The organism is Microbacterium resistens, from assembly GCF_021172025.1.
Classification (GTDB): domain Bacteria; phylum Actinomycetota; class Actinomycetes; order Actinomycetales; family Microbacteriaceae; genus Microbacterium; species Microbacterium resistens.
On sequence record NZ_CP082781.1, the window covers coordinates 1,294,872 to 1,352,542 of the forward strand.

The 57,671-nt window shown below is 67.5% G+C and carries 51 protein-coding genes and 1 tRNA gene (2 of these 52 cut by a window edge); 17 read left to right on the top strand and 35 right to left on the bottom strand.

Features of this window, described 5'->3' with window-relative positions:
- The 10 genes in view from K8F61_RS06325 to K8F61_RS06370 are tightly spaced (at most 53 nt apart) and all read left to right on the top strand, a layout consistent with a single transcriptional unit that may run on beyond the window.
- Window positions 1–188 carry the 3' end of a primary-amine oxidase gene (locus tag K8F61_RS06325; protein WP_231821067.1) on the top strand. Its footprint begins 1,840 nt before the window's first position, so 188 of the gene's 2,028 nt are visible here — the last part of the coding sequence; its start codon lies beyond the left edge, outside the window; its stop codon occupies window positions 186–188.
- Between the two features lie 53 nt (window positions 189–241).
- Window positions 242–1,852 (top strand): ABC transporter substrate-binding protein, encoded by a 1,611-nt coding sequence (locus tag K8F61_RS06330; RefSeq protein ID WP_231821068.1) that lies wholly within the window; start codon window positions 242–244, stop codon window positions 1,850–1,852.
- 1 nt (window position 1,853) lies between these two features.
- On the top strand, window positions 1,854–2,819 hold the full coding sequence (locus K8F61_RS06335) for an ABC transporter permease (protein WP_231821069.1): 966 nt from the start codon (window positions 1,854–1,856) through the stop codon (window positions 2,817–2,819).
- Complete coding sequence (locus tag K8F61_RS06340; protein WP_231821070.1) at window positions 2,816–3,700, top strand: ABC transporter permease; 885 nt, start codon at window positions 2,816–2,818, stop codon at window positions 3,698–3,700. The genes K8F61_RS06335 and K8F61_RS06340 overlap by 4 nt, the downstream gene beginning before the upstream one ends.
- Window positions 3,697–4,692, top strand: a complete 996-nt coding sequence (locus tag K8F61_RS06345) for an ABC transporter ATP-binding protein (RefSeq protein WP_231821071.1) — start codon at window positions 3,697–3,699, stop codon at window positions 4,690–4,692. The genes K8F61_RS06340 and K8F61_RS06345 overlap by 4 nt, the downstream gene beginning before the upstream one ends.
- Complete coding sequence (locus tag K8F61_RS06350) at window positions 4,689–5,456, top strand: ATP-binding cassette domain-containing protein (protein ID WP_231821072.1); 768 nt, start codon at window positions 4,689–4,691, stop codon at window positions 5,454–5,456. The genes K8F61_RS06345 and K8F61_RS06350 overlap by 4 nt, the downstream gene beginning before the upstream one ends.
- Window positions 5,453–6,472, top strand: a complete 1,020-nt coding sequence (locus K8F61_RS06355; RefSeq protein WP_231821073.1) for a P1 family peptidase — start codon at window positions 5,453–5,455, stop codon at window positions 6,470–6,472. Before K8F61_RS06350 ends, K8F61_RS06355 begins: the two co-directional genes overlap by 4 nt.
- A 2-nt stretch (window positions 6,473–6,474) precedes the next feature.
- Window positions 6,475–7,119, top strand: coding sequence for an FMN-binding negative transcriptional regulator (locus tag K8F61_RS06360; protein WP_231821074.1), 645 nt, complete (start codon window positions 6,475–6,477; stop codon window positions 7,117–7,119).
- On the top strand, window positions 7,116–8,309 hold the full coding sequence (locus K8F61_RS06365; RefSeq protein WP_231821075.1) for a C45 family autoproteolytic acyltransferase/hydolase: 1,194 nt from the start codon (window positions 7,116–7,118) through the stop codon (window positions 8,307–8,309). The genes K8F61_RS06360 and K8F61_RS06365 overlap by 4 nt, the downstream gene beginning before the upstream one ends.
- The gene (locus tag K8F61_RS06370; RefSeq protein ID WP_231821076.1) at window positions 8,306–8,887 is read left to right on the top strand and encodes a hypothetical protein; all 582 of its coding nucleotides are present in this window, start codon (window positions 8,306–8,308) and stop codon (window positions 8,885–8,887) included. Before K8F61_RS06365 ends, K8F61_RS06370 begins: the two co-directional genes overlap by 4 nt.
- A 24-nt stretch (window positions 8,888–8,911) precedes the next feature.
- Here the strand turns inward: K8F61_RS06370 and K8F61_RS06375 are convergent, their stop codons facing one another.
- Together K8F61_RS06375 and K8F61_RS06380 are read right to left on the bottom strand one after the other, a co-directional pair.
- On the bottom strand, window positions 8,912–10,339 hold the full coding sequence (locus K8F61_RS06375) for an APC family permease (RefSeq protein WP_231821077.1): 1,428 nt from the start codon (window positions 10,337–10,339) through the stop codon (window positions 8,912–8,914).
- Window positions 10,340–10,382: 43 nt separating this feature from the next.
- Window positions 10,383–12,104: an amidohydrolase gene (locus tag K8F61_RS06380; RefSeq protein WP_231821078.1), complete on the bottom strand. Its 1,722-nt coding sequence runs from the start codon at window positions 12,102–12,104 to the stop codon at window positions 10,383–10,385.
- 148 nt (window positions 12,105–12,252) lie between these two features.
- Here K8F61_RS06380 and K8F61_RS06385 point away from each other — a divergent pair, with 148 nt between their 5' ends.
- The 4 genes from K8F61_RS06385 (at window position 12,253) to K8F61_RS06400 (ending at window position 16,246) form a co-directional block, all read left to right on the top strand.
- Window positions 12,253–12,855: a TetR/AcrR family transcriptional regulator gene (locus K8F61_RS06385; RefSeq protein WP_231821079.1), complete on the top strand. Its 603-nt coding sequence runs from the start codon at window positions 12,253–12,255 to the stop codon at window positions 12,853–12,855.
- A 271-nt stretch (window positions 12,856–13,126) separates the two neighbouring features.
- Window positions 13,127–13,285 (top strand): hypothetical protein, encoded by a 159-nt coding sequence (locus tag K8F61_RS06390; RefSeq protein WP_231821080.1) that lies wholly within the window; start codon window positions 13,127–13,129, stop codon window positions 13,283–13,285.
- A gap of 249 nt (window positions 13,286–13,534) precedes the next feature.
- Window positions 13,535–14,119, top strand: a complete 585-nt coding sequence (locus tag K8F61_RS06395) for a type IV toxin-antitoxin system AbiEi family antitoxin domain-containing protein (protein ID WP_231821081.1) — start codon at window positions 13,535–13,537, stop codon at window positions 14,117–14,119.
- 48 nt (window positions 14,120–14,167) lie between these two features.
- The gene (locus K8F61_RS06400) at window positions 14,168–16,246 is read left to right on the top strand and encodes a KAP family P-loop NTPase fold protein (RefSeq protein ID WP_231821082.1); all 2,079 of its coding nucleotides are present in this window, start codon (window positions 14,168–14,170) and stop codon (window positions 16,244–16,246) included.
- A gap of 90 nt (window positions 16,247–16,336) precedes the next feature.
- Here K8F61_RS06400 and K8F61_RS06405 read toward each other — a convergent pair whose 3' ends face one another.
- The 22 genes from K8F61_RS06405 to K8F61_RS06510 form a co-directional block, all read right to left on the bottom strand.
- On the bottom strand, window positions 16,337–17,257 hold the full coding sequence (locus K8F61_RS06405) for a nucleotidyl transferase AbiEii/AbiGii toxin family protein (protein ID WP_231821083.1): 921 nt from the start codon (window positions 17,255–17,257) through the stop codon (window positions 16,337–16,339).
- Window positions 17,254–17,787, bottom strand: a complete 534-nt coding sequence (locus K8F61_RS06410; protein ID WP_231821084.1) for a type IV toxin-antitoxin system AbiEi family antitoxin domain-containing protein — start codon at window positions 17,785–17,787, stop codon at window positions 17,254–17,256. Before K8F61_RS06410 ends, K8F61_RS06405 begins: the two co-directional genes overlap by 4 nt.
- A gap of 133 nt (window positions 17,788–17,920) precedes the next feature.
- Window positions 17,921–19,315, bottom strand: coding sequence for a DUF6414 family protein (locus K8F61_RS06415; RefSeq protein WP_231821085.1), 1,395 nt, complete (start codon window positions 19,313–19,315; stop codon window positions 17,921–17,923).
- Complete coding sequence (locus K8F61_RS06420) at window positions 19,305–20,537, bottom strand: ATP-binding protein (RefSeq protein ID WP_231821086.1); 1,233 nt, start codon at window positions 20,535–20,537, stop codon at window positions 19,305–19,307. Before K8F61_RS06420 ends, K8F61_RS06415 begins: the two co-directional genes overlap by 11 nt.
- Window positions 20,537–23,656, bottom strand: coding sequence for a type I restriction endonuclease subunit R (locus K8F61_RS06425; protein WP_231821087.1), 3,120 nt, complete (start codon window positions 23,654–23,656; stop codon window positions 20,537–20,539). The genes K8F61_RS06420 and K8F61_RS06425 overlap by 1 nt, the downstream gene beginning before the upstream one ends.
- Window positions 23,653–24,720, bottom strand: a complete 1,068-nt coding sequence (locus tag K8F61_RS06430) for an ATP-binding protein (RefSeq protein WP_231821088.1) — start codon at window positions 24,718–24,720, stop codon at window positions 23,653–23,655. Before K8F61_RS06430 ends, K8F61_RS06425 begins: the two co-directional genes overlap by 4 nt.
- Window positions 24,721–24,722: 2 nt before the next feature.
- Window positions 24,723–25,883, bottom strand: a complete 1,161-nt coding sequence (locus K8F61_RS06435; protein WP_231821089.1) for a restriction endonuclease subunit S — start codon at window positions 25,881–25,883, stop codon at window positions 24,723–24,725.
- Window positions 25,880–27,445 (bottom strand): type I restriction-modification system subunit M, encoded by a 1,566-nt coding sequence (locus K8F61_RS06440; protein ID WP_231821090.1) that lies wholly within the window; start codon window positions 27,443–27,445, stop codon window positions 25,880–25,882. Before K8F61_RS06440 ends, K8F61_RS06435 begins: the two co-directional genes overlap by 4 nt.
- Before the next feature lie 136 nt (window positions 27,446–27,581).
- On the bottom strand, window positions 27,582–31,019 hold the full coding sequence (gene mobF / locus K8F61_RS06445; protein WP_231821091.1) for a MobF family relaxase: 3,438 nt from the start codon (window positions 31,017–31,019) through the stop codon (window positions 27,582–27,584).
- 563 nt (window positions 31,020–31,582) lie between these two features.
- Window positions 31,583–32,893: a tyrosine-type recombinase/integrase gene (locus K8F61_RS06450; protein ID WP_231821092.1), complete on the bottom strand. Its 1,311-nt coding sequence runs from the start codon at window positions 32,891–32,893 to the stop codon at window positions 31,583–31,585.
- Complete coding sequence (locus K8F61_RS06455; protein WP_231821093.1) at window positions 32,820–33,011, bottom strand: helix-turn-helix transcriptional regulator; 192 nt, start codon at window positions 33,009–33,011, stop codon at window positions 32,820–32,822. The genes K8F61_RS06450 and K8F61_RS06455 overlap by 74 nt, the downstream gene beginning before the upstream one ends.
- Before the next feature lie 193 nt (window positions 33,012–33,204).
- Window positions 33,205–33,276, bottom strand: a tRNA-Gln gene (locus K8F61_RS06460).
- 90 nt (window positions 33,277–33,366) lie between these two features.
- Window positions 33,367–33,858, bottom strand: coding sequence for a lipocalin family protein (locus K8F61_RS06465; RefSeq protein WP_067245805.1), 492 nt, complete (start codon window positions 33,856–33,858; stop codon window positions 33,367–33,369).
- 29 nt (window positions 33,859–33,887) lie between these two features.
- A complete protein-coding gene (locus tag K8F61_RS06470) occupies window positions 33,888–34,274 on the bottom strand; it encodes a nuclear transport factor 2 family protein (RefSeq protein WP_231821094.1) in 387 nt (128 codons plus the stop codon).
- 277 nt (window positions 34,275–34,551) lie between these two features.
- A complete protein-coding gene (gene gltX / locus K8F61_RS06475) occupies window positions 34,552–36,060 on the bottom strand; it encodes a glutamate--tRNA ligase (protein ID WP_219085819.1) in 1,509 nt (502 codons plus the stop codon).
- 12 nt (window positions 36,061–36,072) lie between these two features.
- Entirely contained in the window at window positions 36,073–36,876 is an 804-nt protein-coding gene (locus tag K8F61_RS06480) for a class I SAM-dependent methyltransferase (RefSeq protein WP_231821095.1), read from the bottom strand.
- Window positions 36,876–37,634 carry a class I SAM-dependent DNA methyltransferase gene (locus K8F61_RS06485; RefSeq protein ID WP_418888077.1) on the bottom strand — a complete coding sequence of 253 codons (759 nt, stop codon included), beginning with the start codon at window positions 37,632–37,634 and terminating at the stop codon, window positions 36,876–36,878. Before K8F61_RS06485 ends, K8F61_RS06480 begins: the two co-directional genes overlap by 1 nt.
- A 135-nt stretch (window positions 37,635–37,769) precedes the next feature.
- Complete coding sequence (locus K8F61_RS06490; protein WP_219085818.1) at window positions 37,770–39,017, bottom strand: MFS transporter; 1,248 nt, start codon at window positions 39,015–39,017, stop codon at window positions 37,770–37,772.
- Complete coding sequence (locus K8F61_RS06495) at window positions 39,014–39,790, bottom strand: fumarylacetoacetate hydrolase family protein (RefSeq protein ID WP_219085817.1); 777 nt, start codon at window positions 39,788–39,790, stop codon at window positions 39,014–39,016. The genes K8F61_RS06490 and K8F61_RS06495 overlap by 4 nt, the downstream gene beginning before the upstream one ends.
- A 138-nt stretch (window positions 39,791–39,928) precedes the next feature.
- Complete coding sequence (locus tag K8F61_RS06500) at window positions 39,929–41,017, bottom strand: branched-chain amino acid aminotransferase (RefSeq protein WP_231821098.1); 1,089 nt, start codon at window positions 41,015–41,017, stop codon at window positions 39,929–39,931.
- Window positions 41,018–41,064: 47 nt separating this feature from the next.
- Window positions 41,065–42,120, bottom strand: a complete 1,056-nt coding sequence (locus K8F61_RS06505; RefSeq protein ID WP_231821099.1) for a 3-isopropylmalate dehydrogenase — start codon at window positions 42,118–42,120, stop codon at window positions 41,065–41,067.
- Between the two features lie 100 nt (window positions 42,121–42,220).
- Window positions 42,221–43,750 carry an MFS transporter gene (locus K8F61_RS06510; protein ID WP_231821100.1) on the bottom strand — a complete coding sequence of 510 codons (1,530 nt, stop codon included), beginning with the start codon at window positions 43,748–43,750 and terminating at the stop codon, window positions 42,221–42,223.
- A 135-nt stretch (window positions 43,751–43,885) separates the two neighbouring features.
- Here K8F61_RS06510 and K8F61_RS06515 point away from each other — a divergent pair, with 135 nt between their 5' ends.
- Entirely contained in the window at window positions 43,886–44,440 is a 555-nt protein-coding gene (locus K8F61_RS06515; RefSeq protein WP_067245777.1) for a TetR/AcrR family transcriptional regulator, read from the top strand.
- Between the two features lie 78 nt (window positions 44,441–44,518).
- On the opposite strand, the gene serA is transcribed toward K8F61_RS06515, so the two are convergent.
- From serA to K8F61_RS06530, 3 genes are all read right to left on the bottom strand, one after another.
- Window positions 44,519–46,138 (bottom strand): phosphoglycerate dehydrogenase, encoded by a 1,620-nt coding sequence (gene serA, locus K8F61_RS06520; RefSeq protein WP_067245773.1) that lies wholly within the window; start codon window positions 46,136–46,138, stop codon window positions 44,519–44,521.
- A gap of 163 nt (window positions 46,139–46,301) precedes the next feature.
- Window positions 46,302–46,634, bottom strand: coding sequence for a hypothetical protein (locus tag K8F61_RS06525; RefSeq protein WP_219085813.1), 333 nt, complete (start codon window positions 46,632–46,634; stop codon window positions 46,302–46,304).
- 17 nt (window positions 46,635–46,651) lie between these two features.
- Window positions 46,652–47,149, bottom strand: coding sequence for a hypothetical protein (locus K8F61_RS06530; protein WP_231821101.1), 498 nt, complete (start codon window positions 47,147–47,149; stop codon window positions 46,652–46,654).
- 69 nt (window positions 47,150–47,218) lie between these two features.
- Here K8F61_RS06530 and K8F61_RS06535 point away from each other — a divergent pair, with 69 nt between their 5' ends.
- Entirely contained in the window at window positions 47,219–48,193 is a 975-nt protein-coding gene (locus K8F61_RS06535) for a hypothetical protein (protein ID WP_231821102.1), read from the top strand.
- Window positions 48,194–48,379: 186 nt separating this feature from the next.
- Here K8F61_RS06535 and K8F61_RS06540 read toward each other — a convergent pair whose 3' ends face one another.
- The 4 genes from K8F61_RS06540 to K8F61_RS06555 all read right to left on the bottom strand — a co-directional run bounded on the left by K8F61_RS06540 (window position 48,380) and on the right by K8F61_RS06555 (window position 52,900).
- On the bottom strand, window positions 48,380–49,729 hold the full coding sequence (locus tag K8F61_RS06540; RefSeq protein WP_231821103.1) for an alpha-L-fucosidase: 1,350 nt from the start codon (window positions 49,727–49,729) through the stop codon (window positions 48,380–48,382).
- 73 nt (window positions 49,730–49,802) lie between these two features.
- The gene (locus tag K8F61_RS06545; RefSeq protein WP_231821104.1) at window positions 49,803–50,723 is read right to left on the bottom strand and encodes a carbohydrate ABC transporter permease; all 921 of its coding nucleotides are present in this window, start codon (window positions 50,721–50,723) and stop codon (window positions 49,803–49,805) included.
- Window positions 50,713–51,618 (bottom strand): carbohydrate ABC transporter permease, encoded by a 906-nt coding sequence (locus tag K8F61_RS06550; RefSeq protein WP_067245764.1) that lies wholly within the window; start codon window positions 51,616–51,618, stop codon window positions 50,713–50,715. The genes K8F61_RS06545 and K8F61_RS06550 overlap by 11 nt, the downstream gene beginning before the upstream one ends.
- 28 nt (window positions 51,619–51,646) lie before the next feature.
- A complete protein-coding gene (locus tag K8F61_RS06555) occupies window positions 51,647–52,900 on the bottom strand; it encodes an ABC transporter substrate-binding protein (protein ID WP_231821105.1) in 1,254 nt (417 codons plus the stop codon).
- Window positions 52,901–53,107: 207 nt separating this feature from the next.
- Between K8F61_RS06555 and K8F61_RS06560 the strand changes: the two genes are divergently transcribed.
- Complete coding sequence (locus tag K8F61_RS06560) at window positions 53,108–54,262, top strand: ROK family transcriptional regulator (protein WP_231821106.1); 1,155 nt, start codon at window positions 53,108–53,110, stop codon at window positions 54,260–54,262.
- A gap of 28 nt (window positions 54,263–54,290) precedes the next feature.
- Here the strand turns inward: K8F61_RS06560 and K8F61_RS06565 are convergent, their stop codons facing one another.
- From K8F61_RS06565 to K8F61_RS06580, 4 genes are all read right to left on the bottom strand, one after another.
- On the bottom strand, window positions 54,291–55,559 hold the full coding sequence (locus K8F61_RS06565) for an alpha-L-fucosidase (protein WP_231821107.1): 1,269 nt from the start codon (window positions 55,557–55,559) through the stop codon (window positions 54,291–54,293).
- A gap of 266 nt (window positions 55,560–55,825) precedes the next feature.
- Window positions 55,826–56,854: a ketol-acid reductoisomerase gene (gene ilvC, locus K8F61_RS06570; RefSeq protein WP_231821108.1), complete on the bottom strand. Its 1,029-nt coding sequence runs from the start codon at window positions 56,852–56,854 to the stop codon at window positions 55,826–55,828.
- Between the two features lie 61 nt (window positions 56,855–56,915).
- A complete protein-coding gene (ilvN, locus tag K8F61_RS06575; protein WP_067245751.1) occupies window positions 56,916–57,425 on the bottom strand; it encodes an acetolactate synthase small subunit in 510 nt (169 codons plus the stop codon).
- A gap of 3 nt (window positions 57,426–57,428) precedes the next feature.
- Window positions 57,429–57,671 carry the 3' portion of an acetolactate synthase large subunit gene (locus K8F61_RS06580; RefSeq protein WP_067245747.1) on the bottom strand. Its footprint extends 1,560 nt past the window's final position, so 243 of the gene's 1,803 nt are visible here — the last part of the coding sequence; the start codon falls outside the window, past its right edge; its stop codon occupies window positions 57,429–57,431.

The following is a 57,671-nucleotide window of genomic DNA, read 5'->3' on the forward strand; positions in this document are numbered from 1 at the left end:
GGCCGATCATGCCCGTCGACGCGTGCGGGTTCACCCTCACTCCGCACGACTTCTTCGACCGCAACCCGACCCTCGACGTCCCCGCCTCCCCCGCCGCGTGCGCCTGCTCCCCCGATCACGCGCACGCCGCCGACACCGCGCACCACCCGCACCACCTGTCCGTCCCCCCGGCGCCGCACCCGGCGTGAGCCGCATCGTCCCGCCGCCGGCGTCGTCCGACCACCCGAAGGGAACACCCCACATGACCACCGCAGCCCGAGCAGGGACGGCCATCCTCGCCGTCGCCGTGCTCGCCCTCACCGGTTGTACCGGCGGCGCCTCGCCGGACGCCGCCCCGACCAAGGACGAGGCGGCCCCCGGCTTCCTCGCCGTCGCCGACGCGTCCTTCGACGCCGGCGGCGACCTCGTCGTCCAGGTGGACTACGACACCGCCGAGGCGAGCGGCCTCGACCCCCAGGGCGCCGCGACCGCGCGCTCCTGGATGCTCGAGGGGCTCGTCTACGAGACCCTCACCACGATCGACGAGAACCTGGAGGTGGCTCCGCGACTGGCGACATCCTGGGAGACACCGAGCGACACCGAGTACGTCTTCACCCTGGCCGAGGACGCGGTGTTCTCGAACGGCCGGGCGATGACCGCCGACGACGTGGTCGGAAGCCTTCAGCGCCTGCTCGAGAACCCCACCACATGGACGGGCCAGCTCGGACCGATCGCCTCCGTGCAGGCGACCGGGGACCGAGAGGTCACGGTCACCCTCTCCGAGCCCTATGCGCCGTTCCTCGCGGCCCTCGCCAACACCCCCGCCGCGATCCTGCCCATGGCGGAGATCCGGGCGGGCTCGGTCGACATCACGACCGAGATGCTCGGCACCGGCCCGCTCGTCGCCACCGCGCACCGGCAGGACGAGGAGTGGACGTTCGCCCCGAACCCGCACCACCCTGACGCGAGCACCCTCGGTTTCTCGTCCCTGACGATCGACATCGTCGGCGACGAGGCCACCCGCGCCGCGGCGCTGCGCGACGGTTCCGCCGACTTCGCGGTGCTGAACTCGATCGACTCCGCCGAGCTGCTCGCGAACGCGAAGGACGTCACCGTCGTCGGCCAGACGAACACAGACTTCCACTACCTGATGATCAACGCGCTCACCGGCGACGAGGCGCTGCAGGATCAGGATGTGCGCTTCGCGATCAACTCCGCGATCGACCGCGCCGCGATCAACGAGCTCGCCTTCGCGGGATCCACCGCCGCCACCGGAGTGACCCCGGCGGGCCTTCCTGACGCCTGCACCCCGGAGGATCTCCCCTCCGCAGCGAGGGACCTCGCCGCGGCGAAGAGCGTGATCGACGGCGTCGGCGGCCTCGATCTGGACCTCGTCGTGTACACCGACGAACCCGTCCTCGCCCAGATCGCTCAGGTGATCCAGCAGAACCTCGCCGAGATCGGCGTGACCGTGAAGATCCAGCAGGTCGACTACGCGACCTACTCGGACCAGGTCTACGGAAGCCCGGCGGCGTTCGACCTGGCTCTGAGCTGGTTCGCCGGCTACGCGGATCCCGCCATGGTGACGACGTGGTGGAACCCCGAGGTCGCCGGGTTCTCGTCCGTCTTCATGAAGGGGTCCGACGAGCTCGACGCGCTCATCGCCGACGGGTACGCCACCGAGCCGGGCGCGGATCGCGCCGCCGCGTTCGACAGCCTCTGCGCCCTGGCGGACGAGCAGAGCGAGATGATCCCGCTCGTGCTGCGGCCGTCCACCATCGGCTGGAACACGCGATCGCTGTCCCCGACGCTGACCACCGACGAGGGTTACGGCAACTTCCTCCGGCACCTCACCGCGTTCCGCGCGAGCTGACATGGCCGTCGCTCTGTGGTCCGTCCGGCGCATCGGCGCCGCACTGCTGACGCTGCTGGTGGTCTCGGTGCTGATCTTCGCGTCCGTCCGCCTGATGCCGGGCGACTACACCGACCTCGTCCTGGGTCCGCTCGCCACCGACGCGCAGCGGGCCCAGGCGGTGGCCGAGTCCGGCCTCGACGATCCCGTGGTGCTGCAGTATCTCCACTGGGTCGTCGGCGTCCTCACCGGCGACCTCGGGCACTCGTTCGTGTCCAACGTCTCGGTGTCGGAGGAGTTCGCGGCCCGCCTTCCGGTCACCGCGACGATCGCGCTGCTGACCATCGTGGTGACGCTGCTCGTCGGCATCCCGCTCGGGTTCCTGGCCGCTCTGCGCTCCGAGGGCAACGCCGGGGCGGTCGGTCGCCTGATCAGCGCCCTCGGCATCAGCATCCCGGAGTTCCTGCTGGCGGGACTCGTCGTGTTCGTCGTCTCCACCCTCGGGCTCGGCGTCTCGGTCGGCCGCTTCGCGCCCTTCGCCTCCGATCCCGGGCGCTTCTTCGGCTCGCTGGCCCTGCCGGTGGCCGTCCTCTCGGTCGGCTGCGTGGCGGTCGTCGCCCGGAACACCCGCGACGCCGTCATGAACGTCCTCGTCGAGCCGCACATCCAGGCGGCGGTCGCCCGTGGCGAGACGCCGGCGTTCATCGTGCGCCACCACGTGCTGCGCAACGCCGCCGCCCCGATCCTCACCATCGTCGGCGCCCTCGTCGCCGTACTCCTCGGAGGCACGGTGATCGTCGAGTTCGTCTTCGACATCCCCGGGATGGGCTCGTACCTGCAGACCGCCCTCGGCCGACGCGACTACGCGATCGTGCAGAGCGCCGTCCTGCTCGCCGCCCTCGTCTTCATCGTCGCGAGCCTGCTCGTCGACCTCGTCGCCACCGCGCTGGATCCCCGCCTGCGCCTGACCGGAGGGAGCCGCCGATGACCGTCGCGCCCACCGCCGTGCACCGCGTCCGCGCCGCCGGCCAGGCGTCCCGAGGCGCCTGGCGCCGCAGCGACGCCCTGCTGCGCACGGCGGTCGTCGTGCTCGGCCTCATCGTCCTGGTCACCGTGATCGCGGTGCTGACCGGTCTCGCCGGGTCCACGAGCGCCACGGTGGGAGGGCGTCTGGAGGGTCCGTCCGTGACGGCGCCGCTCGGCACCGACAACCTCGGCCGCTCTCTGCTTCCCCGCCTGTTCCAGGGGATCGCGACCACGCTCGTCGTCTCGATCGTCGCCGTCCTCTGCTCGGCCGTGGTCAGCACGGCGCTCGGCATGGTCGCCGGATACTACGGCGGCGCGGTCAACGAAGTCGTCATGCGGGTCGCGGACGTCCTGTACGCGTTCCCCGCGCTCGTGCTCGCGATCCTCGTCTCCGCTCTGCTCGGCCCCGGCCGGCCCGCGGCGATCATCAGCATCGTCGTCATCACGATCCCGTTGATGACCCGCGTCGTCCGACTCGCGACACGATCCGTCTCCGAGCGGGACTTCATCGTGTCGGCCAGGATCAGCGGCGTACGGACCCCCGCGATCCTCGTCCGGCGGGTGCTGCCGAACATCGCCGGGACGATCGCCGTCCAGGCCAGCTACGCGCTCTCCGTCGCCATCCTCGTGGAAGGCGGCCTGAGCTTCCTCGGCTTCGGCGTCCAGGTCCCCGAGGCCTCGCTGGGCCTGCTGATCCAGCAGGGCATGCTCTACATGACCCAGGCGCCGCAGCTCATCATCGTCCCCGGCGTCGTCCTGGTCGTGTCGATCCTCTGCATCAACATCATCGGAGACGGGCTGCGGGACCGCTTCGAACCGCGAGAGACGAGGTCCCTCCGATGACCGCCCTGAGAATCAGCGACCTCGCCCTGGAGTTCACCGGGGCGACGACCGTGCGGGCCCTGGACGGGGTCGACCTGGAGGTGGACGACGGGAGCTCCCTCGCCCTCGTCGGCGAGTCCGGATCCGGGAAGTCCACCCTCGCCTCGGTGGTCGGTCGTCTCCAGCCGCGCTCCGCCCGGATCGTGCGCGGACGGGTCGACGTCGACGGCATCGACGTGCTGAGCCTCGGTCCCGAGGCCCTGCGCGCCTACCGCCGGGACACCCTCGCCTACGTCGCCCAGGATCCGATCGGCTCCCTCGACCCGACGATGCGGATCGGCGCCCAGCTGCGCCTGGTGCTCCGAGCGGTGGGCGAGGACGATTCCCCGCAGCGGCGGACCGCACTGCTGGAGGCGATGCAGATCGCGGACGCGCCGCGCGTCCTGCACCTGTTCCCCCATCAGATCTCCGGAGGCATGGCCCAGCGAGTCGCCATCGCGATGGCCCTGTGCCGCCGCCCCGCCCTGCTGATCGCCGACGAGCCGACCGCCGCCCTGGACAGCCAGGTCCGCGAAGAGGTCGTCCGGCTGATGTTCACCCAGGCGCGGGAGCAGGGCACGACCATCCTCTGGCTGAGCCACGACCTCCCCGCCGTCGCGCGCTGGTGCGACGAGGTGGCGGTGATGTACGCGGGACGCGTCGTCGAACGCGGCGGCGCCGCCGAGGTGCTGGGCAGCCCCGTCCACCCGTACTCCCGTGCTCTGGCCGCGACGGATCCGTCCCGCGCTCGCCGCGGCGAGCGCCTGGCGAGCATCCCCGGCGCGCCGCCGGTGCTCCACGGCGAGGCGGAGGGCTGCGCGTTCGCGGCCCGCTGCGCCTTCCGCGTCGACGCGTGCGAGATCAGCCGCCCGGCGCCGGTGGCTCCGCGACACAGCCTGTGCATCCGTACGGCGGAGCTGGCCGGCGCGTCACCGGGCGAACCTCGCCCGGCTGCGCAGGAGGTCCGCGCATGAACGCCGTCTCCCCCGCCGTCGAGCTCGTCGACGTCAGCGTCTCCTTCGCCTCGGGCGTCGGCGCGCGCCGCCGTGAGACGACGGCCATGTCCCAGGTGAGCTTCTCGGTGGCGCCGGGGCAGACGCTGGGGCTCGTCGGCGAGTCGGGATCGGGCAAGACCACGACGGGATCCGTCGTGCTCGGCCTCCGGCGCCCGGACTCCGGCGAGGTCCGGTTCCAGGGCGCCCCCCTCGCGCGGAGCCTGCGCTCCCGCGCCGGACGGATGCAGGCCGTGCTGCAGCATCCGCGATGGGCGCTGGATCCGCGGTCGACGGTGCTCTCCTCGGTGTTGGAGCCGCTGCTCGTGCACGAACGCCGCAGCACGGAGACCGAGGACCGCGCGATCGCGATGCTCGAGCAGGTCGGACTGCCCTCGTCGTTCGCCGCTCGACGCCCGCACCAGCTCTCCGGCGGGCAGCTCCAGCGCGTGAGCGTCGCGCGCGCCCTCGTGACACACCCGTCGTTCCTCGTGTTCGACGAGGCCGTCAGCGCGCTCGACGTGTCCGTCCAGGCGCAGATCCTCAACCTCATCCGGGATCTGCAGGACGAGCACGGCTTCGCCGCGCTGTTCATCTCCCACGACCTCGCGGCCGTGCGCTACATCTCACACCACGTGGCCGTCATGCGCGCCGGCGAGATCGTCGAGATCGCGCCGACCGACGTCTTCTACGACCTTCCGCAGCATCCCTATTCGCGTCAACTGTTCCAGGAGCTCTCATCGTGACCGACACCCCTCGCCTCGCCCCCGTCGCCGCCGGAGGCCCCCGGCGCTCGAACGGCGACTTCGCCCTCGCCCCCGTCCACGGCACCGACCGCGGGCAGGTGGAGTACGACTTCCCCGGGGTCCTCCTCGGGACCGCCGAGTACGCCGAGGGGCCCACCGGGGCGACCGTGCTCTCCATTCCCGCGGGAGCACGCACGTTCACGGACCGCCGCGGCGGAGCGGTCGGCGCGAGCGGACTGTACGGGTACAACCACGCGATCTGCCTCGCGGGCGGCTCGGTCTACGGGCTCGCCGCGGTCGCCGGCGTGTCCGAGGCGCTGTTCGGCCGCGTCGGGCACCGATCCGGCTTCGACGAGCTCCAGCTCGTGTCGGGCGCGATCATCTACGACTACTCCGTGCGGGACAACTCCGTCTACCCGGACGCCGCGCTCGGCCGAGCGGCGCTGGACGCGGCACGCCAGGGCGTGGTCGAAGTGGGCCGGGTGGGCGGCGGGGCGTCCGCGTCGTCCGGCAAGGTCGATCCGTCCCGCGTCGAGTTCACCGGCCAGGGCGTGGCGTTCCGACAGGTGGGCGACGTGAAGGTCCTCGTCGTGACCGTGCTCAACCCCTATGGCGTGATCCTGGACCGCGAAGGCCGGATCGTCCGCGGCAACTACGACGCGACGACCGGCGAGCGCCGCCACCCCGCCCGCGACTACGAGGAGGCGATCGGTGAGTCCGGGCTGGTCGACGCGATGTCGGGCAACACCACCATCACGGCGGTGGTGACGAACGTGCAGCTCACCGACATCGAACTGCGCCAGTTCGGCCTCCAGGTGCACAGCTCGATGCACCGCGGGATCCAGCCGTTCCACACCCCGCTCGACGGCGACACGCTGTTCGCCCTGACGACCGACGAGGTCGCGCTCCCCGCGGACCCGGCTACGTCCCGCGGTCGCCTCTCGCTGAACTCGACCGCGGTGGCGACGCTCGCGGGAGAGACGGCCTGGGACGCGATCCTCTGCGCGGCGGGCTGATCGTGTACGAGTTCGAGAAGTACCGCGCGCCCTCGCAGGACGAGGTCACCGAACTGGTCCGCCGTCACCCGTTCGCCCTGATCGTCTCCAACGGCGGCGGTGCCGCCGGGGCGCCGACCGCCACCCACACCCCGGTGATCGTGGAGCGGATGGCGGAGGACGGCGGATTCGTCGGCGCCGAGCTCCTCGGCCACGTCGCGCGGAAGAACCCGCAGTGGCAGCAGATGGCGGACGGCGATAGCGTGCTGCTCGTGTTCACCGGGCCGCACGACTACGTCTCCCCGACGACCTACGCGGACGACCCCAACGTCCCCACGTGGGACTACGCCGCCGTGCACCTGACCGCCCGCGTGACGGTCCTCGAGGGCGCCGAGGACGGGATGCACGTCGTCACGCGCACGGTCGAGGAGCTCGAGGCCCTCGAGCCCGTCGCGTGGGACATGACGAGCTCGCTGCCGACGTTCGAGCGGATCGTGGGCGGGATCGTCGCGTTCCGCTTCGAGGTCCTGGAGCAGCGCGCCGTCTTCAAGGTCAGCCAGGACAAGCCGCGGGAGGTCCGCGAGCGCGTCGCCGCGGCATCCCGCGCGCGTGGGTGCCCCTACGGCGACGTCGCCGAGCTCGTCGAGCGGATCGGAGGCGACCGATGATCGTCCACGAGTGGACCTCGGAGACCGCGGACCCCCGCGAGGACGGACGGCGCTTCGGCGAGCGCTGGGCGTCGCAGCTGCACGAGGCCCGCGACGCGTACCGGCGCCTGTTCGCGCAGTCCGGCGTCACGGGCGAGGAGGCCGACGATGTCGTCGCCGAGTGCCGAGCCGCGGTGGAGGCGTGGGCGCCCGAGATCGCCGAGGAGTTCCACGGCGTCGCGGAGGGGAGCGCCCTGGAGGTCGCCGACGTGCACCTGCTCACCGCGCGCACCGAGGTGCTGGCTCGGATGACGCCGTCGATGGAGTGCTCCACGATCGTGTTCGTGCCCGCGGGCGCCCGTCCGCCCCGCACGCTCCAGACGTGGGACTGGCACGAGACCCTCTCGAACGAGACCGTGGTGCGGCGCCTGCGGACCGCGAGCGGCGCCCGCGTCGTCACGTTCTCCGAGTTCGGCCAGCCGGCGAAGATCGGCGTCAACGACCGCGGACTCGGCGTGCACTTCAACATCCTTCACCACCGCAGCGACGGCACACAGGGGGGCGTCCCCGTGCACGTGCTGTCCCGGATGATCCTGGACCGCGCGTCCACCGTGGGCGAGGCGGAGGCCCTGGCCCGGAGCGTCCCGCTCGCCGCGTCCAGCGTGCTCACCGTCGTGGCCTTCGACGGCGACCGGGCGGAGGCGGCGGCGATCGAGGTGTCCCCCGCCGGCGTGGCCGCAATGGCCGTGACGCCCGGCGGCGTCCTCGCGCACACGAACCACTTCCTGGACGAGGAGCTGGCGGCCGGCGAGTTCTCGCCGTACGAGACGACGAGCGTGCCGCGGTACCGCTGCCTGGTGGACGCCGCCGATCTCGCCCGGATCGAGGACGACCGCGAGCGGGCCCTGGCCTTCGGCGGCATCCCCGACGCGCCGATCTCCGTCCGTGCCCGCCAGGACCAGCCGGAGCACCTGCGCTGGGAGACGAAGCTGACCGTGGCCCTCGACGTCGAGCACGGCGCGATCGCCTTCGCGGCCGCCGCACCCGCCGACGTCGCGCAGGCGCCGTGGCATCGGATCGGTGTCGACGACGACGCCGCCGAGGCCCGGAGCGAGGAGCACGGACGGCGTCCCGCGGCGACGCTCACGCCCGGGATCGCGACCGAGACGGGCGACGCGCTTCCGCCGGCTCCCGCCGATCCCGCCCGGTGAGCACGCTGCTGCACGCCGGCGCGCTCGTCCTCGCGGCGATCGCCGCCGGGGCGCTGTGCGCCGGCGGGCGCCGGACCCGACCGGCCGAGGCCGCGGCCGGGTTCACGATGCTCGTGGGCATGACGGATGCGATGACCGTGTCCGTCCTCCCGGCGGCGCTGTGGTCCGCGGTCCTCCTCGCCGCGGCGATCGCTCTCGCCGTGCGCCACCGCTGGACGGCCGCCGTCCCCGTCTCGCCCGTCCCCGCCGAGCCGGGCGGGCGCCGGGCACCGGTCTCGGGTCCGGCCTCGGCCGCGACGGGATCGCGGTCGTCTGTCGGTCCGCATCTCGCGCTCGGTCTCGTCGCGACCGCGACCCTCATCCTGCTGATGCCCGCTCGGGCCCCGGGGCCCGTGCCGGTCCTCGGCGCGCACGGGCACGGCGGCGGCTCCCCCGTCCCGGTCCTCCTCGCCGTGCTGGCCCTCGGGACGGTCGTCGCGACGGCGCTCGCTCTTCGTCGAGATCGTTCCTGGCCGCACCGGGTCCACCATGCGGCGATGGCGGCCTCGACCCTCGCGATGACCGCCCTCGTCGCCTGATGCCGTAGCCGGCGGCGCCCGGCGTCATCGCGACGGGGCGGACGCCTCTTCGTACATCTCGATGTTGATCGGCCCGGTCAGATCCGGGGGCGACGCGCGGAATCCCCGCGTCTTGACGATCAGGTAGATCACCCCGATCGCCGTCCACGCGCCTCCGATCACCATCGAGATCGGGTTCAGGCTCAACCAGAGCGCGACGTTGATCACGACGCCGACGGCGGGCACGAGCACGAACCCGAGCCAGGATCCGATCGAGCGGGTGGAGAGGAAGCGGAAGAACACGAAGATCACCGACAGGTTCACGAAGGTGAAGGCGATGAAGGCCCCGAAGTTGATCATCGACGACGCCTGCTCCAGATCCACGAAGAGGGCGGTCAGGGCGATGAGGGCGACGAGCACCACGTTCCCGACGGGGACACCGGTGCGCGGATCGACCCGACTGAACAGACGCCGCGGGAGTGCGCCGTCGCGGCCCATCGCGTAGAGCAGCCGTGCGGCGCTCATCTGCTGGGTGATCCCGCAGCCGAGCACGGCCATCATGTATCCGCCGACGAACATCGCCTGGAAGGCGGCACCGCCGATGTACTTCGCGATCTCGGGCGAGGCCCCGACGATGTTCTCGAGCGTCGTCACATCCGGGAACAGCGTCTGCATCACGTAGGTGACCGTGAGGAAGAACGCCCCCGCGGCGGCGACGATCAGGAAGATGGCCCGAGGAACGTCCCGGGTGGGCTTCTCCGCCTCCTCGGCGAGGGTCGACACGGCGTCGAATCCGAGGAACGACAGCGCGAGGATCGCGGCGCCGCCCGCCAGTGCTCCGGCCTGGAGGTCGTCGGAGAGGAACGGCCGCACCGAGAACCCCGCGCCGTTCTCCCCGTTCACGACGTTCGCGACGGCGAGGACCACGAACACCACGGCGACCAGGAGCTGGATGGAGACCAGCACGACATTCATCCTGGCCGCCAGTCTCACCCCCATGAGGTTCAGCGCGGTGCAGATCCCGATCGTCAGGAGGACCCAGACCCAGAAGGGGACCTCCGGGAAGAGCGCCCCCATGTAGATCCCGGACAGGATCGCGTTGATCATCGGCAGCAGCAGATAGTCGAGCGTCGCGACCCATCCCACGAGGAATCCGACGGTGGGGTGCATCGTCTCCTTCGCGTACGTGTACGCGGATCCGGCGACGGGGAAGAACCTCACCATCCGGGAGTAGCTGAACGCGGTGAACAGCACCGCCACCAGCACGACGAGGTAGGCGAGGGGAACGTGCCCGCCTGTCTTGTCCGCGACGATCCCGAACATGTCGAAGACCGCGAGCGGCGCCATGTAGGCGAGACCGATGAAGACGAGGTGCCGCAGGCGGAGCGTGCGTCGGAGCCGCCCGGGCTCGGCGGATGTCGGTGTGCGCGGGTCGCCGCCGGAGACGGCGGACGGGGATGACGGCGTTGGCATCGGAGGCGTCCTCAGTGTGCGGGGTTGCGGGGGTGTCGGGAGGTCAGTGGGCGTGGGAATGGCAGTGATGGTCGGCGGACGGCTCGGAGCAGGCACCGCCGGGTCCCGCAGGACCGGGGGCGGTGTCCACGACGAAGGGCCCGTCCAGCTCGCCGTGCCGGTCGTGGACGGGCTCTCCGCCGACGACCGTGAGGTCCGCCTGCTGCGCGAGGATCTGTGCGGGCTCCAGCGCGTAGAGATCGGCGGACCAGACCACGAGGTCGGCGAGGTATCCGGTGCGGAGCATCCCCAGCGAGTCCTCGCGATGGAACGCCTCCGCTCCGCCCTTCGTGTAGGCCTGCAGCGTGCGGTCGAGATCGAGGCGCTCGTCGGTGGTCCAGGCGTCGCCGCCGTCGAGCCGCGCACGCGTCATGGCGCTGTAGACGCCGACGAGCGGGTCCATCTCGCCGACCTGCCAGTCGCTGGAGAACGTGACGCGCGCTCCCGAGTCGACCAGGGACCGGAACCGCCAGGCGCGATCCCACCGGTCCTCCCCCACGTTCTCCATCCATGTGCCTGCGACGAGGTCCGGAGACGCGTGCCGCGGCTGCATCGCCGCGACCACCCCCAGTTCCCGGAACCGGGGAAGGTCCTCCGGTGCCAGGCACTCGACGTGCACGATCCCGTGCCGGGCGTCGCGGTCGCCGTTGCTCCGGCGCGCCGCCTCGATGGCGTCCAACGTCAGCCGGATCCCCCAGTCGCCCGTCGCGTGGGTGTGCACCTGGTAGCCGAGGCGGTCGAGCTCGACGAACAGCTTCGTGAACTCCCCCGGCTCCATGCTGGTGTGTCCGCGGTGGCCGGGCCGGTTGGCGTAGTCCTCCAGCATCGCCGCCGTGTGCGGCTCGATGACGTCGTCGGCGTAGAGCTTCACCATCCCGAGGCGGAACCGGTCGTGCGCGGGCGTGCTGCGGATCGCGTCGGTGATCCGCGCCCGGAAGTCGCCGTCGGCGCCGACCGGATGATAGATCGCGGCGGTGGTGCGGGCGGTGAGCCTTCCCTCCCGATCGGCGCGGTCGAAGAGCGGCAGCTCGGCGAGGGGCACCTGCGGCTCGACGACGCTGGTGATGCCGAACCGGGCCGCCATCGCGAGACTGTTCACGATCTTGCGGTACCGACGGTCGGGCGAGTACATCGGGATGTCCCGCTGGAGCTCACGAAGACCGTCGGTCGTCATCGCGCTCGTGTAGAAGTCGGTGATCCAGCCCGTCGGCTCGCCGGTCACGCGGTCGATCTCGGGGTTGCCCCAGGCGATGTCGCCCCCGTTCAGGATGCCCAGCTCCGCGAGCGCGGGCCGGTTCAGCCAGACGGAGTGCTGGTCGTAGGTGGTGATGAAGACCGGTCGGTCGGTGACGCCCGCGAGGTCCGCGGCGCGAGGGCGCCGGCCCTCGACGACGGAGTAGAGCGCGTTCTCGGCGCAGATCCACCGCAGCTCCGGATGACGCTCCGCGAAGGCCCCGATCCTGGCGCGGACCGTGTCGAGGCTCGTGACCCCCTCCAGGCTGACCGCCAGATCGTCGAAGCCCAGGAGGAGGTGGTTGTGCGTGTCGGCGACGCCCGGCGTGAGGAGGCGACCGTGCAGGTCCACGGTCCGCCGCGCGGCGGGGGCGTCCTCCGCGGAGCCGATGAAGGAGATCCGGTCGCCGGTCACCCCGAGAGCCTCGGCCCACGGCCGGTCCGGGTCGAAGGTGCGGATGCGTCCGCCGGTGTAGAGGGTGTCGACGACCATGTCGTGGCTCCTGGGTCTTCGGGAGGGAGCGGCGGCTGCGTCGCCGATCCGATGGTTCTTTGACTACAGAGTAAATTAATTGACACAAATGTCAAGAAACGGATCGCATCGCGGAGGGCACCGCCGGAGGGCCTGCCATACTGGCGTTATGGCACGCCCCCGCACCCAGGAACGGCGACGACGCGAGGTCGTCGACGCCGCCCTCGACGCCGCCGCCGCGCACGGCCTGCGCAACCTCTCCCTCACCGATGTCGCGAACCAGGCCGGGGTGACCCGCGGGGCGCTCCTCTATTACTACGAGGACCTCGACGCGATCCTGGTCGAGGCCCACGCCGCCGGCATGCGTCGGGTCGGCGAGGAACGGGAGGAGCTCGTGGCCCAGGCGGCGACCGCGGGCGAGCAGCTCGCGATCGCGATCCGCGCCGGCCTCCCGCACGGCCCCGACGACGCGCTCATGCGGCTGCTCTACGAGTTCGATGTGCTCGCGGGCAAGTCTCCGCTCCACGACGAGCTCGTCCAGCGGCTGTACCGGGAGCAGCTGGGGCTCTACCGGCGCATCCTCGAAGCCGGGGTCGCAAGCGGCGAGTTCGCGCTCACGGGTCCGCTCGACGACACGGCCATGAACTTCGTCGCTCTGGAGGACGCCTACGGGCTGCACATCGTGGCGGGCGGCAGCATCACCGTCGAGAGCGCGCAGCGCGCCATCGCCCTGTTCGCCGCGCAGGCCGGCGCCCCGATCCCCGGCCCATAGAAGACACGGCTCGTCGGACGACGACAGAAGCCCGGATCACTGACTTTCCTCAGTGCTTCCGGGCTTCTCTGTAATGGCTGGGGTACCTGGACTCGAACCAAGAACAACTGACAGGCTCGGGCTCTGCGGGCTGCTCCGTGCAAACCTTCTCGATCCGCGTATTCATGCGGTTCTTACAGCACTAGTCTACGCGTTGTTGCGGGTTGATACGACCTCATTCTGACCCCGCTGAGGGGTTTAGGACCCCGTTTCGGACCCCGCTGGAAGGCTCATGATGAACGCCAGGACAATTAGCGAGGCAACAGCCGCATCGGTCGAAACCGTGCTCGGCAAGATCAGCGATGCCATCGCAATGGCAGCGCTCGACTCGGCACTGGCAGGTGGGTTCGCGCGTCATCGCGGTGGTACTTCTTCGACGACGGCACCGTGAACTCCGACGCAAGTAGCATGACTCATCGTTCAATCCGAACGACGGCCCCCAGCGTTCTCAGCTGATCATTCATGGATACAATCCGATCACACATAGCGCGGTTGTGTGCGGTTTTTATCCAAACCCGACTGACTGGAGGTCATCTTCTCCGGCACCGGCAGTCACCGGGATGAGGATCGCATCGACCCTGTTCAGCAGAAACCATAACAGGTATGCTGTATCTGTAACAGATTCTGCTGGTCGGAGGCGATGATGGATATCGCGACGCTGCCCGATCTACTGAGCTACGACGATCTGGGCCCACAGGGTCTCACTCGGCATGGCCTCGACCGATTGATCGAGTCTGGCGAGTTCGAGCGCATCGCCCCTGGCCTCTTCCTCAGATCAGGGTTCACGGACGACACAACGGCAGCGTGGATCGCCGTCGCCGCCAAGAGACCAAACGCTACGCTGTGTCTCCTGACAGCACTGTCTCTGCACGAGCTGACCGACGAGATTCCCGCTCGAACCGACATCGCCATTCCCCGCGGCACACAACCGGTCACCGTTCACCACGCGCCGATCTCCTGGCACCGCTTCGACGCCGACACGTTCAGCATCGGGCTCACTGAGCGTGCGCTGCCGGACGGATCGTCCATCGGCCTCTACTCAGCCGAGCGGACCCTCATCGATCTGTTCCGCCTGCGTCACGCGTGGGGCAGTGACCTCGCCCTCGGTGCGCTCAAGCAGTGGTTGCGTGGGCGCGGCAACAGCCCCGGTTCGCTGCTCACGATGGCCGAGGGCTTCCCGAAAGCACGCCCCGCGATTCGGCAATCCTTGGAGATACTCCTTTGACCCCGAATCAGCTTGCAAGACTTGGCACAAAAGCATAGGCAGGAACACATGAGCAGTACAGAACATCCTCAAGAGAAGCCACCGATCGACGCACCGATCACGTCATCCGTCGATGACAATCTCGGACGGGCACCGATCGCGCACGACTTCGCGGAGTCGATCCGCGAACTTGACGCGAGCCAGGGACTCGTAGTGGGAATCTTGGGACCGTGGGGGCACGGAAAGAGTTCATTCATCAACCTGATGCGTGAGCAGCTTGAGACCGAGCCTGCTCTCACTGTCATCGACTTCAACCCGTGGATGTTCTCCGGCTCGAACCAGCTCGTCAACTTCTTCTTCACCGAGATTGGAGCGGAGCTCAACGTCCGCAATAAGAGTCGCTTCGGCAAGACTGCGGACTGGCTCGCTCAGTACGCAGGCATCCTCAAACCTGTATCTCAGTTCATTCCGCTCCCCGGAGCCGCGGCTGCAGGGGAAGCCGCAGCAGCCGCCTTAGGTGGGCTGTCTGAGACAACGAACGCGGACCGCAGCGCGAAGAAGGTGCGGGAAGAGATCACGAAGGAACTCACTGCGCTGACACAACCTATCGTGGTCGTCATCGACGACATCGACCGGCTCACCACCCTCGAGATCCGCGAGATCTTCAAGCTCGTTCGTCTGACGGCGAGCTTTCCGAACGTTATCTACGTGTTGGCTTTCGACAGAGAACGTGTGGAGCAAGCCCTCACGGAGGACGGCATACCCGGGCGGGCGTACCTTGAGAAGATCGTCCAGTTGAGCTTCGATGTCCCGCAAGCGCCAGAGAAGTTGCTTCGGTCTCAGGTCTTCGAAGAGCTGAATCGGATCCTCGCCCCTGTCGCAAACGCCACACTCGACGGCAGCCGATGGAGTGATGTCTACTGGGAGGTGATCGATCCACTGTTCTCCAACATGCGTGATGTCACACGTTATGCGATCTCTGCCAGGTCGACGATTAAGAGCCTCGGCAATGAAGTCGATCTCGTTGATCTTCTCGCAATGGAGGCACTTCGCGTGTTCCGTCCTGAGCTCGTCCAGCAACTATCGAAGCTTCGAAGTGAGCTCACGAGCACGCGCGACATCATGGGGCGCAAGGACGAGCGTGCGCAGAAGGCCATTGCTGCATTGCTCGCGAAGTACCCTGACGACGACGAAGTGATTCGAGCACTGTTCAATCGCGTGTTCCCGGTCGCGCTGCAATACATCGAGAACAATCACTATGGATCTGACTGGCTCAGCACCTGGCGAACCGCGCACCGGATGGCTCACATCGACTTCCTCAACCTCTACTTCGATCGAGTCGCGCCAGATGAACTCGTCGCGTTTCGAAACTCCGAGCAGGCCTTTGAGCTTCTGCGCGATGGGGCAAAGCTGAAGGAGTATCTGACCGGCTTGAACCCTGAGAATCTCGAGAGCGTCATCGAGGGCCTCACCTCGTACGAGGCAAAGTTCACGACCGACATGATCGTCCCGGCATCAATCACACTGCTGAACCTCATCGACGCCATTCCCGAGAAGAAGCAACGCGGCTTCTTCGACATCGGACGCTGCGACATCACCGTGGGGCGCGTCATCCTTCGACTCCTACGCCGTGTAGAGGATGAGGCAGAGCGAGAAGCCCTGGTCTCACAGATCCTGGACGGCATCGAGACATACTCGTCTCAACTCGATTTCATCCACAGCATGGGCCACCGCGAAGGTGCCGGACTCAAACTCGTCAGTGAAGCGTTCGCAACGCAGATCCAGGAGGAATTTGTTGCACGCCTTCAGGGAACCCCGCCATCCGAGCCGTCGCGCGAGTGGGATGCCTGGCGCATCTATGACGCCGTCCAGACAGAGACGGACGAAGTCCCGCTCAAGCCGAGTGACGATCCCGTTCTGCTACGAGCGGTGCTGCACTCGCTCAAGTCCACCGCACGATCGCAGTCGATGGACTCTCGACAGATCAGATCCGAAGACCGTCTTGCTTGGGAGCTTCTCGTCCAGGTGTTCGGATCTGAAGCCGCAATAGAGGAGGTCGTGGGAAGCGTGCGCAAAGCTCTGGGAGATGACGAAGCTCTCCAACTCGCGGACAAGTATTTGTCCGGTTGGCGACCAGAGCGCTTCTAGACAGGGCGTCCGCGCCCAACAGATCCAACTGGCAGCGATGTAACGCCGACGGGCGCGGCGGTCGTATTCATCCCTTGTGTCCGACCGGTGTCAATCTAGAGCAGGCGACGAGGCGATCTGGCCGACGATCTGTTCAAGCCAGCGGCGCGCCGCTGCGACGTCCGGCAGTACGGGAGTGTGGCCGTCGATCTCAGTCTCGGAGCGCGCGTCGGCGTAGGCCAGCTCCCAGCCGCCCATCGGGCGCAACGGGAGCGGCGGCCAGGCTTGCTGATGTCGCCAGTCGAACGTCCGCTCGCACAGTCTCTGCAGGACAGTCAGATCGGGATCAGCGCCCCATAGCAGTTGCAGGTCGACCAGGTCGTGTGCTCGTTCGTAGGCGGGATCGGTGACAGCGTGGAGTTTCTGCGCGATCTGGTACTCCAGGTCGACGAGCTCGACGGGTTGCAGATCCCCGAATCCGAAGTAGGCGCCGAACTGCACAAGCTCGCCGTCGATCTCCTTTCGTTTATGTGAGTGCGTATCGATCTCAGGATCGGAGACCTCGACATCAAGCGCGCCCCAGGCGTTGCCGAGGAGCGCGATCGATACGCGGTACGGGTGCATCACATACTCCGGCCGAGCAAGCCCAGGGTCATGGAGTTTCACTGCCCGGACGGTTGCGGTGAACGCGACGCGTTCCGGCGCATCCGGGTTGCGACGCAGCTCACCTTTCGACGCCGGCACAGTTCCCCAGCCCTCGGCCAGACGCGCGCGGAACGCCTGCTCGAACTCTTCACCGCGGACGCGGGTGGAGACATCGAGGTCGGAGGTAGCGCGCGTGCCGCGCTCACCGAAGCGCAGCTTCACACCCATGCCGCCCTTGACGGCGACAGCGTCGGGAAGCATTTGCGACACGATCAGCGTGCAGAGCATCACTCGAGCACGCGCAACCGGGATGCCCAGTTCGGAGGCGACCTGCGCGAGCCGAGCATTGAGCTGCGTCACATTCAGCGGAGGGGTCACTTCGCTCACACCGACACCGCCTTCCACACAGCCGCGTCCTGCTCGCCGATCAAGTCTCGTCTGAGCGCCTCATCGACCACGGCCCTCCATCGCTCCGGCGGCATCCTATCCCGCATGTCTTCCAGCGCCCGTCGAACGGTCGTCGCGGGGATGCCCTCGTAGTGAGTGAGATCCTCATCGGGCACGTCAGGCCGGTTCTCCAGTTCCATCCACTCCGGCAGCTTCCGCCGCACGCGGCGACGCGTACCCACACGCACCTTCGGCGGGTTGAACTGCCCGAGCCCGAGCAGATCGAGCACGGACTCACGGTGCAAGAACGCGCCTTCCCCGGCAAGAGCCACGGCAATCGTCGGCTCAGTAAACGGGGTCGTCGGCACGTCGCGATGCGTGTAGACACCCTGCCCGTGCCCGCGTAGCGCGCCACGGGCTGCGAGCTTCCGCACCTCAACAGCGGGCACGCCCGCATCCTCCGCCTCGGCAACGGTCATCACGCCGTTGCGGGATGCGGCGATCTCCCATAGCTCCTGCCGGTACCCCATTAATGCACCTCCACGCCAATACCGTACTATAAAAGGTACGGTTTCGGCACTCTGCTCGACGTGGTCGGCAGTAGATGTACCGTCACGGCAACAGCCTCGAACACTCCGGCGTGACCCATGCACACCAATCGCATCACCAGTAGATGGCAATGACCTCGGTGTCGAGGATGCGACCAGGAGTCCTTGCATCCTCTGCTGCGATACCTGATGGAGCATCTGTAGTCTGAACGAGCACCTGGCTCGTTGGCAGGAGTTCAAGCCCTGCCGCCGATCGCGCATCCTGACGCGCCTTAAGATCCGCATCCGGCGAGGGGGCATCTACTCCAAGCTGAGAAATGACTTGCTCCCTCACACAATCGAACGCTTCCCGCTGAGCAATTGCGTCGGTTGCTCCGGTCGACGCGTGTGCGATGAGTGCAGCAAACTCCTGTTGATGAACGCCTCTCCACGTTGCGTTTTCCGGTGCAATCGTGAGCCTGTAGTGAGTCAAGGCTTTCGCAAGAGCGAGATTCTGCGCGTTGGCAGTCACCGTAGCCCTGTCCTCCGCAGTAGGGCTTCGTATCGCGTTGATCTGGTCAACAAAGTCTGGCGCAACTTCGCTAAAGAGATCGGCGAGCTTGACAGGTGTCCACTTGTCGTGCAGCCCATCCCTCGCGACGCGAGACAAGATTGTAAAGCGCGCATCGGAGAACAGGACTCTCCTTATGTCTTTCCAAAACCCGAGATGCTCCGTGACTCCCGTCACGAATAGCGGCTGAGTTTCAATCTCAAGCCTTGTCACCGCATCCTTGTGTACGACGTACTCAATGCCATCGATGGTGACTACGACGTAGTTGACCGCCGTAGCTCTAATAGGGATAAGACCTGTGAGAAATCGATCGAGAACCTTCATGATCGGCTCTGACTCACGCAGAAACCCGAGCGTGCCATGAGAGGAGAACATGGCAGGGTACTCGTCTGCCATCGCCGACCACTCGTTCATCATCGCACCGAGTTTGAACACAGGGTCGACCGCGAGTACCACTTCAACCTCTACCAGGTCTCCGCGCACAAAAGACGAAGCCGCTGCAGCCACATTCTCTGGCGTGCCCATAATGTCGGTCGCTTCCTTGAGCGCATCGACTTGCTCGGGCGGCGACAGTTTGAAATCAAGTGGCTGCTCTCTCAACTGTTTGAAGAGGGTCTGGATCACGGCCTTGCGGGAACTTTGCATGCTGTCACTGTTACTGGTCTGGTAACGCGCGCTCGCCCGGGCTTCTGCCTTGCCAACAAGGTCGTTTCCTGCCGACGCGCTTGCGCTGCCGATCAGTTCCGCTTCATCTGCTCGAGATATTGTTTGAGTGATCGCTTCTGGGATCGTGTCAGTTTGCGATACAAGCAGACTATGAAGACTCACCGCATCCAGGTATACGAACTCTCGGAGCGGAAGCTTCTTCTTTATCTGCTCAGCGTAATTCTTCCGCCTGCGCGTTAGCCGCCAGCCTCGGAACGATTTCACCGGATGCAGCATCCAGTTCTTAAGCGACATTAACGCCCTCCGTTCTGGCGCGCACAGGCCGAGACCGCACGCGCTCGAAGGCGATCGTAAGATCCTCGTCCGCGATCTTTGAACGCCGATCGCCTGCCGCAAGGAGCGCCGCCTCAGTCCAGATTGCGGTTAACATCGCACCTGACCAACCATCAGTGGCTCGAGCGAGGTCGTCGATCGGAAGTCGATCATCGACCTGGAGCTCGCCGGCTTTCATCTTTAGAATCTCGAGCCGATCGTGCTCTGTAGGGAGATCGAACGCGATTTCCCAGTCGAAACGCCCTGGACGGAGAAGAGCCTCGTCAATATCCTCGACTCGGTTTGTGGCGGCGATGACGATCACATTGCTGTCAGGCTTGAAGCCATCCAGCAAGGTCAGGAGCTGGGCAACCACTCGCTTTGACTCGCCGTTGGAATCAGAACTCCGGCGAGCGGCGATGCTGTCGATCTCGTCGAAGAAGATGATGGCGCGCTCTTTTTTGGCGGCGTCCTCAAATAGTCGCCGGAGTGTTTCTTCGCTGTCGCCGACCCATTTACTTACCACAGAAGGCCCACTCACTTGGTAGAACACCGCTCCCGAAACGTCCGCGATGATACGCGCAAGATGTGTCTTCCCCGTGCCGGGTGCACCCGTGAATAGAACTCCTTTCACCGGCTTTGCGCCGATCGCCTTCAACTCGCTAGCTCGACCGAGCTGCGTTTCGATCAGCTCCCTCGCTCGTGCCTTGACTTCGTCGTATCCGCCGAGCGCATCGAAGGACAGTGGCTCCTCTCCGGGCTTGACGATGTACGCCGCGAGGTCTTCGTCTACCCCGGTTTCTCGGTAGCGGATGGGCGTTCTCGAGACGACGTCCACGATGCCATCGACTTCCGTGTACTGGATCGTGTTACCCGGTTCGACGTCGATGGTCTGCGGCCCGCTCAGGATACGCATGCCACCACCACTCGTCTCGACAACGATTTTGCTCCTGTCCTCGAGAATCTTTCGGACGACACCGACACTACTGTCATCGGGCCAGGCCGCGTTTGGTGCGGGGAACCACTGCTGATCTTCGTTCACAAAGATGATGTCGCCACGATTCAGGTCGACCGGTTGTGGGAACGAAAACCGACTGTTTCCACCATTGGGAAGACGGCCGTAGAAGACATGGCCGTCCTCTATGACGTCGATCACTTTGATGAAAATTCCATCCGTCCTGGATTCGAACTCTCCTCCATCCATCAGGCATCACCTCCTGAGCTGAGGCCGAAGAAGCGCTCAAAGAAGGCGCCAAGCTTCTGGATCACACGTTGCTTCTTCTCGCCGTGGCCGCCGCCTGCCGCAAAGCGCGATGCGGGCGGGAGCACCTTCGTGATCGCCGTGCCGGTCGTACGGAGAGCGCCGTCGCGGAACGCAGTCTCGACGAACGCGCGGGCGGCATCGGGACGGAGGTTCTCCTCCTCGATAATCGCAGCGAGTTCCGCCTCGCGCTTCGCGGCGATGAACGCCTGCCACTCCTCATCTACCGCACCATCAACCGATACCGAGTCAACGAAGGCTTCGATGAGGTCTTTCTTGTTGCGCAGGGTCGGGCTTGCCTCCACAGCTCGAGAGATCTCCGAGCGGATCTCTTTGTCTTGGCCGTCGCCGAACTGCTCCCGGTACTTGGCTACGAGCATGAGGATGTAGTCGACGTTGATCTCGACCTGTTTGATCAGTTCGATCTCGAAGACCACGTCGCCGTTGATGAGTTCTTTTTCGGCACTCTTCTCTTTACGGAACTCCGCGTAGAAGTCGAGGTAGACGCTGCGGTAGTCCTGCCCCTGACGTTCAGTGAGGATCTCGTGCCCGGCGAAGTCATCGAAAGAAGTAAGGATGTTCTCCAGCCGAAGGATCGCGCCGAATAGCCCGATGAACTCTTTCTGAGCGCTCTCCCCGATGATCGGCTGCCCAAGCGGGAACCCAGTCAGCAACTCCTGCACCTTCTCGGCATACTCGCCGTAGTAGTCACCATAGGGCTTCAGCAGCACGACACCACGGGCGTCCTTGTTGCCAAACAACTCCAGAGCCGCGTTGGTCTCCTCCTCAAGATCACGGAACGCGACGATGTTGCCGTAGGTCTTAACGGAGTTGAGGATGCGGTTGGTACGCGAGTAAGCCTGGATCAGGCCGTGCGCACGCAGGTTCTTGTCGGCGAAGAGGGTGTTGAGCGTCGTCGCGTCGAAGCCGGTGAGGAACATGTTGACCACGATCACGAGGTCGAGCTCCCGGTTCTTGAGCCGCTGGGAGAGATCCTTGTAATAGTTCTGGAATCGGTCGGCGCTGGTGTCGTAGCTCGTGCCGAACAGGTCGTTGTAGTCCTGGATTGCGTCCTCGAGGAACCCGCGCGCGTCGGTGCTCAGCGCGTCGGTGTCGAAGGCCTCGTCGTCGAGGATGCCGTCGTCGGCCGCCCCGTTCGCGCCGTAGGAGTAGATGAGCCCGATCTTCAGCCGCTTGTCGGGCGGGAGCTGTTCCTGCTGAATCTGGAAGGCGTTGTAGTAGCGGCGGGCCGCATCGATCGACGCGGTCGCGAAGATCGCATTGAAGCCCCGCACCCGCTTCCGCTCGCGCAGCGCCTCCGCCTGTCGCCGCATGCGCGTCGCTTCGGCCACGTTCGTCACGACCGAGTGCTCATAGCTGGAGGAGCGCTTCGTCTTCTGGTCGAAGTGCTCCAGCGTGTATCTGACGATCTCACCGATGCGCTTCGGGTCGAGCAGCGCCTTCTCCGCATCGATCGCGGAGACCTGCTTGTCGATGACGGTGCCTACCTTGACCGTGTTGACGTAGTCGATGCGGAACGGCAGCACGTTCTTGTCGGTGATCGCGTCGACGATTGTGTACGTGTGCAGCTTCTCGCCGAACGCCTGCTCCGTGGTCTTCAGCTGTGGGTTGCCGCCCGAGCCGCTGTTCGCAGCGAAGATCGGCGTGCCGGTGAAGCCGAACAGGTTGTACCGCTTGAACGACCGGGTGATGTCGGTGTGCATGTCGCCGAACTGCGAACGGTGACACTCGTCGAAGATGATGACGACGTGCTGGTCGTAGACCGCGTGGCCCTTGTTCGCCTTGATGAACGTCGAAAGCTTCTGGATCGTCGTGATGATGATCCTCGCCGCGGGGTCTTCGAGCTGCTTCTTCAGCACGGCTGTGGAGGTGTTCGAGTTCGCCGCGCCTTTTTGGAAGCGGTCGTACTCGCGCATCGTCTGATAGTCGAGGTCCTTGCGGTCCACGACGAACAGCACTTTGTCCACGCTCGGCAGCGCCGACGCGAGCTGAGCCGTCTTGAACGAGGTCAGCGTCTTGCCCGAGCCCGTCGTGTGCCACACATACCCGCCCGCCTCGACCGTGCCGAGGCGCTTGTAGTTGGTGGCGATGTCGATGCGCTGCAGAATCCGCTCAGTCGCGACGATCTGATACGGACGCATCACCAGCAGCAGCCGGTCGGCGGTCAGCACGCAGTACTTCGTCAGGATGTTCAGCAGGGCATGCTTGGCGAAGAACGTCTTCGCGAACGACGTCAGATCCTGGATCGGCCTGTTGGTGCTGTCGGCCCACCACGACGTGAACTCGAAGCTGTTCGACGTCTTCCGCCCCTTGCTGGGCTTCTGCCCCTCCTTGAGGTGCTGGCTGCGAGTCGTGTTCGAGTAGTACTTCGTCAACGTCCCGTTCGAGATCACGAACAGCTGCACGTACTCGAACAGGCCCGAGCCCGCCCAGAAGCTGTCGCGCTGGTAACGGTCGATCTGGTTGAACGCCTCACGGAGGTCCACGCCACGACGCTTCAGCTCAATATGAACCATCGGCAGGCCGTTCACGAGGATCGTCACGTCGTAGCGATTCGCATAACGCCCGCCCGCGCCGGTCCCGTCGACCGCGTCGGCACGGTCGATCTCGTACTGGTTGATGACCTGCAGCCGGTTGTTGTGGATGTTCTGCTTGTCGAGCAAGGTGATGTTCTTCGTCGAACCGTCGTCACGCTTGAGGAGCTGGACGTGATCCTCCTGGATGCGCACCGTCTTCTCGACGATGCCATCGTTCTTCCCAGCGATCACGTTCTCAAAGAAGTTCTGCCACTCCGCGTCGGAGAACGTGATGTGGTTCAGCGCCTCCAACTGCGCGCGGAGGTTCTGGGTGAGCTGCTCCTCGGAGGTGATCGGCAGGTACTCATACGCCTGCGACTCCAGAAGACGGATCAGCTCGCGCTCCAGCGCCGCCTCCGACTGATACGCCGCGTCCGCCTTCGCATCGGGAACCCACTCAGCGACGACCGTGCTCTCGGACGAGACGGCGATCGGGTCATACTTGCGGGGAGCAGTGCTGCTCATCCCGCAGCCGCCCATCTGAACGTCTTAAGGAACTCATGAAACTCGCTCCTAAAAGCCTCCTTGTACTCTGTGGCCACCTCGGAGGTATCAATATCAGCAAACCGGTAATGGCTGTACAGATTAAGAATCTTCGTCACCAATGAGGCATTTGGCCCGACCAAGAGATCGCCCCAGCCTCCTGTGTATCCGAGGAAGTTGGCCGTCTTCTCGAGCAGGGCTCGGAACTGATTGAAGTGGGCTCGCTCAATAGCATTCGCGGAGATCGCCCCTTGAATATCTTCGATAATTCCCAGGTGGTAGCTGAAAGGTGAGTCCTTCGACTGCTTAGCAAGCGTCCACCCGGCGACTGACCCTCGCGCAAGAACGTATGCTCGGTCACTCCTCCGACGGAGCGAGTTGAACAGAACATTAAAGAAGAGAGCGTGGTGAGTGGCGATAACAAACTTCAAGTCGATCTCTGACGCTCGCTTAATAAGCTCCGACAGCGCGAGCGCCACTGATACGATTCGCACATCGTCCATGGATGACACGGGGTCGTCTATGACCGCAAGCGTTAGCCCGTCATAGTCAGCCGTAGAACGCAACTCGGGGCTATCGCGAAGTGTCTCAATTGCTTCGCTCAAAACAGAGTAATAAACGCTCCAAACAAATATACTCTCCTCAGCCCGAGATATCTTGATGCCATCCGCCGAACTGTCATCGCCCTTGTGTATGCCAAAGCTAATATCGCCGCTCTCGAAATCAAGCCTTGGTTCAATTTTACCGCTCGTGAAAGCTTGGAAGCTATCGACGATAGCACTGTCAAGGCCTTGGGTCACGATAGTTTCTAATAGCTCTGACGATGGGTTCATCTTGAGCACGACTCGCTCGTTGTCCCAGGTGAACACGTCCTCTACAAAGGAGTTGTAGAGGACCACGCTCTCCGGATCACGCTCCTTAAGGTGCTGAGCCAGCCGGGTCTTACCGATCGTGTTCGGGGCGTAAATCAAGGCAGTATGCGAACCGGCAAGGCCCTGCAATACCTCGTCGGCCAAGCTCACGACCGTTTCATGAAGGCTCGTCATTTCTAGACAACCTCCTTAAAGGTCAGTAGCTTGTCGCGGTAGTACTCGTACTGCTTACGGCGAGCTTCAAGCTCGGCAGGGAGGCCGACACTGAGGTCCTTCACGAGAGCATCGAACTTATCGAGATCGGAGGAAATCCGACGCTGTTCATCGAGAGGAGGCAGGGGAACCGGATACTTCAAAAACATGGGGCGTCGCAGCGACGTAACAGAGGCATGAACCGAATTGCGCTCAAGATATCGCGCGAAATCAGTCACAAGGTAATGATAAATATATCGCGCGTCTACGCCCTCGTTCGGAACAATGCGATATGCGCGCTGGTGAAGTGCGTACTGACCGGTCGCGAAGTGGAAAACCTTCCCAACACCTACACCATCGCCAGCCGTAATGATTGCGCTTTCGTCGAAATCGAACGAGTCGAGGCGAAGAGGTTCTCGACCACGCGCATAGAACATGTACTCTCCGTCGGCCACAGCATCTTTGGTGTCGTGGCTGCCAGTGCCAATCGTCGCAATATCGCCAAGAAACGCGCGGTCAACTTCATCGCCGAAAGCAAGAAGACTACTCCTGTAGTATTCGTATTGGCGTCGACGAGCTTCCAGCTCCGCTTCCAGCTCCGCTTCCAGCTGAGTGAACTGATCCAATATTCTCACGATCTCCCGCTGAACCTCGGGAGGCGGGACGGGGATTCGGATCTTTGCAAGTGCGTCGCCGGAGACACGACGAACTTTAGTTCCGGTGATGTACCGGACTTTCTGCTCCTGAAACCGCTCGGACTGGAAGAAGTAGGAGACGTAGCGAGGATCGACCGTGTGTCGGTAGATGTATGCATCGCCGCTTACTGCGACTTCACCACGCCCAAGCCATGCGGTCGCTTTAGCCACCGCGGCATCATCCTCGCTCGTTGTCGCAATAACCAGATCGCCTGGGTTCGCACGTCGCAGCTTGGCAGCCAGTGCGGGATCGGTGAACGATTTCGTCGTCTCGGCCCAGACGCCGTAGTGGGTATGCACCTGACCGTAGTGAATAGCGGGCGCGCCCTCGTCGGTGAGGTCGGACTTCTGCAGGCCATTGCCGCGAATGAACTCGCCGATATCACCCAGCGTCTTGAACTCAACCCCCTCGGGTGCAAGCTCCGTGATCAGGCCGTCGATGTGGCTCACTTCATATCCTCCAGATCCGCCACGATCTTGTCGATGGAGGTACGCAGTTCTGCCTGCCGCGCGACGATCTGGGCAATCTCAGCGTTGAGTTCGGTGATATCGATGACCTCGCGCGTGTCTTCGGCTTCGACGTATGACGACACGGCGATGTTGTAGTCGTTGGCGGCGATGTCCTCGTTCGACACGAGCTTGGCGACGTGGTCGACATCTTCGCGAGTAGTGAAGTGCTCCAGGATGTGCTCCTGGTTCGCCGGCAGCAGCTTGTTCTTGTTGCCGACCCGGGCGAACTCGGCCGAGGCGTCGATGAAGAGCACCGCGTTGTCGGTCTTGGACTTCTTCAGCACGATGATGCAGGTCGCGATGGTGGTGCCGAAGAACAGATCCGGAGGCAGCTGGATCACGGCGTCCACGTAGTTGTTGTCGATGAGGTACTGACGGATTTTCCGCTCCGCACCGCCCCGATACAGCACCCCGGGGAACTCGACGATCGCCGCCGTGCCGTTCACCGACAGCCACGACAGGATGTGCATCGTGAACGCGAGATCAGCCTTTGACTTCGGCGCCAGCACACCGGCAGGGGCGAAGCGCTCGTCGTTGATGAGCAGCGGGTTCGCGTCGCCGTCCCACTTGATTGAGTAGGGCGGGTTGGAGACGATCGCCTCGAACGGCTCGTCGTCCCAGTGCTGCGGGTCGGTGAGGGTGTCGCCGTGCGCGATGTTGAACTTCTCGTAGTTCACGTCGTGCAGGAACATGTTGATGCGGGCGAGGTTGTACGTAGTCAGGTTGATCTCCTGACCGAAGAAGCCGCGCACGTTCTCACGCCCGAGCACCTTCGCGAACTTCAACAGCAACGAACCCGAACCTGCAGCTGGGTCGTACACCTTGTTCACCCGCTTCTTGCCGACCACGGTGATCTTCGCGAGAACCTCGGAGACCTCCTGCGGCGTGTAGTACTCGCCGCCGGACTTGCCGGCCTGCGAGGCGTACATCTGCATCAGGTACTCGTAGGCATCCCCGAACAGGTCGATCGAGTTGTCCTCGAAGTTCCCGAGTGGCAGGTCGCCGATCGCGTCGAGCAGCTTCACGAGCTTCTCGTTGCGTCTCGCGACCGTGTTGCCGAGCTTGGAGCTGTTGACGTCGAGGTCGTCGAACAGACCCTTCAGGTCGTCCTCGCTGTCGGTACCGACCGCCGAGCCCTCGATGTTCTTGAAAACCCGCTCCAGCGTCTCGTTGAGGTTCGCGTCACGCGGAGCCCGCTCACGCACGTTCTGGAACAGCTCCGAGGGCAGGACGTAGAAGCCCTTCTCAGCCACCGTCTCGGCACGGCCGTACTCGGCCTGCGCGTCGGGCAGGCGGGCGTAGTCGAAGCCAGCATCGCCCGCGTCGTGCTCGCCCTTATTGATGTAGGCCGTGAGGTTCTCGGAGATGAAGCGGTAGAAGAGCGTGCCCAGCACGTACGTCTTGAAGTCCCAGCCGTCGACGCTGCCGCGCAGGTCGTTCGCGATGCGCCAGATCGTCTTGTGCAGCTCGGCGCGCTGTCCTTCTTTTGTGGTCGGTGCCATGTAGTTCGTCTCCTGCGCCGAGGGCGCGTCTTAAGTTGTGTTCATAAACTTCTTCGAGCCTACCGACGGCCACCGACGCCGACGAGTCGCCGCGCTGTCTGCCGCTGTAGTAGATATGGCCCCGGCCTTGCTGTGGTCACATGCGTCGGCCATCATCACGGCGCGCCCCGTTCGTCCGCCTCCCGAAGTCTCGTTCGTAGGGCGCGTCACGAGAGCCAGCGATTTGGCGTGCTCTCTCTGCGGCGAGTCGCTGAGCCTCTTCCTGAGCGGCACGCTCGCGGACGAGCTGCACCGCTTCATTTGGCCGAAGCGCATCGAGTTGGGTGAGGTAACGGCGATCCCGTGTCGCCTGCTCGCGCAGATTCTTGACCCGCGCGGCGACCGCATCTGTACGGCGGTTCTCAAGTACCCGCTCGTACAGGGCCGCGCGCTCTCGCGACTGACGGGTGGCGGTCTCGCTGACGATCTGATGGGCCTTCGTGGCTTCCGCGCGCGCTTCGATGATCTCGGGCGCATGGTCGGCCTGACGCTGGGCGACTGCCTCGGCCCATGCGGCGAGGCCACTCTCGCTGTGCGGAATGCTTTGCCACCTGACGTGCACGATGTGCTCTGCCGCCTCTCGACGAGCGTCTACGTCTTTCGCGGCGCGGGTTGCCGAGCGCTTTCGGAAACGGGGCGCGTTCGCTTTCGCGCGGTGTGCCGTGTATGCAGCCTGCTGCGCGGCCAGGAACTCGGCACCGTCCGTCGCTGCTTCCTGGGCAAGCGATTCCACAACACCCGCGAGAAGTGCGGCAACCTTCGCATCGGCAGCTGCCGCCAGCTCGCGCTGCGGCTCGTACTCGGCCTTGTGCCGCTCGGACTGGTCACGCAACGTGGCGGCTGCCGACACCCAGCGCTCTCGCTCTGCATCGGCCTTCGCGATCCGCTCGATGACGCGGTCACGCTCTGCGTTCACGATAGACATAAACCCGTTCGCAACGAGGCCCACGACGGCCTCACGGGCGCGCTCGGTGGCCTCTTCCAAGCCGCGGTCGGCGCGGTCTCGGGCGAGTGCTTCGACGAACTGCTGCTTCGCGTCGTCGAGGTCGGCGGCGACGACGTGCAGGGTGTTCATCTCGCGGCCGCGAGTCATGCCCACGTAGACACCAGCTGCGTCGAGCGCGTCGGTGAGCATCGTGTGTGCTGCGTTCACGGTCGCACCCTGGACACCGTAGGCGGTGACCGAATATGCCAGGTGCGTGTCCTCGGTCACGTACTCCGCCGGCAGTGTCACGGTGCGCTGCTGCTTCCGGCCGTTGACGGTCTCCACGACGCTCAGCGCGCCGTCGTCGCCGACGTGCTGAACCGTCCAGGTCTGCCGGTTTGCGACGCCGAGTGTGCTCTCGTTGCGACGGGTCTGGATCACATCTCCGGCACCGATGGGGAGCCCGTCGTTACCGAACACCGTTCGCACGTCGTCGACCTCGCCGCGTTCAACGCGCTCGGCGCGGATGCGTTCGTTCAGCGTCCGTACTTCGTCGTTTGTGGCGGCAGTGATCGCCTTCTCCGGGCACGCAGTCTTCGTGATGGTCTCCTGTATGTCGTCATCGCACTCGTGAAGCTTGATGAGCCCGAGCGCGTTGAGCTGGTCGAAGATCGCGGCGGGGTTGCGGCCGTGCCGCAGTTCGAGCGTGAGCGCTGCGTAGGCATCATCGGTGAAACGGTGCAGGCTGGTCATGTCGACAACAGCCGGGGTGAGGCGGGCGGCGAAGTCGAGCACACCGCCGCGCCCGACCGCAGGGAGTTGCGCTCGATCGCCAACAAGCGCGATGGTGGCGCCGGCTTCGTCGGCAACGCGCAACAGTGCGAGTGCGCTGTCTTGGTCGAGCATTCCGGCTTCGTCGACGACGATCCGCTCCCCCTTCGCGAGCCGTGCTTCCGTCACTGGGCCCCGGTAGGTTCTGCCGGTTTCGGGGTCAGTGTCGCCGGGCTGCAGGCGCGTCCATACGCCGTCGCTGTTCCACCGGAATCCGTGCGCGTAGACGAGCGACGCAACGGAGTCGGTGGGGATGCCGGGTTCTTGGGCTGCCACGTCGGCGGCTTTCTTCGTCGGCGTCACGACCCGCGTCGAGCGGCCCTCCGCCGCCGCGACAGCGATGGCAGCCTTGAGCATCGTGGTCTTGCCCGCTCCGGCCGCCCCTTCGATCACGACGAGCGGACTGGCGGATGCAATCGCTTCGGCTGCGCACTCCTGATCGTCATCCAGTCCCGCCCGTGCAGCGAGTGGGTGGAGATCCTTGACGGGCTCGGTGGACTGCTCCGCGCGTGCAGTGAGCAGGTCGCGCAGTTCCGCCTCTGCCGCGACGACGCGCAGCGAGGTGAGATGCGCGACGTGTTCCGGTGTCGGTGCGCCGGGCGGGAGCACCGAGAAGCAAGTCTCCGCCGCAAGCTCAGCCGCGAGTTGCACGAAGTTGCGCACCTCGTGCGGGCTTGCTTGCACGCCATGCTCGGTCGTGATCCTCGTGATGTATTCGCGCAGCGTGTGCACCGTCCACGCCGACGCATCTGCGGCGCAGCGGTCGAGCGCACGCGATGCGATCTCCTCGATGTGCAGCTCATCCAGCGTGACGGGTGCGATGCGCCGCGCGCGAGGCAGGTTCGGTGTGTAGCCGGCGTCTTCGAGTTCGGCGCGCCAGCCGGCTTCGCTGCCGAGCACCGTGGGCTTCTTGCCTGGTCGCTCGTGCTCCCACGCCTTCGCCTTCAACCTCGCCCGCACGACCGGACCGGGCTCCTCGCCGGGATGGGCTGTTTCCCACTCGGCTTCGAAGCGGGCGAGGTTGCGTTCGACCTGCGCACCGCGCTTCGACATCACCGCGTTGAACGGCTCCAGCTCCGCAACCTCACCGGTCGCCGGGTCGAGGGTAAGTCCGTGCTGGTCGAGCACCGTGGCAAGCCGTGGGTGCGCGGCGATGATCGCGGTACCGAGTGCGCGGATCGCGCCCTGCTGTTTGAACAGTGCGGCGGTGTCGAGGCCGCGCCACTTGCCTGCGGCGTGGACGCGGGCGCCGATCTGGAAGTGGATGTGTCGGTGCGGGTCACCGGCCCGGCTGGTCTTGTGCGCGACGGTGACGGTCTGCAATTGCTGCACCGGCACGATCTCGCGTGCGTTCCGCGGGCCGACGCGGGTGACGGAGTGTTCGGCGAGCCAGCGGCGAATCTCGGAGGCCGCGTCCTGCTGTGCTGCGTCGAGTGCCTCCGAGACTTCCGGGTGTAGGGCAGCGGCGATCGAGAGCGATTTCGGTGCGTTGATGACCATCTCTGCGAAGCGTGGCGATTCCTTCGATCTGTCGCTTGCCGCTCGGAGCGTTCCCATCGAGGTGCCCGTGATCGGGTCAGTCCAATCGACCCAGGCCGCGTAGCCTTCCGGGTCGAGCGTTCTCGTTGCTATGGCTTCTCCGTCGTGGCCGCTCACAGCGAACTCGGCGAGCGCAGTGCCGCCCTCCAGGTAGTACTCGTCGGCGTTGGACCTGTCCGACTCCAGGTAGCGGCGTGCGGCGGCACCGGTGCCGCGGAACAGGATCACGCCGCCCTTCATCTTGGGCCCCCTCACGATTCGTCTCATGAGGGAGGTGCGCACGCCCCACCATCGGTGGCATACGTCCATAAATCAGTTGTCGGACAGGAGGGGAATCGAGAGACGGCGTCTCGCAGGCGTGAGATTCGCGGAGTCGCAAGGCGTGATGAAGATCGCGTTGGGCATCGAAGCAGCTTCTGCGGTTGACGACGCTGAGCACTGGCAAGGATGAGACGAAGCAGAGAGGGTCAGCTCCCAGAGGGGAGCTTCACGGTCCGGGAAAATTTCCGCCACCGTCAGGAACTCCGCGGCGTCCCAATAATTGGGAGGCCAGCAGCGGAGGTTCCGACGCGAGAATCACGGTGGCGACAATTTGCCGGAGCCGTGGGGGTGCCGAATCGGCCCTCCCGCACTCGGGTCTTTGACGGTGGTGCCGAATCGACACCACCGTGGTTTTGGACCTTGCGGCGAGCAGAAGACTTGTTCGCCAGTCCGCGCCAGCGTGACCACGGTGCAAGTACCGTAGCTCACTCTGACAGGTACGGCAAGCAAACGGAGAGCACCTCCGGGCGCACTCCCAGCCTTCACAGCAGATCGCTTTCGAGGCGGCTGCCCGCGGTGCCGAGCATCACCGTGAACGCGTCGTCCATGATGTCGGCGGTGACCGGGTCGACCATCTCGGCGGTGACGACGTAGTTGCTGCGGGTGACCAGTTCGTTCGCGTGACCGAGCAGGCGAGAGGCGAGGGTGATGCCTGCCGCTGCGTCGATGATCGTCGCGGTGGTGCGGCGGAAGATGTGCGTCGAGAACTCGGTCGGGTCGATGCCCGCCCGCTGCAGGGCTTCCGCGTTGTCGTCGACGAAGGTGCGCAGCAGGCGCTCGTAGTTGCTGACGCTGAGCGGTCGTCCGGTCTTGGTCGAGAACAGGAACGCCTCCGGGTCACGATCAGCGGTCGCGAGCTGATGGCGGATCGCCGCGGCGGAGAAGCTCGGCAGCGCAACGCGGCGCTTCTGCCGTGAGCGTTTCGGGGTGTTCTTCCGGTACAGCCCATTCGCTTTGCTCTGCTTGATGGTGCCGGCGATGAGCACTGTCGCGGGGCGTGAGGTCACATCCACGTCGCATCGGCGCAGGCCGAGCACTTCGCCGATGCGGGCGCTGGTGCCGATCATGATCCACATCACGTGCTCCAGCACCGCGACGTTCGGGCGCGGCCCGTGGCCGTCGCCGTCCTTGCGCCAGTCGTGGATGAGGCTCTGCACCACCATCACCTGCGCGGGGTCCAGCACAGATTCCTTCTTCTCCGGCAGCGGCAGGCGTCTCGCGTCACGGATCGGGTTCGCGGTGAGCACCTCGTGCTCGATCCCGGTCTGGCACACCTGGGAGAGCACGCTCCTGGCACGCCTCGCGGCGGAGAGCGACTTCTGCTCGCGGATCGACTGGAGGATGCGGTTGCAGCGCAGCACGCTGAGATCCTTCAGCGGAAGGTTGCCGCAGGCGGGGTTCACGACATGTTTGATCGTCGAGCGGTAGGACTCCATCGTGGTGTCCTCGACGGTCTGCGACTGCTCCTTCTCGTAGACGAACACCTCACACGCCTGGGCGATCGTGGCGTCCAGGGCGAGCACGGGGCCGACGGTGCGGTAGCGGATGTCTTCGGCCAGCTTCGCGAGACCCGTGCGGGCTTCATCCTCGGTGTCGCCGGTGGCTTTCAGTCGGCGTAGTTCGCCGACCTCGTCGCGCATCTTCGCGGTGGCCTGCGCGCGGCCGGATGCGAGGGTGCGGATCTGGATCGCGCCGATCTCGCCGGGTTCGAGCCTCGGCCTAGCCATGCCGCACCAGCTCCTGGAACCAGGCGAGCACCTCGGGGCGCAGGTAGCGCACGTGGCGCCCGACACGACGGAAAGGCGGGCCGCTGTTCGTCTGCCGCCATTCCTCGATGGTACGCGGCGAGACCTGCAGCAGCTCGGCGACCTGCTCGCCGGTCATGATCAGGGGCTCGTCTCGGGTATCCATACCCCATAGGTGCGCACGCCACACCACGGCCGTTGCGGCCAGTGCGCGGGTGATACGGAACAACCCGTGCCACGCCTCGGCGAGCATCCTCCGAAAGGGGTTTTGGACCCCGTTTAGGACCCCGCGGCCGGTTTTCGAGTACCCAGGAACCATGAAACTCCTCCGATTCCCGCGGAATCGGAGGAGTTTTGCGCTGGGGTACCTGGACTCGAACCAAGAACAACTGAACCAGAATCAGCCGTGTTGCCAATTACACCATACCCCAAGGGCGGAACCGGAGCCCCGCACCGAGGTTCAAGCTTACCCGAGGCCCGGCCAGGAGCCAAACCGGGCGCGCCGCCCGCGTGTGGCGCGCTCAGACCTGCACGACGTGGCCGGACTGGCGTGCGCGGATCCACGGCGAGAGGTCGAACCCCTGTGCGCGGGCGGTCGCCAGGAACTCCGCCTCCACGTCGTCGGAGATCTCCGGGGTCCGTGAGAGCAGCCACAGGTAGCGCCGATCCGGCGTGCCGACGAGCGCCGTGGTGTAGTCGGCGTCGATCCGCAGCACCCAGTAGTCCGCCCGTGTGAACGGGATCCATCGGAGCCCCTCCGGGAGGAAGGTCACCCGCAGCCGCCCCGGATGCCCCTCGACCGGTTCCGCCTGGCCGACCGCCTGCGTCGGCTGACCGTCGGCGTCCAGGCATCGGTTGTCGACGCGGACGGTGCCGTCCTCGTTCTGCGCGTACTCGGCGGTCACGTCGCTGGCCTCGTCGTCCTCGAACCGGAGCGGCAGGCGCCCGACCTCGAACCACAGCCCGAGGTAACGAAACAGCTCCAGCTCAGGCACCGATGTCACATCCTGCATGCCTCCCCCTTCGTCCGGCGTCCGCCGGGTCAGTGCGTGATCGTCGTCTGCTGGTACAGCGCGAGACGAGGCTGGCCGTCCACACGGCGATAGACGCTCGACATCAGTGCGGTGAACGGTTCCGCGTCCGCGCCCGGGTCGTCGTCGCGGGACGCGACCGCGCGATAGATCAGCGCTGCGGCATCGTCACCCATCGGCAGATGACGCTCGTCGCTCAGCTCGTAGCGGGCCCACGGCGGAGCCGCGTCGAGCGAGGCGGCGACCTCGTCCCGGCCCATCACGGCACCGTTCACCAGCACCATGACCGCGTCCGGGAGCATCAGCTCGCCGTAGAACGCCCCGCCCTGCCCGGAGCACAGCGCCCGCCAGCCCCGATGCTCGAGCTCGAACAGCTCATCCTTGCCGAGTGCGCGCATACCGTCACGCTACGTGCGCCCTGCTTCCGCCGGAAGCCCCCTTCCGTCCCCGCCCGCCCTGAGGTATGGGGCCCGGAACCGGCGCGCCACTCCGGATCGGGGCGCGACGCGGGTGTTCGGGGCACGCCCCGGCTCCAAATCCCCCCAATCTCGGCCCCAAACCCGGCCCAGGAATCACGGGGGCACCACGCGGGATTGGGGCCCGGTACGGGGGTTCGGGGCGCGAGATGGCCCCGAATCCCCCCGAACTCGGCCCCAAACCGGTCCCAGACTCCCGTCAGCGGGCGAGGAACTCGGCGAGGGAGGTGAGACGACGCAGGGTCTCCTCCTTGCCGAGGAGCTCCATCGACTCGAACAGCGGCGGCGACACCCGGCGGCCGGTCAGCGCCACCCGAGGCGGACCGTAAGCGACACGGGGCTTGAGTCCCAGGCCGTCCACGAGCGCGGCGGACAGCGTCTCCTGGATGGCGGACGGCGTGAAGTCCTCCAGCGGCTCCAGCGCGTCCACGCAGGCGGTCAGCACCTCGGCGGCGTTGCCCGGCAGTCCCTTGAGCGCATCCTCCTCGTACGAGACCGTCTCCGCGAACAGGAACCCGAGCATGCCCGGGACCTCGCCGAGCAGCTGCACGCGCTCCTGCACGAGCGGCGCCGCACGGAACGCGAGCACGATCTGCTCATGCGTCGGCTCCCCGCCGAACACGTCCGCCGCCGCGAGGTACGGCAGGATCCGCTCGGCGAAGTCCTTGGGCTCCAGCATCCGGATGTGGTCGCCGTTGATGGACTCGGCCTTCTTCTGATCGAAGCGCGCGGGGTTCGGGTTCACGTTCTCGATGTCGAATGCGGCGGTGAACTCCTCCAGCGAGAACACGTCGCGATCCGGGCCGATCGACCAGCCGAGCAGGGCCAGGTAGTTCAGCAGCCCCTCGTGGATGAAGCCGCGCTCGCGGTGCAGGAACAGGTCGGCCTGCGGGTCGCGCTTGGAGAGCTTCTTGTTGCCGGTCTCGCCGAGGACGAGCGGCATGTGGGCGAAACGCGGGACGAAGGTCGTGACCCCGGCATCGATGAGCGCCGCGTAGAGGGCGAGCTGGCGGGCGGTGGACGGCATGAGGTCCTCGCCGCGGAGCACGTGGGTGATCCCCATCAGCGCGTCGTCCACCGGGTTCACGAACGTGTACAGCGGCACCCCGTTCGGACGCACGATCACGAAGTCGGGGAAGGATCCGGCGGGGAACGTGACCTCGCCGCGGATCAGGTCGACGTACGTGACGTCCTCGTCCGGCACCCGCAGGCGCAGCGCCGGCTGACGCCCCTCGGCGCGGAAGGCGGCCTTCTGCTCGTCGGTGAGATCGCGGTCGTAGTTGTCGTAGCCGAGCTGCTTGGCGCGTCCGTTCGCCTCGTTGCGGGCGTCGATCTCCTCCGCCGTCGAGAAGCTCTCGTAGACGCTTCCCGCGGCGATGAGCTTGTCCAGCACCTCACGGTAGATGTCATGGCGCTCGGACTGCCGGTACGGAGCGTGCGGCCCGCCGACCTCGACGCCCTCGTCCCAGTCGATCTTCAGCCAGGTGAGCGCGTCGACGAGCTGGCGGAAGCTCTCCTCGCTGTCGCGCGCGGCGTCCGTGTCCTCGATGCGGAACACGAGCTTTCCGCCGGTGTGACGCGCGTAGGCCCAGTTGTACAGGGCGGTGCGGACCATGCCGACGTGCGGCAGGCCTGTCGGCGACGGGCAGAAGCGGACACGCACATCCGAGCCGGTGGCGGTCGTGGTGCGGGGATCGGGAGTAGCCATAGCCCTTCGATTCTAGTTGTCGGCCGTCTCTCCCATGGTGCGCGGTGCGTTCGTCGTCACCGCGACGGCGGCGGTGTGCCTGAGCGGAAGCATGCCGTCCTCGGCATGCTCATCGACGATCTCCTCGAAGGCCGCCCGGAAACGACGTCTCTCGCGGTCGTCGAGGCCGACGAAGCGCGCCCCCGCGCCGGCGACGCCGCCCTCCACCGACGCCCACAGCGCCGCGGGTCGCACCCGCCACACCCACGAATGCTCCCGGACGCTCACGCGTCGGTCCCCCTCCTCCCATCCCGCGTCACGGAGCATGCCCTCGAACCCGTCGACCGAGCGCTCGAAATCGTTCTCCGGAGCCAACCGCGCAGGAGGCGCCTCGGGCAGACCCGCGCGGGTCACGACGGAGGCCCAGAACCAGGAGGGGGACACGACCCACGTCGTGGCGACCGCGACGAGCCGGCTCACGCGGCCCAGCTCCCGCGCCGAGGCGCGCGGATCCTCCACGTGGTTCAGGACGAAGTTCGCGACGACCGCGTCGAACGCGTCATCCGCGTACGGAAGGACGGGCAGTCCGCCGGGCTCCATCCGGAGTGCCGGGTGGCGTTCCCGCGCGACGTCGCGCATGCTCTCCTCCGGCTCGCAGGCCGTGACCGCCCAGCCCGCCCGCGCCAGCAGCGCGGAGACGTCGCCCGGGCCCGCGCCGACGTCCAGCAGGGTGCCCCCGTCCGGCGCTCCGAGCGCCGCGACGATGGGACCGCTCGTCCCCGCGCACAGGTCGGCGTACGACGCAGCGTACGCCGGCCCTGTCCCCTGCCACCCCATCAGGCGCCGTCGACGGGCTTGCGCCACACGGAGACGTGCGAGGTGCTCTCCCCGGTGAACGGCGTCCGGTCCCAGTCCGCGTAGCGGGCGACCGGCTCCAGTCCCGCCAGACGCGCCATCAGATCGAGCTCCGACGGCCACACGAAACGAAAGTGATGGGGGCGATGCTGGAAGCGTCCATCGGTCTCCCGGACGTAGTGGTGGGAGACAGCGCGCTGGGTGACGAGGTCGTACTGGTCGAATCCGAGGTGCCCCTCCGAGATGTCGAACGGCACCGCGTCGTGTCCCGGCGGCATGGAGCGGAGCGACGGAACGCCGACCTCGACGACGAAGTGCCCGCCGGGGTCCAGGTGCCGGGCGGCGTTGCGGAAGCACTCGACCTGCGCATCCTGGGTGTACAGGTTCCCGATCGTGTTGAACACGAGGTACACCAGGGAGAAGCGCTGATCCAGCCGGGTGGTGGCCATGTCTCCGATCACCACCGGGATCGCGTCGGTCTTCTCCCGCAGCTTCGCGGCCATCTCCGGGGAGTACTCGATCCCGTGGACGGGCACGCCGCGCTCGCGCAGGGGCACCGCGACCCGCCCGGTACCGATGGCGAACTCCAACGCGGATCCGTCGCCGGCGAGCTCCGCGAGGAAGCCGGAGGTCGCCGCAAGCAGCTCCGGGGCGAACATCGGGTCGTCGGGGTCGTCGTAGTGGTCGGCCTGCTCGTTCGTCCAGAGGTCGCTGGGAACCGCGTCGTCCGTCATGACCATCACCCTACAAACCCCGGGCTGCCTCGTGCCGCGGTACGTCTCCGGCGGAGACCTCTCGGATCAGCGGACCGGCTCGTCGCCCTTCTCCGCCGGTCGGGTCGTTCTCCGCGCCGGTCGGACGGTCCTCCCGAGCGCTCAGCGACGGGCGAGCGGGGCGAGGACGACGATCGCGGCGACCACCACCAGAGCCGCGGCGGCGAGTCCGCCGTAGCCGAAGTTCGTCAGCACGATGCCCGCGCCGGCGGCGCCCGCCGCGGCGGTGAGGCTCATCAGCGAGTCGCTGAGGCCCTGACGCCGCGGGCGCCGCTCCAGGGCCGAGGCCTCCGTGAGAAGCGCCGCGCCGGACACGGTCGCCGCGCTCCAGCCCAGTCCCAGGAGGATCAGCGCCGCCATGACGCCGCCGGGGCTCTCCCCCGCCGCGATCGCGATCACGAGGGACGCCACGAGCATCGCCTGCCCCACGAGGATCACCGGAACGCGTCCCCAGCGGTCCGCGAGCATGCCGAAGACCGGGGACAACCCGTACATCCCCGCCACGTGGAGGCCGATGGTCATCCCGACGAGGAAGGTCACGTCGGTGGTGCTCGCCCCGTGCCCGCCGTGGGCCATGTGCGCCAGATGCACGGGGGTCATCGCCATCACCGATGCCATGACCGCGTGGGATCCGGCGACCGCGAAGATCGCATATCGAGCGGCGATCGGACGATCCACCGCCGCTCCTACCGCAGCCGCGCCGCCCGGGCGGTCGCCCACCGCCAGCGCGGTGAGCAGCGGATCCGGACGCAGCGCCACGAGGTAGAGGATCAGCGCGAGCGACTGCCCGACGAGCGAGAAGACGTACGAGCCGGTCAGCGGCGGCATCCCCAGCCAGTGTCCGAGGTGCTCCCCCGGCGACAGGAGGAACGGCCCCGCCACACCGCCGATGGTCGTGGACCACACCACGACGGACAGGTCACGGCCGCGGTGGCGCGGCTCGGCCAGGTCGGTCGCGGCGAACCGGGACTGGAGGTTCCCGGCGTTGCCCATCCCGATGAGGATCACGCCCGCCAGCAGGACAGGGAAGACGCGCACGGAGGCCGCGAGGATCACGATGACGACGCCGACCAACGCGAGGATGTTGCCCGCGGTGAGCGCGAACCGGCGCCCGAAGCGGCTCGCGGCGCGGGCGAGCGGTATCGCGGCGAGCGCCGCCCCGAGCGTCACCGAGGCGGTCGCCAGACCGGACAGCGCGTCGTCCCCGGAGATGTCTGCGGCGAGGAGGGCACCCAGCGACACGGTCGCGCCGAACGCGATCCCGCCGAGCACCTGGCCCAGGGCCAGGACTCCGACCGTCCGGCGCTGGATGCCCGCGATCTGCGCCTCGGTGGGCGCGGTCACGGTCACGACAGCGGGAGGGCGTCGCGCACCGAGTTGCGCAGCACCCCGATGCCGGAGACCTCGACCTCGACGCTGTCGCCGGCCTCGAACGTGCCGACGCCCGCGGGCGTGCCGGTCATGATGACGTCGCCGGGGAGCAGGGTGAACACGGCCGACGCGTACTCGATGATCGCGCCGACGGAGTGGATCATGTCCGTGAGCGGCGCCTGCTGCCGGGTCTGGCCGTTGACGCTCGTGCGGATCGTCGCGGACGACGGGTCGAACTCGGTCTCGATCACCGGTCCCAGCGGGCAGAACGTGTCGAAGCCCTTCGCCCGGGACCACTGCCCGTCCTTGCGCTGGAGGTCGCGGGCCGTGACGTCGTTGCCCACGGTGTACCCGAACACGTAGTCCGCCGCGTTCTCCGCGCGGACGTTCTTGGCGATCCGCCCGATCACGACGGCCAGCTCGCCCTCGTACTCGGTCCGCTCCGACAGCGCCGGCCGCACGATCGTGTCCCCCGGGCCGATCACGGAGGTGTTCGGCTTCAGGAACAGCAGCGGCTCCTCGGGGGCGACGCCGCCCATCTCGGCGGCGTGGTCGTGGTAGTTCTTGCCCACGCACACGACCTTGGACCGGGGGATCACCGGGGCCAGCAGCGCGGCGTCCGCGAGGGGGATCCGCTCCCCCGTCGTCTCGTATCCGGCGAACATCGGGTCGCCCGCGAGGACGACCAGCTCCTGCTCGTCGACGATGCCGTACTGGATGCCGTCGTTGTGGCTGAACCGCGCGATCTTCACCGCTTCAGCCTATCGATGCGGACGACGCCGAGGGCGGGAACGCGGGTTCGGGCGCCGGAGAACGTCGCGCGGCCCCTCGGAGCGAACCGATGCCGGCGACCCCGAGGGGACGCCGGCATCGGCGTGCCGGAGACGCGGTCAGGCGTCCAGGCGGAGAAGCCAGCCGTGCCGGTCCTCGCGGCGTCCGTACTGGATGTCGGTGAGCTCCTCGCGCAGGGACAGGGCGAGCTCGCCCGACGGTTGCACGTCCTCGAACCCCTCGCCCTTCAGCGTGCCGATGGGTGTCACCACCGCGGCGGTGCCGCACGCGAACACCTCGACGATGTCGCCCGAGGCGACCCCGTCGCGCCACTCCTGGAGGGACACCGGACGACGCTCGACGACGTGCCCGCGGTCCTCGGCGAGCTGCAGCACCGAGTCGCGCGTGATGCCCTCGAGGATGCTGTCGGACGCGGGCGTGACGATGCGGCCGTCCTTGTAGACGAAGACGACGTTCATGCCGCCGAGCTCCTCGACGTTGCGGTCCTGATCCAGGAAGACGACCTGGTCACAGCCGTGCTCCGCCGCCTCCGCCTGCGGCCGGAGGCTCGAGGCGTAGTTGCCGCCGGTCTTCGCCGCGCCGGTGCCGCCCTTGCCCGCACGTGCGTAGTTCTCGCTGAGCCAGATGCTGACCGGCTTCACGCCGCCCTTGAAGTAGGCGCCTGCCGGGCTCGCGATCAGGTAGTACGCCACCTTCTTCGCGGGCCGGACGCCCAGGAACGCCTCCTTGGCGAACATGAACGGGCGCAGGTACAGGCTCTGGTCCGCGGCCGTGGGCACCCAGTCGCCGTCCACGGCGATGAGCTCGCGCAGCGACTGGACGAAGTACTCGGTCGGCAGCTCCGGCAGCGCGAGCCGGCGGGCGCTGGCCTGCATGCGTGCCGCGTTGCGGTCCGGCCGGAACGTGTGGACGGATCCGTCGGCGTGGCGGTACGCCTTGATGCCCTCGAAGATCTCCTGGGCGTAGTGCAGCACCGCAGCGGCCGGATCGAGCGAGATCGGACCGTACGGCTGGACGCGCGGACGGTGCCAACCGCCGTGCTCGGACCAGCAGATGTCGACCATGTGGTCGGTGAAGTTCGTCCCGAAGCCCGGGTTCTCGAGGATCTCCGCGCGCTGGGCGGGGCTCTTCGCGGCGAGGTTCCTGGTCACGGTGAACGTGAGCGGTGCGGTGGCGGTGTCGGTCATGTCACATCCTGCGGTCGGTCGGGGCGGCGGCGTGCGCTGATCTCAGGTTACGCCTGGAGCCGGGCGATGATCGCGTCGCCCACCTCTGCGGTGGATCGCGACGCGCCTTCCTCACGCGCGGCGATGTCCGCCTCCACGGCCCGCTGGACGCGGCGGGACTGGTCCGTGAGGCCGAGGTGGTCCAGCAGCAGCGAGACCGACAGGATGGCGGCGGTCGGGTCCGCCTTCTGGAGACCGGCGATGTCGGGCGCCGAGCCGTGCACCGGCTCGAACATCGACGGGAACTCCCCCGCCGGGTTGATGTTGCCGGACGCGGCGAGCCCGATGCCGCCGGTGACCGCCCCGGCGAGATCCGTGAGGATGTCGCCGAACAGGTTGTCGGTGACGATGACGTCGAAGCGGGACGGCTGCGTCACGAGGAAGATGGTCGCGGCGTCCACGTGCAGGTAGTCGACCTCCACGTGCGGATGCTCGGCGGCCACCGCGTCCACGATCCGCTTCCAGATCGCTCCCGCGTGCACGAGCACGTTGGTCTTGTGCACGAGCGTCAGCTTCTTCCGCCGGCGCTCGGCGAGATCGAACGCGTAGCGCACGACGCGTTCGACGCCGAAGGCGGTGTTGACGCTCGTCTCGTTCGCGATCTCGTGCGGCGTGCCGGTGCGGATGGACCCGCCGTTGCCGACGTACGGCCCCTCCGTGCCCTCGCGCACCACGACGAAGTCGACGTCGCCGGGAGCCGCGAGCGGACCCGGCGCGCCGGGGTACAGCTTCGACGGGCGCAGGTTCACGTAGTGGTCGAGCGCGAAGCGGAGCCGGAGCAGCAGCCCCCGCTCGATGTTCGCGTCCTTCAGCCGCGGGTCGCCGGGGACGCCGCCGACGGCGCCCAGCAGGATCGCGTCGTGGGAGCGGATCGCCTCCAGGTCGGCGTCGGTGAGCGTGTCGCCCGTGTCGAGAAAGCGCGCGGCACCGAGCGAGAAGCGGGTCCTCTTGAACGTCACGTCCGCGCCGGCGGTGACGGCGTCGAGGACCTTCTCCGCCTCGGCGACGACCTCGGGACCGATGCCGTCTCCGGGGATGACGGCCAGTTTCACGACGCGGGACATGGGGCTCCTTGCGGGACTCTCTGCGGGTGGAGGGTCCCAGGCTATCGGGAGCCGGGGACCCTCTCCGTCCGCGTTTCACTCCGCGGCGGGCGACCCGCGCTCAGGAGCGAGGACTCGTCCGCAGCGTCACGAGGGCGATCAGGGCGGCGAGGACGACGAGGCCGGCGCCGATGAGGGAGGTCACGCCCACCCCCGACTCGAACGCGGCGACCGCCGCCTGCCAGATCTGGCCGCTCAGCGGCTCCGCGAGATCGTGCGACACCGTGTACGCGCCGGCCAGCGTCTCGCGCGCCGCGTCCGCCGCGTCCGCGTCGAGGCCGGCGGGCAGCACGAGGGCGCCGCGATAGAAGGCCGTGATGATCCCGCCGAGGATCGCGGTGCCGAGGACGGCGCCGAGCTCGTACGCCGTCTCGGACACGGCCGAGGCCGCTCCGGCCTTCTCGGCGGGGGCGTTGGCGAGGATGAGCTCGTTCGAGATCGTCTCGGCCGCGCCGATCCCGATCCCGAGCGCGACGAACGCCAGGATCAGCGCCACGATGTGCTCGCCGGCGAAGGCCACCAGCAGGTACCCGCCGACGGAGAACACGAGCGCCGCGGGGATCAGGATGTGCGGCGACACACGGCGCGAGATCGGCACGATCGCCAGTCCCGACACGATCATCGCCGCCATGCCCGGCACGAGCGCGAGGCCGGCGACCATCGGAGCGAGCCCGAGCACGAGCTGCAGGTGCTGCGACACGTAGTAGAGGAAGCCGACCAGGGCGACGACGCTGAAGAGGTTCACCAGGATCGCGCCGGAGAACCCGCCCCGGCGGAACAGTGCCATGTCGAGCATCGGGATGTCGGCGCGGAGCTGGCGTCGCACGAACAGCGCGCCCATCACGATCCCCAGCAGCGCCCAGGCGGCGCCCAGGACCGTCGGCCCGTCGACGGCGAAGGACTTGATCGCGTAGACGACCGGGATCATCGCCGCCATAGAGAGCAGGATGCTGAGGGGGTCCACGCGCCCCGGGTTCGGGTCGCGGCTCTCCGGCACCAGCAGCGGCGCGCCGATCAGCAGCGGGATGAGCACGGGCACGGCGATGAGGAACACGGATCCCCAGGCGAAGTGCTCGATCAGGAATCCGCCGACGATCGGCCCGAGGGCGGAGCCCGCCGAGAAGGCGGATGCCCACACGGCGATCGCGAGGCGGCGCTGGTCCCGGTTGGTGAAGATGGAGCGCAGCAGCGACAGGGTCGAGGGCATCAGCATGGCGCCGAAGAAGCCCAGCAGCGCTCGCGCCGCGATGAGCAGCGCGGCGGTCGGGGCGAAGGCCGCGAGGGCGCTGACCGCGGCGAACCCGGTCGCGCCGATCAACAGCATGCGACGGCGTCCGAACCGGTCGCCGAGGTTCCCCATCGTCACGAGGAGCCCGGCGAGCACAAGCGGGTACACGTCGATGATCCAGAGCTGCTCCGCCCCGCTCGGCGCGAGGGCGAGGGAGATCTCGGGCAGGGCGAAGCTGAGGACCGTGTTGTCGACCGAGACGAGCAGCACGGGGAGCATCAGCACCGCCAGCGCCGCCCAGGCGCGGGCTCCGGCGCGGGGCGCCTGCGTGCCGGCCGTCGGGGTGGACGCGGTGACGTGCATGGGTACCTCTCACAGTGTGGGCGACCGCGGGACCGCGATCGAAACTAAACCGTCTGGCTGGTATAGTAACAGGTGAAGCCGGCTCCGTCTGCGCGTTTCCCGAGCACGCGTGCCGGCGCGACGAGAGGAAGCCCCATGCCCCGCCCTCCCCTGGCCCGTGAGCGCGTGCTCGACGCGTACGAGGCGATCCTCATCGACGAGGGAGAGCGCGCGGCGACGGTCGAGGCCGTGGCCCGCGCGGCCGGGGTCTCCAAGGGCGGCCTGCTCTACCACTTCGCCTCCAAGGAGGAGCTCTCCGAAGGGCTGATGGCGCGCTTGGACGCGCTCGTGTCCGAGGACGTCGCCCGGATGACGGCCGCCCCGGAGGGCACCGTGGAGTACTACATCCGCACCTCGGTGATGGACGACGATCCGATCGACCGCGCGCTGGTCGCCACCTCGCGCCTGGCGCAGACGGGTCACCCCGCGGCAGTCGCGGCACTTCGGCGGGCACGCCAGCGCTGGGCGGACACCCTTCGTCCGGACGTCAGGGACGAGACGAGCCTGCACCTGGTCATGCTGCTCAGCGACGGCCTCTACTTCAACAACGCCCTCACGGCGAGCGATCAGGCACCGGGCCTCGACGGCGCCCCGCCGACCGGCGCCGCCCTCGACGCGCTCATCGCGCTGGTCCGCCGCGTCACCACCTGACCACGCTCCCGCCCCGCCGTGCCGCCGCCGGGACGGGCCGGCGGCCCGCCGGAGCTCCGGCGGGCCGCCGAACGAGCGTCAGACCTCGGTGATCTCGATCTGGCGGAAGACGTCCGCGTCGATCTCCGCCCGGACCTCGTCCAGCAGCTCCTCCGCGACCGGGGAGTCGAGCGTCAGCACGCTCAGCGCCTGGGCCCCGGCCGCCTCGCGGGCGATCTGCATCCCGGCGATGTTGATCCCGGCCTCCCCGAAGCGCTGGCCGTAGACCGCCACGATGCCGGGGCGGTCGGTGTAGACCATCACGACGTGGTGCTTCTCGATCGGCAGCTCGACCGCGAACTCGTTGATGCCCACCAGCTTCTCGACCTGCTTGGGTCCGGTCAGCGTGCCGGACACCGCCAGCTGCGATCCGTCGGAGAGCGCCCCGCGCAGCGTGATGACGTTGCGGTACTCCTCGGACACGTCGTCCTGCAGCAGCCGTACCGCGACACCGCGCTGCTCCGCGAGCAGCGGCGCGTTCACGTAGGACACCGTCTCGCTGACGATGTTCGTGAAGACGCCCTTGAGCGCGGCGAGCTTGAGCACGCTCACGTCGTAGGCGTTCAGCTCGCCGTGCACCTCGACGTCGAGGCTGGTGAGCGGCGACTGGGCGAGCGCGGAGAAGATCTGGCCGAGCTTCTCCACGAGCGGGATGCCCGGGCGCACGTAGGGGTCGATCACGCCGCCGGCGACGTTCACCGCGTCGGGGACGAGATCGCCGCCCAGCGCGAGTCGCACCGAGCGGGCGACCGAGATCCCGGCCTTCTCCTGCGCCTCCTCCGTGCTCGCGCCGAGGTGCGGGGTGACGACGACGTTCGGGAGGTCGAGCAGGGCGCGGGCGCTCCCGCCCTCGGCCGGGGGCTCGGACGTGAAGACGTCGAGGCCGGCGCCGGCGATCTCGCCCGCGACGAGGGCCTCGTGCAGGGCCTCCTCGTCGATCAGGCCGCCCCGGGCGACGTTGATGACGAAGGCGGTCTTCTTCATCGCCGCGAACTGCTCGGCGCCGATCATGCCCGTGGTCTCGGGCGTCTTCGGCATGTGGATGGTGAGGAAGTCGGACTCCGCGACGAGCTCGTCGAGCGAGACCAGCTGGACGCCCATCTGCTGGGCGCGCGCGCTGGTGACGTACGGGTCATAGGCGATGACGCGCATGTCGAAGGCCGCGAGGCGGGCCGCGACCAGTGCGCCGATGCGCCCGAGGCCGACGATGCCGACGGTCTTCTCGAAGAGCTCGGCACCGGTGAAGGAGCTGCGCTTCCACGCGCCCGAGGACAGCGAGGCGTGCGCGGCGGGGATGCGGCGCGCGAGGCTCAGAATGTGCCCGACGGTGAGCTCGGCGGCGGAGACGATGTTGGAGGTCGGCGCGTTGACCACCATGACGCCTGCGGTGGTCGCGGCCTTGATGTCGACGTTGTCGAGTCCGACGCCCGCACGGGCCACGACCTTGAGCTTCGGCGCGTGCGCGAGGGCCTCGGCGTCGATCCTCGTGGCGGAGCGGATGAGAACCGCATCCGCCTCGGCGAGCGCGTCGAACAGCGCCGGGCGATCGGTGCCGTCCACCTGGCGGACGTCGAAGTCCGGCCCGAGGGCATCGACGGTGGCCGGAGAGAGGACTTCGGCGAGGAGGACGACGGGCTTCGGCGCGTTCTGATCGGGCACGGTGGGTATCCTTCGGTGCGGGCACACGGCGCGGGGCAGCGCGCAGAGCGGTTCGGGGCCGATGCGCCGCACTCCGTCGGGGGCGCGATCGGTCACACTCTACCGGCTCACGCGTCTCTCCCCCGACCGTGTGACGACGGCCGCGGCGTCGGGCCGCGAAGGATCAGGCGCCGCCGCCCGAGAGCGCCTTGACCGTGTACCCGACCACGTCGACCCAGAAGACGGCCACGACCCCGAGTCCCGCGAGCAGCACGATCGCGAGCACGCCGAGACCGCGGCGCCGGGTGATCAGGATCGAGACGACGAAGACGAGCACGGGCAGGAGGATCGCGATGACCAGCGCCGCCCACGACGTGGCGTCGATGCCGAGACCTGCCACGGTGACGAGGTACGCGACGGCGTTCCACACGGCGTAGGCGTAGAACAGTCCGGCGATCCCCAACACCGTGTAGAAGAGCCACCGAGGCCGTCGGAGGTCCTGGGCCGTCGTCGTCATCGCGGTTCCTTCCCCGGTCACGACCCCACCAGCCCGAACATCACGAACGGCCAGGGCACGAGCAGCACCATCCCGATCACGAGGGCGAGCACGCGGATCCACGACGCCTTGCCCCGGGTCAGCACCCAGGCGGCGACGAACCAGAGCAGCGGCGCGGCCACGGCCAGCCACACGGCGGGCGTGTACATGGGCGCCGGGACGAGGAGCCCGGCGAGCGGGCTCAGCCTCATGCCGCCGACGATCCACCCGACGGCGAACAGGAGGTAGACGCCGCCGATGATCCCGGTGACGAGGAGCATCGCGTTGCTGAGCCCGGCGGGCTCCTCCACCTCGCCGTCCTCGACGGTCGCCTCGGTCGCACGCTCGGTCGGCGGTTCCGTCGCGGGCCGGTCCGGCTCGGTCCGGACGTCCTCGCTCCCCCGGCCGACGGCCTTCCAGCCCGCCGGCAGCACGGGGGCCGGACCGTCGAGCTCGTCGCCGTCCCAGCGGAGCGCCTCATCGGGGTCGGGTGTCATGCCCCCAGCGTAGCGACGCCGCGCGCGGCACCACTAGGCTCGGTGTCGCACTCCGGGGAAGGGACCACCGTGGCCGAGAAGAGCAGCAAGAAAGACGCGTCCGTCGAGCCGACCGCGCAGGCGAAGGGCGCGGCAGCGGCCGGCGCCGCGGACGCCCCCGCGGACCCGCCGGCGAACTGGAAGCCGACGGCGACCGCCAACGCCACCGCGACGCGGTTCCGGTGGATCGCCGGCGCGCTCTGGGCGCTCGCGATCATCGGCGAGGCCGTGGCGATCTTCTGGCTGCTGCGGCAGCGCGTCTTCGTCGGCGAGGACGGCACGCTGGTCCGCAACCCCGACACGGGCCTGCTCGAGGAGCAGGGCGTCACCGCGCAGTTCCCGCAGTGGGCCTTCATCACGCTGCTCGTGATGCTCGCGGTGATCGCGGCGCTGTCGATCATCGGCTCGATCCTCTGGAAGAAGGCGAACCGGCTGGATCCGGCGCGCAAGTCCGACACCGTGCGGTTCTTCGTGCAGAACCAGCTCGGCGCGATCATCGCCGTCGTGGCTTTCCTGCCGCTGATCATCCTGATCTTCCTCAACAAGGACATGGACAAGGGGCAGAAGACGACGGCGGGGATCGTCGGCATCGCCCTGGCCGCTCTCGCCGTGGTCCTCGGCATCGACTTCAACCCGCCGTCGGTGGAGAAGTACACCGCCGACCAGTCCACGGTGATCCAGCTCCTCGGCAAGGACGAGGTGGTCTGGGTCGACGGCGGCTCGGTCTACCACGTGTGCGACGAGGTGTCCGACATCCAGACCGGCAGCGAGAAGCGCACCGGCACCACCGCGGAGGCCGTCGAGGCCGGCAAGATCCGCCTCACGCTGAAGTTCGCCTCCGAGATGCGCACCTGCGGCCTGGCGGTCCCGGAGAACTCCGACGAGATCACCGACGCCCTGCGGGCGATCCAGGGCGGGCAGGTCGACACCCCTCTGCCCACGCCGGTCTGGGGCGACCCGGCCGACGCGCCGATCCAGATCGAGGACGCCGCTCCGGCGGAGTGACCCTCGTCCCGCGACGCGTCACCCTCGGGTCCCCGCGACCGGTCACCCTCGGGTAAGGACTCCTCCTCCCCGCCGAAACCCCCTCCGCACGCCGAAACCCCCTCCAGGATCGCGCTGCTGGAGGGGGTTTCGGCGGTGCGAGGGGGTCTCGCGGAGGGGAACGACGAGAGTCGACGACCGGAGGGCTCAGACGCCGGGGGCGGTGAGCACCGCGACGGGCTCGGACCGGAGAGCGTCCGGGACGGACACGATCCGCGCCGCCCCCTCCGTGACGACCTCCGCCGCCGACCCGTCCGCCCAGCGCAGGGCGGCGCCGTCGAGCTCCGACGGCACCTCCGCCTCGCCGTGGCCCGGGTCGAGCAGGTGCAGGTGCACCGCGTCCGCGGAGCGGGTGTAGGCACGCGGCGCGCCCGTCCGCTCCCCCGCGCGGATCCACGGCCGCGTGCCGTAGACGGCGTCGCCGTTGCGCCGCAGCCAGTCGCCCAGCTCCCGCATCGCGCGGCGCTGCAGCTCGGGGATCGCGCCGGACGCGTCCGGCCCGACGTTGATCAGCAGGTTGCCGTTCTTGGACACGACGTCCACGAGCAGACGGATCAGCGCGGCGCCGGACAGGGAGTGCCGTTCGTCCTCGGCCTGATTGAACCCGAACGAGTAGCCGAGCCCGCGCGTCGACTCCCACGGCTCGTCCACGATGTCCGGGACGTGCGTGTACTCGCGGGTGAGGAAGCCATGGTAGGGAACGCCCCAGCGGTCGTTGACGACCCCGTCGGGAACGGCGTCGAAGTACCTCCGCAATAGCGCCGCCACCGCGTAGTCCTCCGAGCCCTTGCCGCCGTCCGGCCACTCGATGTCGTTCCACAGCACATCCGGCCGGAAGCGCGCGACGAGCTCCTCGAGCTGGGCCGCGGCGTACCGGGCGAAGGGAGCGTCGTTGCGGCGGTACCGGAAGAGATCGGTGTCCGACTCGATGGGCGGGAAGTCGCTCACGTGCCAGTCGAGGGCCCCCGAGTAGTAGACCCCGAAGCGCGCCCCGGCTCGGCGGGTCGCGTCGTGGAACTCCGCGATGAGGTCGCGACGAGGACCGCGCCGCAGCGCGTTGAACCCGGTGGTCTCCGTCCCCCACAGGCAGAACCCCTCGTGGTGCTTCGTCGTCGGGACGACGTACCGCGCTCCCGCGTCGACGAGCTCGCCGACGAAGGAGTCGGCATCGAAGGCCGACGCGTCCCACAGGTCTGCGAGGTCCTCGTACGAGGTGCCCGGGCCGTACAGGCTCTGGTGACGCTCCCACGTCGGGCTCCCGGCGATCCGCACGGTGTTGCCGTACCACTCGGCGTACTGGTGCCACGCGTACGCGTCCTCGGTCGGGATGTTCACGCCCTCGCCGTGCTGCACCGCCCAGGCGGGCACGGAGTAGAGCCCCCAGTGCACGAAGAAGCCCAGCTTGGCGTCCCGGTACCACTCCGGAACGCCCTGGGTCGGATATTGCGGCGCGGCGGCGCCGAAGTCCGGTCCCGTCCGCTTCTCGAAGTTCATCATGCCGGGGTGTCCTCCTCGTGTCCTGATCCGACCGCGGGCCGCACGCGCGGCACCGGTCCGATGTCGACGGCGCTCATCGTCCGCCCAGCCCCGCCATGGCGATGCCCTTGACGAGGTGCTTCTGCAGCGCGATGACGAGCACGGTGGTCGGGATCATCGAGATGATCGCCGCGGCCATCTGCAGGTCCCAGCGGGTTCCGGTCAGTCCCGAGAAGCTCGCCAGCCCGACCGGCAGTGTGCCGTGCGCGTTGTAGTCGACGGTCACGATGAGGGGCCACAGATAGCTGTTCCAGAAGGACAGGAACGTGAACACCGACAGCACCGCGACGGCGCTCTTCGCCAGGGGCAGGATGATCTGGAGGAACGAGCGCACCGGCCCGGCGCCGTCGACGCGCGCCGCCTCCTCCAGCTCGTAGGGGATGCCGCGGAAGAACTGGCGCATGAGGAACGTGCCGAACGCGGTGAACGCGAAGGGCAGGATCAGCGCCTGATAGGTGTCGACCCAGTTGAACCACTGCATCACTTGGAACATCGGGATGACGAGGACCTCGGCGGGCACCATCAGCGTCGCCAGGAACAGGACGAACACGGCGTCCCTGCCCTTCCACCGCAGGCGTCCGAAGGCGTAGCCGGCGGTGGTGGACACGATCAAGACGACGAGCGTGCCGGCGACCGCGACGAAGAAGGAGTTCCCGATGTAGGTGAGGAACGGCCCGTACGCGAACACGTCGAGGAAGTTCGTCCACCGGACCTCTGACGCGATCAGGGTCGGCGGCATCGAGAACATCTCGGAGTTCGGCTTGAGCGCGGAGAAGAACGCGTAGACGATCGGCGAGAGGAAGACCGCCGCCGCAAGGTACACCACGACGTGTGCGATCACGAGCCGGATCCGCTGCCCCCGCGTCAGGGGCTCACCGGTGCGGGCGGAGCGATCCGGTTCCACGGCCTCGTCGGCCATCTCCGCGATGGCCGCCTGCGGGAGGTCAGTGCTCATAGTGCACCCACTTCTTCTGCGCGCCGAACTGGAGCGCGGTGATCACGATGATGAGGGCGAAGAGGATCCACGCCCCCGCCGCGGCCAGCCCCAGGTCCTGGAACTTGAACCCCTGGTTGTAGATGAACTGCACGAGGGGCTGAGTGGCGTTGCCCGGGCCGCCGCCGGTGAGCAGCTGCGGCTGGGCGAAGACCTGCAGCGAGGTGATCATCGTCATGATGGTGGCGAAGAAGATCGCCGGGGAGATCATCGGCACGACGATGCTCCACTGCATGCGAAGCCCGGTGGCTCCGTCGATCCTGGCCGCCTCGATCACGGACTCCGGAAGCTGCTCCAGCGCCGCGGAGAAGATCAGCATGTTGTAGCCGAGCCCCTGCCACACGCTCATCACGACGACCATGATCATCGCCCAGCTGGGGTCCGCCAGGAAGTTGGGCAGGGTGATGCCGAACCAGCTCTGGGCGGCGCCGTTGAACAGTCCCTGCGGCTGCAGCATCATCTTCCACACGAGGACGTTCGCCACCATCGGCGTGACCACCGGGATGAAGAACAGCACGCGCAGCGCCCCTCGCCCGCGGATGCGCGGTCCGAGCCCCATCGCCAGCGCAAGCGAGAGGACGATGCTCAGCGGGACGTAGAGCAGGGTGAAGACCGCCGTGTTCCGCAGAGCCGGCCAGAAGTCGGGACTCGACGTGAAGAGCGTGATGTAGTTGTCGAGCCCGGTGAACGTCTTCTCGCCGTACGTCGGCCAGTCGAAGAAGCTCATCACGATGGAGAGCACGACGGGCACGATCGTGAACACGGCGAGGCCCACCAGGGCCGGGCTTGCGAAGCCCAGCGCCTGGCGGCCCTCTGCCTTGGCGAGAGACCCCCGGCGGCGCACGGTGGTCGTCATCGAATCCCCTTCCTCGGCGTCTCGCGCCTCAGTTTCCGAACTGCTGCTGTGCGGACTCGAGCACGTTCGCCATGGTCTCCTGGCCGTTGTAGACGCTCACGAGCTGCGGCTGGACGAAGGTGCCCACCTTGGACCAGTCGTCGCTCACGTACTGGCCCTGGACGTTCTCGAACGCGGCCGTGAAGACCTCCTCGACCTGGGCGCGGTACTTCTCGTCGATCGATTCGAAGTAGAGCGGCTGGCTCTCGGCACGGGCGGGGTAGCTCCGTCCGGACGACGCGATGTAGTCCTGCGCCTCGGCGCTCAGCAGCGAGCCCAGCACCTTCAGCGCCGCCTCCTTGTTCTCGCACGACTTCGCGATCCCGTAGCCCGACCCGAGGATCAGGCTGAGCGATCCGTCGGCGGTCGCCGGCAGCGGCGCCATGCCCGCGGCGAAGCCCGAGTCGTTGTTGAGATAGCCGACCGCGTTCCAGGTGCCGTCGACGGCCATGGCCGCGTTCCCGCTCGTGTACTGGTTCTCTCCCCAACCGGTGTCCGAGGCCGAGGCGACAGGGAGGGCCACCTTCTGGTCGGTGACGAGGCCGGAGTACCAGGTCGCCGCGTCCACGAACTTCTTGTCCGAGAGCTGAAGCTCGCCGTCCTCGGTGACCGGCTGCTGACCCGCCTTGGCGATCGGCAGCGCCTGCCACTGGAAGTCGCCCATTCCGACGGCGAAACCGGACTTCCCCTCGCGCGTGGCGGCCTTCGCGGTCGCCTCGAAGTCGTCGAAGGTCCAGCCGGGCTTCGGCGCGTCGACACCCGCGGCCGCGAGCTGATCGGCGTTGTAGTAGACGAGCATCGTCGAGACGTCGAAGGGCAGGCCGTACAGCGTGCCCTTGTTTTTCAGGATCTCGGTGGCGCCGTCCGCGAAGTCCGACTCGGCCAGGCCGGCCGCCTTCAGGTCGGCGTCGGTGAGCGGAGCGAATCCGTCGGTGTAGCTGGACAGCATCCCCGAGTTCATCCCGGTGATGCAGGCCATGTTGCCGGACGCCATGTTCGTGGTGAGCTTCGTGAAGAAGTCACCCCACGGCGCTGTGCGCAGCTCGATGGTGAGGTCGGGGTTCTGCTCCTTGGCGATGGCGAGCTGAGCTTCCAGCGCCGCGGTGTCGTCCGCGGACCCGGCCCACATGTCGATGACGATCGTGTCGGCGTCGGCGCTCGCACCGCCACCACCGCAACCGGTGAGGACGAGCGCTGCGCCCGCCGCGACCGCCACCGCGGGAACGAGGTGAATCTTCTTCATCGAATTGCCTCCTCAGGCACGACTGGCGCTCCTTCGTTCGCGATCGAACGAAGTAATGCAGGGGTTGACCTCGTCATCCTGTCAGAAGTTCTGACCGTTTTCCACTTGAACATCCGATGTTTGCTCCGCGGTCGCTAAGATCGTGCGAACAGCACCGCGACAGTGCAGACCTCATCCGATCGCTGGTTCGTCATCGAAAGAAGTGTCATGAGCGGCTCGTCCGAATCCCTCGCGCAGTCCGAGCAGTCCCGGCGGATCGTCGATCTCGTCTCACACGGAGAGATCCGCTCCCGGTCGGAACTGGCGCGGGCGCTCTCCCTCGCCCCGTCCACGGTCTCCCTCCGCGTCCAGGAGCTCGTGGAGGCCGGGATTCTGCGGGAGGACGGCCATGAGGAGAGCCGGGGCGGGCGGCGGCCACGGCGCCTGTCGCTCACCAGCGACAACTCCCGCGTCCTCGCCGCCGAGCTCGGCGGCGGTCACGCCCGCCTCGGCGTCCTCGATCTCGGCGGCCGCCTGCACCGCACGGAGACGATCCCGATCACCATCTCGGACGGCCCAGAGGAGACCCTGGCCGCCGTCGCACGGTCGCTTCGACAGCTCGCCGAGGACGCAGACATCCGAGCGATCGGTCTCGCCCTCCCCGGTCCGGTCCAGATCGCGACCGGCAGCGTGGAGCAGCCCTCCCGCATGCCCGGCTGGCATGGGTTCCCCGCGGCCGAGGCCCTCTCGGACGGGTTCGGTGTTCCGGTCGTGGTCGACAACGACGCGAACCTGATGGCCCTCGGTGAGCACCATCGCCGCCTCGGACGCGAGGAGCACAGCATCACGGTGAAGGCCGGAACGGCGATCGGCAGCGGCATCATCGTCGCCGGGGAGGTCCATCGCGGCGCGACCGGGGCTGCGGGAGACATCACTCACGCCCGGATCGCCGGTGCCGCGGACGTCCCGTGCTCCTGCGGCAATCACGGGTGTCTGGAGACCGTCGCCAGCGGCGCGGCGCTCGTGCGGCAGATGCGCGAGCGCGGCGTCGATGTCCGCACCGCCGCGGACGTCCTGGCCCGCACCCGTGACGGCGAGCCGCTCGCCACCTCGCTCGTGCGCACCGCGGGGACGTTCCTCGGCCAGGTCCTCTCGGGGGTCGTGAACTTCTTCAACCCCCACGCCGTCTTCCTGACCGGCGGCCTGAGCGCGAGCGAGCCCTTCCTCGCCGCGGTGCGCAGCCGGGTGTACGAGGCCTGTCACCCGCTCGCCACCCAGACTCTGCGCATCGAGGCCGCGGAGTCCGGACCCGACGCGGCGCTCTACGGCGCGGCCAGGCTCGCCGCCGCCCGGATCGACCCCGCGAGCCTGCGTCCGAGCTGACGCCTCTCCCCCGGGCCCGTGGAACGCGTCACTCGCCGGGAACGAGCGTCAGCTCGATGACGGGCACGAGCACATCCGGGCGACGGATCGGGAGGTGCACGCTCAGCGTCCCTTCCGCCTCGCCTGCAGGGGTCATCAGCTCCGCTTGCCGCGTGGGATCGCTCACGGAGGTCTGCAGCCACGATCCGTCGTTCAGCAGACGCGCGAACGACACCTTCCCCGCCAGGCCCGGCAGATGCACGACGCCGAGCGGCCAGTGGAACAGGTGCAGGTAGAGGCGATCCCCGCGGCGTGTGTAGACCCCCTCCCGGGGAGGGCTGAGCGGTGAATGACCGGCACCGACGATCGCCCGGCGGTGAAGGCGCATCCACTCGCCGATCTCGGCGAGCACCTGCTCGTCACGACGGGAGATCGCGCCGCGGCCGTCCGGTCCGATGTTCAGCAGCATGTTGCCGCCCATCGAGACCGAGTCCGCCAGCATCTGCACCAGCAGGGTCGCGGACTTCTGGTCGTGATTGTCGCGGTGATAGCCCCACGACCCGTTGATCGTCTGACACGCCTCCCATACCTGGGGTTCTCCGTCCCGCATCAGGGGCGCCGTGGGCTGGTACTGCTCCGGCGTCACCAGATCCGCCGGGATCCCCAGGCGGTCGTTCACGAGCATGTCCGGCCGGAGCCGCCGGCACAGGGCCAGCAGTCCCTCGGCGTCCCAGTCCTCCGGCCCCTTCCCCGCCCAGCCGTCGCTGCTGTCCGGGTAGGTGAAGTCGAAGAAGAGGTAGTCGACGTCGCCGTAACGCGTCAGCAGCTCCTCGACCTGGCCGTGCAGGAAGGCTCGATACCGGCCCATGTCCCGCCGCTCGTTGCGCCCGTGCTCGGCCTCCTCGCCGCGGAGGGGGTGATTCGCGTCGACGGTGAAATCCGGGTGGTGCCAGTCCAGCAGCGAGTGGTAGAAGCCGACCCGCAGGCCCTCGTCGTGCACCGCGTCCACGAACTCCCGCACCAGGTCCCGCCCGCACGCCGACACCGACGTGAAATCCGTCAGCGCCGAGTCCCACAGGCAGAAGCCGTCGTGGTGCTTCGTCGTGAGCACGACATACCCCATGCCCGTGGCCTTCGCCCGGCGCGCGATCTCCCGGGCATCGAACAGGTCGGGGTCGAAGTTCTCGAAATACGCGCGATACTCCTCCGATGAAAGCCGCTCGTAGTTCTGGACCCACTCGTGTCGCGCCGCCGTGCTGTACAGGCCGAAATGCACGAACATCCCGAATCTCGCCTCATCGAACCACTGCTGCCGCATCGTTCCTCCTCTGGACTCACCCCATCCTGACATAAACATCGGATGTCTGGGGTGCGATGCACAGACATCGGTCATGGAGCGGGCGCAGGAACACGAAACGCGGTGACCGCCGGAGCGGGTCACCGCGTTTCGTCTCGTCGCTGCGCTCCTCGCTCAACGACCGGGAGGGGAAGGGTCAGCGCGCAGCGCTGCCCTCGACCCAGGCCCGAAGGGCCGGCGGGCGCTCTGCGCCCCGACCAGCACCGTCCTCGCGGACGACGTCGAGGTCAGCGCGCAGCGCTGCCCTCGACGTAGTCCTCGTCCGTCTGCTGCCAGGCGAACAGGGCGCGCAGCTCCTTGCCCGTGGCCTCGATCGCGTGCCCCTGCTCCTTCTCGCGGAGGGCGAGGAACTCCGCCGCGCCGTTGTCCTGGTCCTCAATGAAGCGCGTGGCGAAGGCGCCGGACTGGATGTCCGCCAGCACGTCCTTCATCCGCTCCTTCACCCCGGCGTCGATGACGCGCGGGCCCGAGACGTAGTCGCCGAACTCGGCCGTGTCGGAGATCGACCAGCGCTGCTTGGCGATGCCGCCCTCCCACATGAGGTCCACGATGAGCTTCAGCTCGTGCAGCACCTCGAAGTAGGCGATCTGCGGCTGGTAGCCGGCCTCGACCAGCGTCTCGAAGCCCGCCTGGACGAGGTGGCTCATGCCGCCGCACAGCACGGCCTGCTCGCCGAACAGGTCGGTCTCGGTCTCCTCGGTGAAGGTCGTCTTGATGACGCCGGCGCGGGTGCCGCCGATCGCCTTCGCGTAGGACAGCGCGGTCGCCCAGGCGTTGCCGGAGGCGTCGCGCTCGACCGCGATGATGTCCGGGATGCCGCGGCCGGCGACGAACTCGCGACGCACGGTGTGACCGGGCGCCTTCGGCGCGACGAGGATGACGTCCACGCCCTCGGGCGCGTCGATGTAGCCGAAGCGGATGTTGAAGCCGTGGGCGAAGGCCAGGGTCTTGCCCGCGGTCAGGTTCGGCGCGATCGCGTCGGCGTAGATCCCGCGCTGGTGCTGGTCCGGCGCCAGGATCATGATGAGGTCGGCCCACGCGGTGGCGTCCGCGACGTTCTTGACCGGGAAGCCGGCCTCCTCCGCCTTGGCGATCGACTTCGAGCCCTCCTTGAGGGCGATCGCGACCTCGACGCCGGAGTCGCGCAGGTTCATCGCATGCGCGTGACCCTGCGAGCCGTAGCCGACGATCGCGACCTTCTTGCCCTGGATGATGGACAGGTCCGCGTCGTCGTCGTAGAAGATCTCGGTGCTCACTTTGTCTTTCTCCTTGATAGTGGTTGGTTCGGGGCCCAGGGCCCCTGAGCGTGTGGGAGGGTCAGCCGCGCAGGACGCGCTCGGTGATGCTCTTGCTGCCGCGGCCGATCGCGAGCAGCCCGGACTGGGCGAGCTCCTTGATGCCGAACGGCTCCAGGGCCCGAAGCAGCGCCTCGACCTTGCCCTTGTCGCCGGTGACCTCGATCACCAGCGCATCGGGGGCGTAGTCGACCACCGACGCGCGGAAGAGGTTGACGACCTCCAGCACGTTGGAGCGGTTGGCGTTGTCCGTGCGGACCTTGACCAGCACGTGCTCGCGGTGCACGGAGGCGGCCGGGTCCAGCTCGACGATCTTGATGACGTTGATGAGCTTGTTCAGCTGCTTCGTCACCTGCTCGAGCGGCAGGTCCTCGACGTCCACGACGACCGTGATGCGCGAGATGCCGGGCACCTCGGTCACGCCCACCGCGAGGGACTCGATGTTGAAGCCGCGACGGGCGAAGAGCCCGGCGACGCGGGTCAGCAGACCGGGGGTGTCCTCGACGAGGAGGCTCAGCACATGGGTGGACACGTCTCAGTCCTCCTCATCGAACGCCGGCGCGTGGTCGCGCGCGTACTGGACATAGCTGTTGCTGACCCCCTGCGGCACCATCGGCCACACCATCGAGTCCGCGCTCACGACGAAGTCGATCACGACGGGGCGGTCGTTCGTCTCGAGGGCGAGGGTGATCGCGGCGTCGATCTCCTCTTCCTTCTCCACCCGGATCCCGAGGCAGCCGTAGGCCTCCGCGAGCTTCACGAAGTCGGGAACGCGGAC

Coding starts and splice junctions, on each gene's coding strand:
- gltX (WP_219085819.1), bottom strand. CDS start 36,060: ATGGCTACTCCCGATCCCCGCACCACGACCGCCACCGGCTCGGATGTG.
- K8F61_RS06440 (WP_231821090.1), bottom strand. CDS start 27,445: ATGGCACCGACCACAAAAGAAGGACAGCGCGCCGAGCTGCACAAGACG.
- K8F61_RS06390 (WP_231821080.1), top strand. CDS start 13,127: ATGATGAACGCCAGGACAATTAGCGAGGCAACAGCCGCATCGGTCGAA.
- K8F61_RS06420 (WP_231821086.1), bottom strand. CDS start 20,537: ATGGATGGAGGAGAGTTCGAATCCAGGACGGATGGAATTTTCATCAAA.
- K8F61_RS06530 (WP_231821101.1), bottom strand. CDS start 47,149: ATGACACCCGACCCCGATGAGGCGCTCCGCTGGGACGGCGACGAGCTC.
- K8F61_RS06545 (WP_231821104.1), bottom strand. CDS start 50,723: ATGAGCACTGACCTCCCGCAGGCGGCCATCGCGGAGATGGCCGACGAG.
- K8F61_RS06400 (WP_231821082.1), top strand. CDS start 14,168: ATGAGCAGTACAGAACATCCTCAAGAGAAGCCACCGATCGACGCACCG.
- K8F61_RS06555 (WP_231821105.1), bottom strand. CDS start 52,900: ATGAAGAAGATTCACCTCGTTCCCGCGGTGGCGGTCGCGGCGGGCGCA.
- K8F61_RS06365 (WP_231821075.1), top strand. CDS start 7,116: ATGATCGTCCACGAGTGGACCTCGGAGACCGCGGACCCCCGCGAGGAC.
- K8F61_RS06515 (WP_067245777.1), top strand. CDS start 43,886: ATGCCCCGCCCTCCCCTGGCCCGTGAGCGCGTGCTCGACGCGTACGAG.
- K8F61_RS06425 (WP_231821087.1), bottom strand. CDS start 23,656: ATGAGCAGCACTGCTCCCCGCAAGTATGACCCGATCGCCGTCTCGTCC.
- K8F61_RS06415 (WP_231821085.1), bottom strand. CDS start 19,315: ATGTCGCTTAAGAACTGGATGCTGCATCCGGTGAAATCGTTCCGAGGC.
- K8F61_RS06350 (WP_231821072.1), top strand. CDS start 4,689: ATGAACGCCGTCTCCCCCGCCGTCGAGCTCGTCGACGTCAGCGTCTCC.
- K8F61_RS06455 (WP_231821093.1), bottom strand. CDS start 33,011: ATGGATACCCGAGACGAGCCCCTGATCATGACCGGCGAGCAGGTCGCC.
- K8F61_RS06335 (WP_231821069.1), top strand. CDS start 1,854: ATGGCCGTCGCTCTGTGGTCCGTCCGGCGCATCGGCGCCGCACTGCTG.
- K8F61_RS06430 (WP_231821088.1), bottom strand. CDS start 24,720: ATGACGAGCCTTCATGAAACGGTCGTGAGCTTGGCCGACGAGGTATTG.
- K8F61_RS06550 (WP_067245764.1), bottom strand. CDS start 51,618: ATGACGACCACCGTGCGCCGCCGGGGGTCTCTCGCCAAGGCAGAGGGC.
- K8F61_RS06385 (WP_231821079.1), top strand. CDS start 12,253: ATGGCACGCCCCCGCACCCAGGAACGGCGACGACGCGAGGTCGTCGAC.
- K8F61_RS06510 (WP_231821100.1), bottom strand. CDS start 43,750: ATGCACGTCACCGCGTCCACCCCGACGGCCGGCACGCAGGCGCCCCGC.
- K8F61_RS06565 (WP_231821107.1), bottom strand. CDS start 55,559: ATGCGGCAGCAGTGGTTCGATGAGGCGAGATTCGGGATGTTCGTGCAT.
- K8F61_RS06560 (WP_231821106.1), top strand. CDS start 53,108: ATGAGCGGCTCGTCCGAATCCCTCGCGCAGTCCGAGCAGTCCCGGCGG.
- K8F61_RS06525 (WP_219085813.1), bottom strand. CDS start 46,634: ATGACGACGACGGCCCAGGACCTCCGACGGCCTCGGTGGCTCTTCTAC.
- K8F61_RS06500 (WP_231821098.1), bottom strand. CDS start 41,017: ATGACCGACACCGCCACCGCACCGCTCACGTTCACCGTGACCAGGAAC.
- mobF (WP_231821091.1), bottom strand. CDS start 31,019: ATGAAGGGCGGCGTGATCCTGTTCCGCGGCACCGGTGCCGCCGCACGC.
- K8F61_RS06375 (WP_231821077.1), bottom strand. CDS start 10,339: ATGCCAACGCCGTCATCCCCGTCCGCCGTCTCCGGCGGCGACCCGCGC.
- K8F61_RS06395 (WP_231821081.1), top strand. CDS start 13,535: ATGATGGATATCGCGACGCTGCCCGATCTACTGAGCTACGACGATCTG.
- K8F61_RS06540 (WP_231821103.1), bottom strand. CDS start 49,729: ATGATGAACTTCGAGAAGCGGACGGGACCGGACTTCGGCGCCGCCGCG.
- K8F61_RS06345 (WP_231821071.1), top strand. CDS start 3,697: ATGACCGCCCTGAGAATCAGCGACCTCGCCCTGGAGTTCACCGGGGCG.
- K8F61_RS06410 (WP_231821084.1), bottom strand. CDS start 17,787: ATGGGGTACCGGCAGGAGCTATGGGAGATCGCCGCATCCCGCAACGGC.
- K8F61_RS06465 (WP_067245805.1), bottom strand. CDS start 33,858: ATGCAGGATGTGACATCGGTGCCTGAGCTGGAGCTGTTTCGTTACCTC.
- K8F61_RS06480 (WP_231821095.1), bottom strand. CDS start 36,876: ATGGGGTGGCAGGGGACAGGGCCGGCGTACGCTGCGTCGTACGCCGAC.
- K8F61_RS06470 (WP_231821094.1), bottom strand. CDS start 34,274: ATGCGCGCACTCGGCAAGGATGAGCTGTTCGAGCTCGAGCATCGGGGC.
- K8F61_RS06485 (WP_418888077.1), bottom strand. CDS start 37,634: ATGGTCATGACGGACGACGCGGTTCCCAGCGACCTCTGGACGAACGAG.
- K8F61_RS06330 (WP_231821068.1), top strand. CDS start 242: ATGACCACCGCAGCCCGAGCAGGGACGGCCATCCTCGCCGTCGCCGTG.
- K8F61_RS06380 (WP_231821078.1), bottom strand. CDS start 12,104: ATGGTCGTCGACACCCTCTACACCGGCGGACGCATCCGCACCTTCGAC.
- K8F61_RS06505 (WP_231821099.1), bottom strand. CDS start 42,120: ATGTCCCGCGTCGTGAAACTGGCCGTCATCCCCGGAGACGGCATCGGT.
- K8F61_RS06340 (WP_231821070.1), top strand. CDS start 2,816: ATGACCGTCGCGCCCACCGCCGTGCACCGCGTCCGCGCCGCCGGCCAG.